The following is a 56,071-nucleotide window of genomic DNA, read 5'->3' as shown; positions in this document are numbered from 1 at the left end:
AATCACGCTACCGATAGTCGAGCCTTTACCCAGGTGCACGTCCGGCATGACCGCGATATGCTTATAGATGAAGGGCATTTTAGCGGTATTGGCCAGCTGCTTCTTGGCCACGTCCTCCACCGGGACGCCTTTGGTCCACATTTTGACATGGCGGCCACCTTCCACGTTCAGGACATCGTAATTTTCGTTTTTCATAATTTTTCTCAGTATAAAAGGTGATGACAAGGGTGATGAAATGTGAGCCAGGCACAAGGCCGACCGGAGTCGAACCGGGTTAGCTGAAGCACGCTTCAGCGCTCTTCCAATGTAATTCCATCTGCATTCATCGAAACAAGGGGGCGACAACATCGCCCGGACAATCTGCTCTACCAACTGAGCTACAGCTGCTTGCGCAGCCGCCCGGACTCGAACCGGGGACAAAATGTAATCCGGACTGCATTCGCCTAAAATAATTCCCGACAAGATCGGCAGGACACTTGTTGCCGGCATAACGCCAAAGCACAACATCGATGTAGTCCTTGCCCGCATTCGGGGTAAAACGATTGAGCACAATGCGACAAAAAATCCGATGCGAAGTAAATTTTGGAAGATGTATTCGCATCAAGCATTCGCACTGCACTCAAAACCTGTACAACAAATTCCCGACAAAGTTCGGCAGGACATCAACTGCCGGCGCCAAGCCAAAAGCAGCCCCCTATGTAGTCCCGCCAGCATTCGGGGTAAAACGATTGAGCACAGCGCGACAAGGAGTCGATGCGAAATGGAACATGGGAAAATGTATTCGCATCAGCATTCGCGCTGCACTCAAAACCTGTACTTCACCTTTCCTTACTCCAGCGCGATCGATTCGATCTCGCCCACCCAGTGCCCGGCGCCCAGCTGGCCGGCCGAAAATGCAGCGATGATCTTGAATACGTCGTCCGAAAAACCGCCCACATTCAATACATCGCTACGCTCCGCCGCCTGGCTGGTACTGTTCGGCGTGCAGTCGATGCACACCAGCCGCGCCGCCGGATTACGCTCCTTGAACACCGCCCATTGCGCCATCGTCGCCGTGGCACCCGCACGCTGGTCGATCCACGATTCATTGTCGGACACGTACACCACCAGGTCGGCCATCACCTTCTGCTTGTTCATCTGCGCCAGCGGCGCACTGCAATTGGTACCGCCACCGCCTATCGCCGCCAGCTTCTGCGCATTGGTCATGACCGTATCGCGGGCATTCAGGTCGCACACCCGCACATAATTCTCGAACGGCAGCACCAGCGCATCCGGATTCTTGCGCAGCATGGCCGCGGCAATCAGTCCCGCCACATCGATACAGCGCACCTTCGAGGTGGCCGTGCCACGGTAACCCGACACCGGCGACTGCATCGATCCCGACACATCCGGGCAAATCACCACCTTGCCTTCGACTTTCGGCACATTGGCGAGCGACAGCTCCAGCGCATCCTGCAAGGCATCGCTGATAGCTCGCGGCACGTCGCTTGATGCCGCCATATACGCCGACATCAACTGATAAGGAAACACGCCCGCCCGGGCAATCGCCTCCGGATCGCGCAGCTTGTCGGCGATGACTTCAATCATGCCGGGCAACTGGTACACGCCATTGCGTCCGAACGTATTCAGATTCATGCGCACCATGTGCCAGCCGCCCTGGCGCGCAATCTGCGCCCACGCCTGCGCCGACAATGTCAGTGAGGTCAGCATCTGAAACGGCACTTCCGGCACTGGCTGCGACTGGTCGGCCTTATACGCCTCGAACGCCTTGAGCGCATCCGGCAGCTCCTGCGCATTGAACGGCTTGCCGATCAACCAGGCGAAAAACGCTTCACGCCAGGCTTGCGACGGCTTCGGATGCACCATCTTCACCACATCGCCCAGCGAAGGCGCATTCCCGATCGAGGCCGCCAGCAGCTCTTTTTCCGAAGCGCGGTTCAACCATTGCTGCACCAGCTTTTTCGGCCGGGTACCCAGCGATTTACGGCCCGCCGCGCCGGAGCGGATGATCTGCACCACATTACGCAGCATCTTGCCGTTATTGACGACCCGGCGAAACACCGGCGTCAATTCCGGCGCGCCCTTGGCGGCCAGCACGGCCGTCAGCAGCGCCGGCATATCCTTCATATAACCACGTTCGCGGCAGTAAATCGCCGTTTGCGCGATGAATTTGGCATCGACCTTTTCGCACAGTTCCATCACCGTCGCCAGCTGCGATTGCGCATTGACGTAATACGTCGAATTGAGGCAACCGGTAGCCGCATACTGCGCCAGCTGGTGCCGCGGCGTCATGGTGTAAGCCGGAGCGCCTTCCGAATTAAGACCGTCGGCACGAGGGACAAAGATTCCCTTCAAGGTCTGGAACAACTGTGCGTTTGCCATTTTTACTTCCTCACTTATCTCGTTTGTATCTCCTCTATTGCAAATGCTGTGCCAGGTCTGCCGAAGGCTAACCTCGAACAACGCAAGTCCTTGATTTAAAAAAGATTATCAATTCCTCAAGCAAGGACAGCAAGAAATGGACAAGCAGACAATCCCGTGATAAATTATCCGACCAGATAAAAATTTATACGGATATGAAACAGAAACGCATCGTAGTCATCGGTTTCGTCGGCACCCAGCTCGACAGCGGCCAAGGCCCGGCCCGCTGGGAAAAGTGGCGTCCCAGCATCGCCATCACCCAGCATGAGGAATACGCCGTCGACCGCTTCGAGATGCTCTTCAGCGGCAAATTCGGCCCGCTGGTCGACGCGGTCACGGCCGACATCGCCGCCGTCTCGCCCGAAACCACGGTCGTGCCGCACCACATTCCGATCAGCGACGCCTGGGATTTCGGCGAGGTCTACGGCGCCCTGTTCGACTTCGCCAAGACCTACCCCTTCGATCCGGATAACGAGGATTACTGGGTCCACATCACCACCGGCACCCACGTCGTGCAGATCTGCATGTTCCTGATGACCGAAGCGCGCTTCTTCCCCGGCCGCCTGCTGCAAAGCTCGCCGCCACGGCGCCAGTCCAGCAAGGACCCGGGCAGCTACGCACTGATCGACCTCGACCTGTCGCGCTACGACCAGATCGCCCAGCGCTTTTCGCGCGAGCAAGCCGAAGGCGTGGCGTTCCTCAAGTCCGGCATCGCCACCCGCAACGCCCGCTTCAACACCATGATCGACGAGATCGAGCGCGTCGCCATCAAGTCGCGCGCGCCCATGCTGCTGATGGGCCCGACCGGCGCCGGCAAATCCTTCCTCGCGCGCCGCGTGTACGAACTGAAGAAAACACGCCACCAGCTCGACGGCAAATTCATCGAGCTCAACTGCGCCACCCTGCACGGCGACGGCGCCGCCTCGACCCTGTTCGGCCACGTCAAAGGTTCCTTCACGGGCGCCGCCGCCGACCGGCCGGGCTTGCTGCGCAGCGCGCACAAGGGCTTGCTGTTCCTCGACGAAATCGGCGAGCTGGGGCCGGATGAACAGGCAATGCTGCTCAAGGCCATCGAAGAAAAGCGCTTTCATCCGGTCGGCAGCGACAGCGAAGTACAGAGCGACTTCCAGCTCATCGCCGGCACCAACCGGGATCTGGCCAGCGACGTGGTGGCCGGGCGCTTCCGCGAAGACTTGTACGCCCGCATCAATTTGTGGACCTACGCCCTGCCCGGCCTGGTCGACCGGCCCGAGGACATCGAACCCAACCTGGTCTACCAGTTGAACCAGTTCAGCCAGGAGTACGGCCAGATGGTGCGCTTCAACAAGGAAGCACGCGAGCGCTACATGCGCTTCGCGATGTCGCCCGAGGCGGTCTGGGCCGGCAACTTCCGCGACCTGTCGGCCTCGGTGACAAGGATGGCCACCTTGGCCGAAGCCGGCGGCATTTCGGAAAGCATCGTCAGCGCCGAAGTGGCCCGGCTGCAAAAACTGTGGCACCACTACACGCGCGCCCCAAGCGCGGCCGAGGTCGATCTGGCCGAACTGATGGGTGACGAGGCCGCCGCCGGCCTCGACCTGTTCGACGCCATGCAACTGGCCGCCGTGGTCAAGGTATGCCGCCAGTCGGTTACCTTGTCGGATGCGGGACGCAAACTGTTTGCCGTCTCGCGCAGCGCCAAAAGCAAACCGAACGATGCCGACCGCCTGAAGAAATTCCTGGCGCGCTTTTCGCTCGAATGGGACCAGGTTTGCGGCAAATCGTAAAGCGAGCGCTCTGTCGGTATTGTCGAGGAAACAACGCCTATCACTAAAAATGGTTGTATTGACGTCATTTTCTGCGGTATTCTGCATACATATGCTTACAGCATATTTAGCGCAATGCTAAGGCGTTATCGGGAGAGTCTGTCGGTTACAAGCTGGTCTTGTATGCCGGCGGCGCCGAAGGAGCAACCGCCCCGGAATCTCTCAGGCAAAAGGACCGATAACCCATTTGAACTCTGAAGAGCCACCGGAAGTCGTCATCCGGTGCACCGAAGGAGCAAACCGGCCACGCATCGCGCGTTGCCGGTGAATCTCTCAGGTCCAGCACAGAGGGGGTAACCGACGCGCACCAGCGCGCGGACTCCCTATCTGACGTTTCTGGAACCCGGACCACACATGAAAACCATTGCAGTAATTGGCGGCGGCATCACCGGCGTCACGACCGCTTACGCCCTGGCGAAACGTGGCTTTGCCACGACCCTGCTGGAAAAACATCGCTACGCGGCGATGGAAACCTCGTTCGCCAACGGCGGCCAGCTGTCGGCCTCCAACGCGGAAGTGTGGAACCACCGCTCCACCATGCTCAAGGGCCTGAAGTGGATGTTCCGGCGCGACGCCCCGCTGCTGGTCAACCCCAAGCCGAGCTGGCACAAGCTGTCGTGGTTCGCCGAATTTGCCGCCGCCATTCCCCACTACCGCCGCAACACCGTCGAAACGGCGCGCCTGGCGATTGCGGCGCGCGAGCACCTGTTTGCGTGGGCCGAGGCCGAGAACATCGACTTCGACGTCAAGCGCGAAGGCATCCTGCACATCTACCGCGACAAGGCCGGCTTCGAGCACGCCGCCACGGTCAGCAAGATGCTGGCGGCCGGCGGCCTGGCGCGCCGCGCGGTAACGCCAGGCGAAATGCGCGGCATCGAACCGACCCTGGCGGGCGACTACTACGGCGGCTTTTTCACCGACAGCGACGCCACCGGCGACATCCACAAATTCACCACCGGTCTTGCCGCCGCCGCCCGCCGCAACGGCGTGGACTGCCGCTACGGCATGCAGATCGGCGCCGTGCGCACCGACGGCCGCCACGCCCACGTCACCCTGGGCGACGGCGAGCGCACCCAGACCGAGACCTACGACGGCGTCGTCATCTGCGCCGGCACCGCCAGCCGCGCCCTGGCCGCAAGCCTGGGCGACCGGGTCAACATCTACCCGGTGAAAGGCTACTCGATCACGGTCAACCTGCCTGATGCCGCCAGCCAGGCCGCCGCGCCCACCGTCAGCCTGCTCGACGACGCCACCAAACTGGTGACCAGCCGCCTGGGAGTCGATCGCTTCCGCGTGGCCGGCACGGCCGAATTCAACGGCTTTAACCGCGACATCCGCGACGACCGGATTCGCCCGCTGATCGACTGGGTGCATGAATGCTTCCCGGGCGTGAGCACGCGCAGCGTGATTCCGTGGGCCGGCTTGCGGCCGATGATGCCGACCATGCTGCCGCGCGTCGGCCGCGGCAAATCGCCCTGCGTCTTCTACAACACGGGGCACGGGCATCTGGGCTGGACCCTGTCGGCCGTCACCGCCGACATGATCGGCGACTTGATGCACCGTTCCCTCGATTTTCCAACGCACTGACGACGTGCGTTGACACCGGTGTCCGGCATGCGTGCATGCCGTTGTTGTTGCAGCACTCACCCCGTTTGGACAGGCGGGGTTCTTGTATCAATCTATGTGAGGAGAAGTCAATAATGCAAACAAAAATGCTCTCAGCCCGCACCATGCTCGCCGCCCTGCTGTGCGGCGCCAGCCTGGCCCTGGCCGGCGCGCCTGCAATGGCCCAGTCGGATGGAACCAGCACCTTCAAAGCGGTGCCAAAGCGCGCCGCGGCGGCGGCGCAAGCGGCGGCCCAGCGCGACCTGGCCCAATTCGTCACGCACCAGATGCAGCAGCGCGGCACCAGCGGCACGCCGGTCGACTTCCCGCTTGAAATCAACGACATGCAGGATCTGAAGGACGCGAAGATCGGCTACGGCTTCCCGGTCTACACGATCGATCCGAACGAACTGCTGGCAGGACGCGGCAGCATGAAGCAGATGGCCAAGGCCACCGGCCAGTGGCGCTTCGTGATTTTGCTGAACCAGCGCCCGATCGGCATGGCGACGGTGGAGCTCAACAACGGGAACTACGAAACGGTCGCCTATGGCGCCGCCGTGCTGGCGAAGGATGTGGATGCGTCGATGGGCTACTACGGCGATGCCGCGAGATCCAATGTGCGCTTCGTGCGCATCTTCCAGGCGCGCTCGGACCTGCTCGAAGTGGTTGGCCGCGAAGATGGCCGCACGCGCTACGCGCCATTGCATTCGGCGCGCGAATCGCTGCTGATGCAGCAGCGTTCCGTCAAGGAAGGCAAGGCCAGCGAAGCGCTGATGGAAGAGGCAGACATCCTGCAGCCGTTGCGCAGCGTGGTCAAGCAAACCATGGACGCCTCGAAGTAAGCCCGGCATCGGCTACACCATCCTTAGAACGAATCAGGAGATAACATGAATACAAATATCAAAAAGCTCGTCGTCGGTGCTTCGCTTTTACTGGCGCTGCCAGCGGCCATGGCCCAATGGCGCACGCTCGCCGTTCCGCTGACGACCCAGGAACACAGCCAGTGGTGCTGGTCCGCCTCGAGCAAGGCGATCCTGAACTTCTACAAGAAGACACCGAGCCAGTGCCAGATCGTGAACTGGGCGTTCGGATTGAACTACGCCTGCGGGAACACCTACTTCAACTGGAACAGCTACGCCAACCAGCCGAACAATATGTACGGCTCCAACGGCAGCGTGCAAAACATCCTGAAAGCATGGGGCGTGGCAAACGGCGCGTACAGCGTCGCCTCGTCATGGAACAGTGTGGTGGCCGACATCAACGCCAACCGCCCGTTCGTGATGCGCTACGGCTGGAGCAACGGCGGCGGCCACATCATGGTGGGACGCGGCTACGCGACGACCAATGGCGTAAACTACGTGTACATCATGGACCCGTGGCCGGGTGAAGGCCAGACCTACCGCACCTACAACTCCGCCGTATCGGCGTCCGATCACCGCTGGACGCATACCCAGCGCATGAGCATCAACGGTCCGATCTAACCGGTCTGCATTGCAAAACCGGGGCTCAGGTGCCCCGGTTTTGCAAGTGTCTCCATTCGCAAGTGCTTGACCCTCTCGCTGCGTGACGGTTTACCATCTTGCAATTGGAGAAACCGGCATGCTACTGAAAATAGGACAACTGGCGCGGCGCAGCGGCTTGAGCGTGCGCGCCCTGCGCCATTACGACGATATCGCCTTGCTGACACCGTCGGCCCGCTCCGACAACGGCTACCGCCTGTACGACAGCGCGGACGTCGCCCGGCTGTATCGCATCCAGGCACTGCGCCGTCTCGACCTGTCGCTGACACAGATCCAGGCCATGCTGGCCGATGGCGGTGCCAGCCTGCCACAAGTGGTGGAGCAGCAGATTGCGTCGCTCGAACGCCAGATCGCACAAGCATCGGCCCTGCACGGCCATCTGCGCGACTTGCAGGCGCAGCTCGCCGAGCGCCATGAACCATCGATGGACAACTGGCTGGCCGCCCTCGAACGCATGGCCGCCAGCGCGCGCTATTTCACCGACGCCGAACTGCATACACTGACAACGCGGCGCCAGCAACGCAGCGGCGACAACGCGCACTTGACGTCCACGCTGCATGATCTCATGGGCCGGGGCGTTAAACCGGACAGTCTTGAAGCGGGCGCACTCGCGCAATGCTGGATCGCCGCCCTGCTCGACGACGTGGGCGGCGACGAGGCCATGCTGATGAAGCTCTACGCCATGAACTGGAACGAACCCACCCTGCATATGCTCAGTGGCGTCGACCGCACGGCGATGCAGTTCATCTCGCACGCCATGGCGCACCGGCGCCTGGCCATCTACGCCGCCTACTGCAGCGAGGCCGAGACGGTCCTGCTGCGCCAGCACTACGTCAGGCAAACCGACGCCTGGCCCATTCTCATCTGCGCCATGCGCGAGCACCTGGCCCAAGACACGCCGCCCGCCAGCGCCGAAGTGCAAGCGCTGGCGCGCCAGTGGCAGGCGCTGTCGCTGGCCAAGGCGGCGGGCGACCCCGCGCTCCAGGCCAAGCTGCGTCACGCCTTCGAGCAGGAGAGCGAGCTGCGCATCGGCTCCGGCATCGATGCGCCGCTGATCGCTTACGTCCGCCAAGCCCTGCAAAGTCTCTGAACTCACCAAGGAATCACCATGTCAGGCCATTTCTTTAGCGGGAACTACGCTCCCCTGGACACCGAATGCGACATCGACGCTCTGCCGGTTCGGGGCGCGCTGCCGCCGCAGCTGCGCGGTGCGCTGTACCGCGTCGGACCGAACCCCCGGTTCGCGCCGCGCGACGACCGCTATCACTGGTTCTCCGGCGACGGCATGGTGCATGCCTTCTTTATTGGCGACGGCAAGGTCGCCTATGCCAACCGCTGGGCGCGCACGCCGAAATGGCAGCTCGAAGACAATGCCGGCCGCGCCCTGTTCGGCACCTTCGGCAACCCGGCCACCAGCGACCCGTCGGTCCACGGCAAAAACAGCGGCACCGCCAACACCAGCATGGTGTGGCACGGCGGGCGCCTGTTTGCGCTGGAAGAATCGCACCAGCCGTTTGAAATCGATCCGCACACGCTGGCGTCAAAAGGGCACCAGGATTTCGGCGGCGCCGTGGACAAGCGCTTCACCGCGCACCCCAAGGCCGATCCGGCCACCGGCGAGCTGCACTTCTTCGCCTACCTGCCCGACAGCCCGGGTGAACCCAACATGCTGTACGGCGTCCTCGATGCGCGCTGCAAGGTAAGCACGCTCGAACCCTTCCGCGCGCCTTACGCGAGCATGATGCACGACTTCATGCTGACCGAACGCCACGTGCTGTTTCCGGTCACGCCGCTGACCATCAGCGTGGAACGCGCCATGAAAGGACTGCCCCTGTTTGCGTGGGAAGCGGACAGGCGCAGCTACGTCGGCATCGGCGTGCGCGGGCAGCCGATGGACACGCTGCGCTGGTTCGCCAGCGATGCCTGCCACGTATTCCATGTGATGAATGCCTGGGACGATGGCGGCCGCATCGTGGCCTACGTGATGGAGTCGGACACCGCACCGGGCATGCCCAACGCCGACGGCTCCCGGGGCGACCCGGCCGGGATGGCGGCGCGCCTGTGCCGCTGGACGTTCGATCTGGAGAGCGATGGCGACGGCTTCGAGCGCACCGTCCTCGACGACCTGGCGGCCGAATTTCCGCGCATCGACGAGCGCTACAACGGGCGCCGCAACCGCGTCGGTTTTTACTGCTGCCACAGCCGGCAGCGTATCAGGAGCGATTCGGAGAGTGTGCTGTACGACGCGCTGGCCTGCTTCAACTTTGCGTCGGGCACGCGCCAGCTATATACACTGCCGGCCGGCGATGTCATCTCCGAACCGGTATTCGTCGCGCGCTCGGCGCAGTCGTCCGAAGGCGACGGCTGGCTGCTGGCGGTCGCGTGGCGCGCGCAGGAAGGCCGCAGCGACCTGCTGGTGATCGACGCCGCCGACGTGGCGGCCGGCCCCGTCGCGACGGTATGCCTGCCGCACCGGATACCGTTCGGCTTTCACGGCAGCTGGCGCGCCAGAGACTGATTTACAGACCGTCGAAGTTGGCCGGGCGCTTGGCCAGGAACGCCTGCATGCCTTCCTTCTGCGCCGGCGTGCCGAACGCCGCGTGGAAGTAGCGGCGCTCGTAGCGCACGCCTTCGGTCAGCGTGGTCTCGAACGCGCGGTTGACGCTATCCTTGATCGCCATCGCCACCGTTACCGACATCGAGGCGATCGTGGTGGCCGCGGCCAGCGCTTCTTCCATCACCTTGTCCGCCGCGACCACGCGCGATACCAAACCGGTGCGCTCCGCTTCGGCCGCATCAATCATGCGCGCCGTGAGCAGCATGTCCATGGCCTTGGCCTTGCCGATGGTGCGCGGCAGGCGCTGCGTGCCGCCGGCGCCGGGGGTGACGCCGACCTTGATTTCAGGCTGGCCGAATTTGGCGGTGTCCGCCGCGATCAGGAAATCGCACATCATGGCCAGCTCGCAGCCGCCGCCCAGGCAAAAGCCCTGCACCACGCCGATGACGGGTTTGCGCACATTGAGGATGTGTTCCCAGTTACGGCCGATGTAGTTGCCGCCGTACGTGTCGCCGTAGTCGTAGTCGACCATCGCCGCGATGTCGGCGCCGGCCGCAAAGGCTTTTTCGCTGCCGGTCAGGATGATGCAGCCGATACTGCTGTCGGCGTCGAACTTGTACAGCGCGTCGCCCAGTTCGTCCATCATGTTGTCGTTCAGGGCGTTGAGCGCCTTTGGACGGTTCAGGCGAATCACGGCTACTTTGCCGTGGGTCTCGATCAGCAGGTCTGCATAGTTCATGGAATCCTCATTAAAAAAGCGTGGAGTAATGTGCGATTGTAGCGAATCCGCGGCTGCATCAGGGTTTGGGCAACAGCACCCAGAGCTGGCCGCGCTGCTTCATGCGGCCGGCATTTTCCATCGCCTCGTAGCCGAAGCCGAAAAAGAAGTCGGCCCGCACCGCGCCGCGAATGGCACCGCCGGTATCCTGCCCCATCACCAGGCGCTGCATCGGCACGTCGCTGCCCGATTCGGTGGTGGCCAGGTAAATCGGCGCGCCGAGCGGCAGCAACGTGGGGTCGATCGCGACCGAACGCGCAGGCGTCAATGCCACGCCCAGCGCGCCCTTGGGCCCGACCGACGGATCGGGCAGGCGCTCTTCGCGGAAGAAAATGAAGCTCGGGTTGGCGTTGAACAGTTCCTGGCGCCGCTCGGGGTGCGCGGCGATCCAGGCTTTGATGCCCTGCGCGGTGGCCTCAAGCGATGTCAGTTCGCCCTGCTCGATCAGCCAGCGCCCGATCGCCTTGTAAGGGTGGCCGTTCTGGTCGGCGTAGGCCACGCGCACGGTCTCGCCGCTGTCGGCCAGCTTGACCCGTCCCGAACCTTGCACCTCCAGGAAGAAGGCTTCGACCGGATCGTCCACCCATAGCAGCTCCTTGCCGCTCACGTCGGCCCGTTCGATCTCGGCCCGGCTGCCGTACGGGACCACCTTCTTGCCGACCAGCCGTCCGCGCACACGCTTGTTTTTCAGCTCCGGGTAGACGCTGGCCAGGTCGATCGTCAGCAGGTCGTCCGGCACCCGGTACAGGGGCGTCTGGAAGGCGCCGCCGCGTTTGCGGGCGCCGCGCAGCAGGGGCTCGTAGTAGCCGGTGATCAGGCCCGTGTCGGCGCCGTCCGCCGCGCGCACCTGGTTCGGCACAAAGTGCGTTTCAAAATAGCCGCGAATGGCCGCGCCATCCTTTGCATCGACCGTGCGCGCGGCGCCGCACGCGGTTTTCCATTCGGGCTTGCGCACCAGTACCCCGCACGACGTCATGAAGGCCGGCCAGGCCTGGCGCAGGTCGTCGCGCTCCCACCCGGGCAGCGCGCCGAAGGTCGATGGCGTCATCAGCGGCGCCGGTTCGGCCTTCACGGGTGGGGCCACCGGCGGCTCCGCTGGCGGCGGTATCTGCATCACCGGCGGCGGCATGACGACCGGCGGCGCCGGCCGGGGTTCAGGCGTGGTGCATGCCGCGAGGGCCAGCGCGACGGCGCCGGCCGAAACGAGTAAACTACTGCGTGTTGAAGACATGGGAGTCGATATGTGGGTATTAATGCTGGAAGCAGGCGTGGCGCTGTTCCTGCTGGTGTTTATCGTGTGGTGGACGATGTATTCGGGACAGAAGCCGACCAATAACGGTCAGGAGCTGAACGCGCCGGAGAAGAAAAAGGAACTGCCCGACGACACCGCCCACTGATCGCCGATATCAGTGCAGGGTGCGTGGCAGCGACAGCACGAATTCGGGAATCCTGGTCTCGAACTGATGGCCGTCTTCGGCCACGCAGAAGTATTCGCCGGTCATCGAGCCTTGCGCGGTGGCCAGCTGGGTGCCGCTGGTGTATTCGAACTGTTCGCCCGGCTGCAGCAGCGGCTGGTGACCAACCACGCCCAGGCCGCGCACTTCGTCGACATGGTTGTTCGCATCGGTGATCACCCAGTGCCGCGAAATGAGCTGCGCGCCGACGCTGCCGGTGTTTTTGATCGTGATCGAATAGGTGAACACGTAATTGCTTCGGCTCGGATCGGACTGCTCCGGCAGGTACTGGGTCCTGACAGTGACAGTAAATTCGTAAGCGGCCATCTGGATTCCTTGATTGAGACTGTAAAAGTTGCCCGATTGAATTTTCAGGCGCCGTTCCAACAAGGTCCGGCGGGGCATCATACATTGCACCGCAAAATCGGCCTCGCTGCAAGGGCGCTCCGTGGGACAGCGTAAAATAGCGCATCTTCATTCACCGCAAGCTCCTTGCCAGCCGCCATGACCACATTCCGCATCGCTCCCAGCATTTTGTCCGCCGATTTCGCCCGCCTGGGCGAGGAAGTCCGCAATGTCGTCGCCTCGGGCGCCGACATCATTCACTTCGACGTCATGGACAACCATTATGTTCCCAACCTGACCATCGGCCCGCTGGTGTGCCAGGCGATCCGCCCGCACGTGCAGGTGCCGATCGACGTGCACCTGATGGTCAAGCCGGTCGACCGCCTGATCCCGGACTTCGCCAAGGCTGGCGCGAACATCATCACCTTTCACCCGGAAGCGTCCGAGCATATCGACCGCTCGCTCCAGCTGATTCGCGATAACGGCTGCAAGGCCGGCCTGGTATTCAATCCCGGGACGCCGCTGCACTTTCTCGACCATGTGATGGACAAGATCGACATGATCCTGATCATGTCGGTCAACCCGGGCTTCGGCGGCCAGTCCTTCATTCCGGAAGCGCTGAAAAAAATCGCGCTGGCGCGCCGCATGATCGACGACTCGGGCCGCGACATCCTGCTCGAAGTCGATGGCGGCATCAAGATCGACAATATCGCCGCCGCCGCCGCTGCCGGCGCGGATACCTTCGTGGCCGGTTCGGCGATTTTCGGCCAGCCGGACTACAAGGCCGTCATCGACGCCATGCGCGTCGAGCTGGCCAAGGTCGGCAAGTAAGCCCAAAGATGCTGTATTTCGACCTTCGCCTCGGATTTGGGCCGTCGTTCCATCGGGGCGGCTCCATTCGGGTCGAGGGCGACGTTACCGGCATTGCCGCATTCGAAGCCCATCCCACAGGACTTCTTCCGGGCTTGGTCTTCACGCTGCCGGTGGACGCGCGCGTCATGGCGGCCATTCATGCTTCTTGTTCGGCCATGCTGGCAGGTTGGGATGACCGGTGGAGCGTATCTGGCTGCGATGGCATGAGAATTGGCGGTACATTCGCTTCGCCCGACGTTCAGCCGCAACATTTTTCGCTGTGGAGCCCCAATCAGGACACTGCGGCGCACGCCATGCTCCGTGCTGTATTCGACTGTTTTCCTCCCGAGCGCTGTGGCGAAGTCGCCGAGGAACAGCTCGAGATCATCCGCAGTTACCTCGACTTGCAGCCGTCCGTGACCTTGTACGACGAAGTTCCCCTGCGCCTTCGCCTTGCGCCGCGGGCGCATCGAAACGACGCGAACGACATCGAAACGCGGGTACGCGCCCTGTCCGATCACTGCGATTTGATCATCGATTTGTCGGGCTTCGAACGCCCTTCCCGGGGACTGGCGCAGATACTCCCTATGGATCTGCTCCTGAAGCGAAGCCGAGCCGTACATTGGATAGTGCAAAGCAACGATGCCGATGCGCTGATTGATTACGGTGTTGACCCGTCGGCGATCAAGACCATCAAGCGCGCGCCAATCTCTTACACGGGTCATCCCATGGTGCTTGGCGACGTTGTCGTTTCGTCCCCTGAATTGATCTCCCTTGCTCAAAACGGGACAAGGCTCGCGCTGGTCAGCGCTTTCAGGAAAGCATATCCACTTACCGTTCTGGAAGGGGCCAAGGCGGCTGCGGAACTGGTCCACATCATGAAAACCTATCCGTTTCAATCCGATCGATTCAGTAACGATATTTCCTGATTCGCCGCTGGCCATCACTGCACCGGTCGGCGCCGGGGAGCTACCTTGATGCTGTCATTTCCGCCAATGGAAATCCACTGCCCCGACGTTTGTGGATCGGAGAGCCTGGATCGATTATCGCGCGCGCACGTCGTTGACGAAAAATACGCCGAAAAGGACCGGTTCTACCGGTTTCCCTTTTCGGCATGAGCAACGCCGCTGCCTGATCAACCCGAATGGATCCATCAGCTTGATGGGTGCGAAAGCGCAGCCCTCCGGCCAAATTGGCGGTTTTGCAACGTCAGACAGGCCAATAGCACACGGCAATTGATGAATTGCCGGTTTCAGATCATACTCGCTGCCTGTATTTATAATCTTGCATTCCCGCAAGAAAACTTGACGAAAGCATCACTTCAACATGAATAAAATCTCGCTCTGCTGCATCCTGTCGCTTGCCTTTCTGAACACAGCCTCAGCGGCGGAAGATGTGGCACCAACATCCGACCCGAGCAATTTCTGCTTTTTCGCCAGCGTGCCGCCAGCCGAGTTTCCATACAAGGTAATCAAGAAAGTCAAAGTGGCCAAGGGGACGTACGGCGGCGTCTCGGAGCTCGTCGGGGAATTGGCCCAACGCGCCAAAGCGGAAGGTGGCGACGCCATTATTAACTATGCCGGTTCGCAGCGGTTTGGCCTGCTGCCATGGCGCCTGGTACGCCCCGTCGTTCGCGGCGAGTCGATCAAGTGGACCGGCGCGGCACCCGATTGCGAAAAAGCTGGCGGATCGACGCTCACGACAATCATCAGCACCAATAAGGCACCAGGCCAATCCGGCCAGGCAGACGCACCTGATGCCTCCGAAACACCAGCGCCTGCGCCCGAGACAGCACCAGCCAAGTAAGCGCGTCCCCTTGCCGCCCGGGCGAATGATGCGCGGTATTCGATGCTCATCATCCGCTTGGCACAGGGATGATCACCCGGCCGCCCCGGCCTATGCTTCAGCGGCTGAAACGGGGCGCAAACGTCTCCAGTTCCACCCTGGCGGCATTCGTCATGAACGAGATCGCATGGTAGTTTCCGGTCAGCGCGATGATTTCAAGGATCTGCGCTGACGAATAGTGCCGCGCCAATTCATCCCATAGCCCATCGGAGATGGTGGACGTGTCGTGAAGTTCATCCACCGCCTTTAACAGCAATTCCTCTTGCGCGGGCAAGGCACGCTGTTCAGGATCGCTGCCAAGCGTTGCCGCCACGTCGGCGGCACTCAATGCCGCCCGCTCCGCGAACAACGCGACGTGCACACCCCATTCATATTCGGAACCACAGCGCGCGCAGGTACGCAAAATAATCAGTTCCCGTGCACGCGGATCGATTGATCCCTGGTCGAGCAGATTTCCCGCAAACGTGCGCTGTAATACGCGCGGGTTGTGCGCCTGCGTTCTGAATAATTTCAGCGGTTCCATGCCCGGTGGCAGGAATCGCTTGAATGTCCCGGCAACTGCATCTTCATACGGGGCTTCAAGCGGAACAATTCTGGTGGTCGACATGCCGGTCTCCTTGAGTACGGGTGGTAAAATCACTCGAATGCTACGGATAGTGTAGCACCATGCTACGTTTAACGTAGCAAGAAAAAGGAGAAATGATGACTGTTCCAAAACCGGGTCGGCCGGTACGCGGCTCGCACACGGGGCGGCCGATCATGGCCTTGCTCGATTTGCTTGGCCGGCGCTGGGTAATGCGCATCATCTGGGAGCTGCGCGATACGCCGCTGACGTTCCGTCAGTTGCGCGAGTGCTGCGACGACATGTCGCCGACGGTGCTCAATCTGCGCCTGCGGGAACTTCGCGAAACCGGCATCCTCGACACCGCGGAATCAGGCGGCTACACCTTAAGCCCGAGCGGCGCGAGCTTGTTAAAAGCCATGATGCCTCTGCTGCGATGGTCTGAAGAATGGCACAACATGCTCATCTCGAAAGAAGCGGATGCACCCGAATAATCACCTGGATGGGCAGGCATCTCCAATGACAGGAAGATCGACCGACACCGCTACGCTCCGCTCCGATAAAATATTCCAATCCTGACCGCTCCTATTCCCCGATGACCAATTTTATCCAATCGATCCACGCCCCGATCCGCGCGGCGATCATCGATCTCGATGGCACCATGCTCGACACCCTGCCCGACTTCCATGTCGCCATCAACGCCATGCGCGGTGAATTCGGCTACGCTCCGATCACGCAGCAGCAGATCGCGCTGATGATCGGAAAAGGCTCCGAAAACCTGATCCGCGGCGTGCTCGCGCTGGAGCAGGACGCCGCCGGCGTCGAACAGCGCTTCGACGAGGCCATGGCGCTCTACCAGGGGCACTACCTGGCGATCAACGGCAATCACAGCGTGCTGTACGACGGCGTGCTCGAAGGGCTCGATGCCATGAAAGCCGACGGCCTGCGCCTGGCCTGCGTGACCAACAAACCGATCGCCTTTGCCACGCCGCTGCTGGCGCAAAAGGGCCTGGCGGAGTATTTCGAAATCGTGTACGGCGGCGATTCGCTGGCGCGCAAAAAGCCGGACCCGATGCCGCTGCTGCAGGTCTGCGCCGACTTCGATCTGGCGCCGTCGCAGGTGGTGGCTATCGGCGACTCGTCCAACGACGCCGAGGCTGCTCGTCGAGCTGGCTGCTTTGTGTTGACGGTACCGTATGGTTATAACCACGGGCGGGCTATACACGAAACAGATTCCGATGGTATAGTTACCTCACTTGTAGAAGCGGCAACCCTGATTCGTTCCCACAACCACAACACATACTAACCTTCCATCACATATGTTTTTCATCAAAAAACACAATGTCACCCAAACCGGCTCGATTGAGGCTTGGCTTTGGCGACGCTGGCAATCCTGGGCTAAGTAACCCTGTAGTGATTGCTGTCGGCTGCCCCTGTGCGCCGGCAGGTTTTTTGAAACCCACCGCCCGCGGATGCGCCATGGCGGCATGGAGAAAAGCATGACCGAACTCGAATTCAAATCGTTGGCCAACGAAGGCTTCAACCGTATTCCATTGATCTCGGAAGCCTTCGCCGATCTCGAAACGCCTCTCACGCTGTACCTCAAGCTGGCACAGACCCAGAACACCGGAAAGAACACCTTCCTGCTCGAATCGGTGGTCGGCGGCGAGCGTTTCGGGCGCTACTCCTTCATCGGCCTGCCCGCATCGACGGTGCTGCGTACCTTCGGCACACGCACCGAGATCGTCAAGAACGGCGAGGTGATCGAAACCCACGACGGCAATCCGCTCGACTTCATCGAGCAGTACCAGGCGCGCTTCAAAGTGGCGCTGCGTCCCGGCCTGCCGCGTTTTTGCGGCGGCCTGGCCGGCTACTTCGGCTACGACACCGTGCGCCACATCGAGCGCAAGCTGGCCGACACGCAGCCCAAGGACGACCTGGGCCTGCCAGACATCCAGCTGATGGTGACCGAGGAACTGGCGGTCATCGACAACCTGTCGGGCAAGCTGTATCTGATCGTGTACGCCGACACCACGCAGCCGGAAGCGTATTCCAAGGCACGCCAGCGCCTGAAGGACCTGCGCATGATGCTGCGGCGCGGCGTCGACGCGCCGGTGACATCGAGCTCGGTGCGTACCGAAGCGGTGCGCGACTTCAGCAAAGAGGATTACCTCAAGGCGGTGGCCCGCGCCCACGAATACGTGATGGCCGGTGACCTGATGCAGGTGCAGATCGGCCAGCGCATTCGCAAGCCCTACGTGGACAATCCGCTGACCCTGTACCGCGCGCTGCGCTCGCTGAACCCATCGCCGTACATGTACTTCTATAACTTCGGCGACATGCAGATCGTGGGCGCCTCGCCAGAAATTTTGGTGCGCAACGAAACCGCGGCCGACGGCACCAAGAAAGTCACGCTGCGCCCGATCGCCGGCACCCGCCCACGTGGCGCAACGCCGGAACGCGACGCCGAACTGTCGAAGGAGCTGCTGGCCGACCCGAAAGAGATCGCCGAACACGTCATGCTGATCGACCTGGCGCGCAATGACCTGGGACGCATCTCCGAAACCGGCAGTGTCAAGGTGACCGAACGCATGGTCGTGGAAAAATACTCGCATGTGCAGCACATCGTCTCGAACGTCGAAGGCACTTTGAAGGGCGGCATGTCCAACCTGGACGTGCTGCGCGCGACCTTCCCGGCCGGCACCCTGACCGGCGCGCCGAAAGTGCGCGCCATGGAAGTGATCGACGAACTCGAACCGACCAAGCGCGGCATCTACGGCGGCGCCTGCGGCTACCTGAGTTTTGGCGGCGAGATGGACGTGGCGATCGCGATCCGTACCGGCGTGATCAAGGACGGCATGCTGTATGTGCAGGCCGCCGCCGGCATCGTGGCCGATTCGGTCCCCGAAATGGAATGGCAGGAAACCGAAAACAAGGCGCGCGCGGTCCTGCGCGCAGCCGAGCAAGTGCAAGACGGCCTGGATGGGGAGCTCTGAGATGCTGCTGATGATCGATAACTACGACTCGTTCACCTACAATCTGGTGCAGTACTTCGGTGAGCTGGGCGAGGAAGTTGCTACCTTCCGCAACGACGAAATCACGATCGACGAGATCAGCGCGATGCAGCCGGACCGCATCTGCATCTCGCCCGGTCCCAAGACACCGGCCGAAGCCGGGATCTCGGTCTCCATCCTGGAGCAGTTCAAGGGCAAGCTGCCGATCCTCGGCGTGTGCCTCGGCCACCAGGCCATCGGCGCCGCGTTCGGCGGCAAGGTCATTCGCGCCAAGCAGGTCATGCATGGCAAAACTTCATTGATCGCGCACACCGGCGTGGGCGTGTTCAAGAATCTTCCGAGTCCGTTTACGGTCATCCGCTACCACTCGCTGGCGATCGAGCGCGCGTCGCTCCCGGCCTGCCTGGAGGTGACGGCATGGACCGACGACGGCGAGATCATGGGCGTGCGGCACAGGGAGTTCGATATCGAGGGTGTGCAGTTTCACCCCGAATCGATCCTGTCCGAGCATGGCCATGCCTTGCTGAAGAATTTTCTCGAACGCTAAGCCCCCGTAACGCCCTGCCCAGATCAAGGAGCTGTCATGCCGATCACCCCACAAGAAGCACTGTTACGCTGCATCGAACACCGCGAGATTTTTCACGACGAGATGCTGCACCTGTTCCGCCAGATCATGTCGGGCGAAATGTCGCCGACCATGATCGCCGCGCTCACGCTCGGCCTGCGCGTGAAGAAGGAAACCATCGGCGAAATCGCCGCCGCCGCGCAAGTGATGCGCGAATTTTCGACCAAGGTGCCGATGGCCGACACCACCCACCTGCTCGACATCGTCGGTACCGGTGGCGACGGCGCCCACACCTTCAATATTTCGACCACGGCGATGTTCGTGGCCGCCGCCGCCGGCGCGCGCGTGGCCAAGCATGGCGGGCGCAGCGTATCGTCGTCGTCCGGCAGCGCCGATGTGATCGAGTCGCTGGGCGCCAACATCAACCTCTCACCCGAGCAGATCGCGCAGTCGATCGCGCAGACCGGCATCGGCTTCATGTTCGCTCCCAATCATCACGCCGCCATGAAGCATGCGGCGCCGGTGCGGCGCGAGCTGGGTGTGCGCACCATCTTCAACATCCTGGGTCCCTTGACCAATCCGGCCGGCGCGCCGAATATTTTGATGGGCGTGTTCCACCAGGATCTGGTGGGCATCCAGGTGCGTGTGCTGCAGCGCCTGGGCGCACAGCATGCGGTGGTGGTGTATGGCCGCGACAATATGGATGAAGTCTCGCTCGGCGCGGCCACCATGGTCGGTGAACTGGTCAACGGCGAAATCCGCGAGTACGAAATTCATCCGGAAGACTTCGGCCTGCAGATGATCGCCAGCCGCAATCTCAAGGTGGCGAATGCGGAAGAGTCGGAGATCAAGATGATGGAAGCGCTCAACGGCGAGCCGGGAGCGGCCTACGACATCGTGGCGCTCAATGCCGGCACGGCGCTGTACGCGGCCGGCGTGGCCACCTCGATTGAAGACGGCCTGAAAAAAGCACGCGCCGCAATCGAATCGGGCGCCGCGCGCGCCAAGGTCGACCAGTTCGTCCAGGTGACGCAGCAACTCGGTGTCTGATCGTCGTCGTATCGACTTGAAGGCGCCATATGCCTTAGAACTTAATGCCGTCATTCCCGCGCCAACGCGCGGCAATGACGGCTAGGACTTCTCCACCATGTTTGGCATCCACGACCTCCCCCTGTTCATCGTCTCCGGCCTGCTGCTCAACATCATGCCCGGCCCCGACTCGCTCCTGATCATGACGCGCAGCGCCACGCAAGGCTGGCGTGCGGGCGTGGCCGCCACGCTGGGTATCGGCGCCGGCACCATGATCCACGTGCTGGCCGCGGCGCTTGGCCTGTCGGCCATTCTCTCCACCTCGGCGACCGCCTTCATGGTCGTCAAGTATGTCGGCGCGGCGTATATCATCTACATGGCGATCGGCCTGCTGCGCAGCAAACGGGTCGACCCGGCCGCTGCAGTCGCCGTGGCGCCGCTGCCGTACGCTAAAATCTTTGCGCAGGGCTTCCTGACGAATGTCCTGAACCCCAAGGTGGCGGTGTTCTTCCTCGCCTTCGTGCCGCAGTTTATCGCGCACGATGCACCGAGCAAGGCGCTGGCCTTTATCGTCCTTGGCTGCATTTTCAACCTCAACGGCATGCTGTGGTGTACCTCGCTCGCGCTGTTCACGGCGCAGGCAAGTGCCCGCATCAAGGTCAGCCCAGGCGTGTCGCTGTGGCTTAACCGCGTGACCGGCGGCCTGTTCATCTGGCTCGGCGTCAAGCTCGCGCTTTCCAAACCAAACTGAAACTTCATCATGTCCGATATCCTCAATAAAATCCTGGCGGTCAAGGCTGACGAAGTCGCCGCCGCAAAAAAACACCGTGACCTGGCCAGCCTGCGCCGCGAGGTCGAAGCCGATGCCGAAGCGCGCCGCAACCTGCGTGGCTTTGAATCGAGCCTGCGCAAGCATATCGCCGCCGGCCAGGCGGGCGTGATCGCCGAAGTGAAAAAAGCGTCGCCGTCGAAAGGCGTGCTGCGCGCGGACTTTCTTCCGGCGAACATCGCCGAGAGCTACGCGCGCCACGGCGCGGCATGCCTGTCGGTGCTGACCGACGTACAGTTCTTCCAGGGCCAGGTCGAGTACCTGAAACAGGCGCGCGCCGCCTGCGAGATTCCGGTGATCCGCAAGGACTTCATGATCGACATGTACCAGGTGTACGAAGCGCGCGCGATGGGCGCCGATGCGATCCTGCTGATTGTGTCGGCACTCGATCACGGCCTGATGGCCGAACTGGAAGCCTGCGCGCACGAACTGGGCATGGACGTGCTGGTCGAAGTGCACGATGGCGATGAGCTGACGGCGGCGCTCAAGCTCGATACGAAACTGGTCGGCATCAACAACCGCAACCTGCGCACGTTTGAAACGTCGCTGCAGACCACCATCGACCTGCTGCCGCGCATCCCCGCAGACAAGCTGGTGGTGACCGAATCGGGCATCATGGGACCGGCCGACGTCAAGCGCATGCGCGACGCGAACGTGCATGCCTTCCTGGTCGGCGAAGCCTTCATGCGCGCGCCGGAACCGGGCGTGGAGTTGCAGCGCCTGTTCAACTGAAAGCCCACCTTTTAACACACCGGCACACCGTGCCTTTAATACAATGAAAAAAACACTGATCATGGTCGCCGCCATCCTGGCGTTGAGCGCTTGCGCGTCGTCCGGTCCACCGCCACCGCCAACGTTCGTCGACGCCGCGACGACGACCCTGTCGGCGCCGCCGGCGGACAAGGCGCAAATCATCTTCCTGCAGCCGAAAAACCTGATGTTGCCGCTCGCCGCCGTCGGCATATACGACGTCACCGACACCGACATGACCCTGCTGTCCATGCTCCCCACGCACAGCAAGTCGGTCCATCTGGTCACGCCGGGCGCACACCGTTTCATGGCCGGTTATGGCGCGTACAATTATCTGATGGATGCGAACGTCGAAGCGGGCAAACGCTACTACGTCGTCGCGCGCTTCATTTACGGCATGGGATTCCAGCTGCGTCCTATCCGCACCAGCGGAAAAGCGGGCTTCTCGGTGGAGAATCCGGATTTCGCGGCGTGGGTGTCGAAAACCCGCTTCGTCGAAAAGTCGCCTGAAGCAGACCTGCTCCATGCGAAGTACAAGGTGGAGAACGAGAACGCCAAGGCCGCCGCCATCGCGGTTCTGCTCAAGAAAACACCCGAGCAGCGCGCCGAACTGACCCTGAACAAGGAAGACGCCATCGCTCAATAAGCCGTGATGGGCACACAGTGCCCATCACGATTCAAGCGCCCGGGCCACGGCTCTGTACACGCCGGCACCGGGCGCCACCTTCCGTACGCGTCTACCGCATCAGCGCACCGCGCTTGGCCGCGCCAGCCCCGCGCCTTTCTTGCGCTCGTCAACCAGCGACAGTTTCACATCCGGTACCCGGTCGCCCTGCAGCTGCACGCTGAAGGTCATCAGCTCGTCGCGCCGGAACGCATGCACGCCGATCGTGTCGCCCACCTTGTAGCGCGACAGCAGCGCATCCAGATTGGACGGGTTGCCAGACACGCGCAAGCCCTCCACCGCCACCAGGATATCGCCCGCCGACAGGCCGGCACGATGCGCCGCGCCGCCTTCGTGCACCTGGGTCAGTTTGCAGTCGCCGCCATCGCGGCCGATGCCCGCATCGAACACCGGTTTGGCGTTCTTGCGCAGGTCTTCCAGCTTGACGCCGAACGGCGCATACAGCTTCGCCAGCGGCAGGTCGGCCGTGCCACGCACGTATTTGTCGAACAGGGGCTTGAGTTTCAGGCCGCTGATCTCGTCGAACAGCGCTTCGACGTCGGCCTCGGTCACGCCGCGCCGCGCGGTCGGATAGAAATCGCGGCCATAGCGCTGCCACAGCGCCAGCATCACATCGTCGAGCGACTTCCTGCCCTCGGTCTTGGCGCGGATGGTCAGGTCGAAGGCCAGCGCGATCAGCGAGCCCTTGCCGTAGTAGCTGACGATGGCGTTGGGCGCATTCTCGTCCTGGCGGTAGTATTTGCCCCAGGCGTCGAAGCTGGAATCGGCCACGCTTTGCTTGGTGCGCCCGCTGCCGCGCAGCACGCCGCTGACGGCTTTGCCGAGCAGCTTGAGGTAAGCCGCTTCGCCGATGATGCCGCTGCGCACCAGCATCAGGTCATCGTAGTAGCTGGTGAAGCCTTCGAACAGCCAAAGCAGCGGCGTGTAGGTTTCGTTCTGCAGGTCGTAGGGCGCAAACGCGGCCGGCTTGATGCGCTTGACGTTCCAGGTATGGAAATACTCGTGGCTGCACAGGCCCAGGAACTTGAGATAGCCTTCGCCGATGTCGGCCGCGCGCGGCGCCGCGGTGCTCGGCAAGTCGGCGCGCGCGCAAATGAGCGCGGTCGATGCGCGGTGTTCCAGGCCGCCGTAACCGTCGCCCACGGCCAGCGTGAGAAAGACGTAGCGGTCCATCGGCGCGCGCCGGGTGCGCGGCTCGAAAAATGCGATCTGGGTTTCGCAGATGGCCTTCAGGTCGGCCTGCAGGCGCGCCATGTCGAGGTTGGGCACGCGGCCGGAGACGACGATGTCGTGCGCGATGCCGTGCGCCTTGAAGGTGGCCAGCGCGAAGTCGCCCATTTCGACCGGATGGTCGATCAGTTCATCGTAGTCGCCGGCGACATAGGTGCCGAAGCCGTAGCGCTTCGCGCCCAGTTCGGGCAGCGAGGTCGCCACGCGCCACGCTTTTGCGGCGGCATCGGGCGGACGCTGGATGTCGACTTCGTGCGCCGTTTGTTCCTGCCCCAGCACGCGCAGGTACACGCTGGTGCCGTTGAAAAAGCCGTGGGTCTGGTCCAGGTGCGCCGCGCGTACCGACAGGTCCCAGGCGTAGACTTCGTACTGCACGGTCAGTGCGCCGGCCACCGGGGCGGCCTGCCAGCAATGCTTGTCGAGTTTTGTCAGCGCGACCGGCTTGCCGTTCGATTCGGCGCGGATCTGGACGATATTGCGCGAGAACTCACGGATCATATAACTGCCCGGGATCCACGCGGGAAGGGCGAATATCTGGCCATCCGGCGACGGTGCAGCCACGGTGACGGTCACGTCGAACAGGTGTGCGCCCAGGTCTTTGGGAACAATGGCGTACTTGATAGCAGCCGGCTTCTTGGGTGTCGGTTTTTTCATGATCAATGGGTAGTTCGTGGAGATGGACCAGCGCAGGCTGTCAACCTTACGCGATCTTACTTGTTTTTGACAGGTCCGCGACGGTATCGATGTCCGAAAAAATGCCCGGATCGTCGACTGAAACAACACTCGCCGGATGCGCCTTGAGGATGGCGCGCGCGCCCTGGTCGCCCTGCAGCGCCAGCAGCGCGTCGAGGTGGACGCGGCCAAAGCCGACCGGGTTGCCGCGCTGGCCGGCATGCACCGGCACCGCGATCGGCGCGCCCTGCTCCAGCGCGGCGCGCAGCGCCAGCATGGTGGCGGCGCGCACATGGGGCATGTCGCCCAGCGCGATCAGCCACGATGGGGCCGCGGGCAGCGAATGGCGGATCGCGTGCACGAGGGACGCGGCCATGCCGCTGTCGGCGTCCTGGCAAACCGTGACGATGCAGCCCAGCGCGCGCAGGCAGTCGCCCACGCCGCCGTCGTCCGGCCGCACGACGGCGATCACTTTGTCTACGGAGGAGAGCAGAACGCGGGCGCTGGCGGCGACTACCAGTTCGCCGCCAGGCAAAGGCTGGAGCAGCTTGCTCGCTGCGCCAGTCGGATCGAAACGACGCCCCCTGCCGGCGGCCAGCAGAATGCCGACAGGGGTCATGGCCGCATGCGCGCTCAAGCCGCCTTCAGGTCGAACGGCAGCTTGCGCAGCCGCTTGCCCGTCAGCGTAAACAGCGCATTGGCAAACGCCGGCGCCAGCGGCGGCAGGCCAGGTTCGCCCATGCCGGTCGGCGCATCGCTTGACGCCACCGTGTAGACGTCCACCTGCGGCATGTCGGTCATGCGCGCCACGGTGTAGTCGCCGAAGTTCTGCTGTTCGACCACGCCATCCTTGAGCGTAATCGCCGCACCCGGCAAGGTGGTACCGAGTGCCATCAGCACCGCGCCCTGCACCTGCGCTTCGATCGTCAATGGATTGACGACCTGGTTGCAGTGGATGCCGGCGGTGACCTTATGCAGCTTGGGTACGCCCTTCACGACGGATGCTTCGACCACATACGCGACCACGGAGCCGAACGACTCGTGCAGCGCCACGCCCCAGGCGCGGCCCTTGGGCAGCTTGCGCTTGCCGTAGCCGGACTTCTCGACCGCCAGGTCCAGCGCGGCCAGGTGGCGCGTGTGCTTCTCGCCGATGAGCTTCTTGCGGTAGGCTACCGGGTCCATCTTCGCCACGTGCGCGGCTTCGTCGACCAGCGTCTCCATCACAAAAGCGGTGTGGGTCGAGCCCACGGAGCGCCACCACAGCACCGGCACGTTGGCCTTGGCATTGTGGACGGTCAGCTTCATGGCCACCTCGTACGGTGCGCCCATGCCTTCGACCATGGTGGCGTCCACGCCATCCTTGATCATGAACGGCTCGAACGGCGTGCCGCTGATGATCGACTGGCCGACGATGGCGTGATCCCAGGCGAGGATATTGCCCTTGGCGTCCAGGCCGATATCGGCGCGGTGCACGTGCGAGGGACGGTAGTAGCCGCCCTTGATGTCGTCTTCGCGGCTCCAGATCACTTTCAAAGGGCCGCTTTTGCCGGCGGCCTTGTAGGCCTTGGCGACATTGACCGCTTCGACCAGGTAGTCCGACGTCGGCACCGCGCGGCGGCCAAAACCGCCGCCCGCCATCATGGTGTTGAGCGTTACCTGCTCAGCCTTCAGCCCCGCGGTGGCGGCAATCGCCGCATGGTCGACCGTCTGCATCTGGGTACCGGCCCACACGGTGCAGCTGTCGGCCTTGAGGTCGATGACGCAGTTGAGCGGCTCCATCGGCGCGTGCGCCAGGTACGGGAACTCGTAGAAGGCCGAGATTTTCTTCGGCGCGCCCGCGAGCTTGCTCACGTCGGCCTGTCTGGCGACGGTGCCGGCCTTCTTGGCCAGCGCCTTGAAGTCCGCCATCTGTTTGCTTGTCGTGACTTTCTCGACCGCGCTGGTATCCCAGTCGATCACCAGCGCCTCGCGGCCCTGCCTGGCCGGCCAGTAGCCGTCGGCGATCACCGCCACGCCGCGCCCGCCGCGGTCAAGCGCGATTTCCAGCACCTCGATCACGCCCTTGATCGCGCGCGCCTTGGCGGCGTCCAGCCTGGCGACCCTGGCGCCGAACACGGGCGGGCGCGCCACCACGGCCACCCTGGCATCGGGCAGGGTGAAGTCGATGCCGAACTGCTGCTTGCCGCTCGACTTGGCCAGCGCATCGAGGCGCTTGACCGGCTTGCCGATGAAGCGGAAATCCTTGGCGTCCTTGAGCACGACCGTGGCCGGCATCGGCTGCTTCATCGCCGCATCGGCGAGCGAGCCATAGCTGGCCTTGCGGCCGTCCGGGTGAATCACAAATCCGCTGGCGGTGGTGAGCTGGCCGGGTTCGGCCTTCCACTGCTGCGCGGCGGCGGCGATCAGCATGGCGCGCGCCTTGGCGCCGATTTCGCGGTACTGCATGAACGAGTGCGCGATGGTGCCGGAGCCGCCCGTGATCTGCATCCCGAACGCCGGGTCCTTGTAGGCGTCGCCCGCCGGCGCGAGTTCGCCGCGCATCTGCGACCAGTCGGCGTCGAGTTCCTCGGCGATCAGCATCGGCAGCGCGGTATGCACGCCCTGGCCGAATTCGAGCCGGTTGACCATCACCGTGACGCTGTTGTCCGGCGCGATGCGCAGGAACGCGTTGGGCGCGTAGACCGGCTTGGCGGCGGCATCGGCCGCGCGCGCGAACTTGTTCGCACCCGGCATGAAAAAGCCCAGCACCAGGCCACTGGTGGCCACCGCGCCGGCTTTCATGAAACTGCGGCGCGACATGCCGCCTTCGGGCGGGCGTGTCAACGCCGCCTGGTTAATCCATTCTGTACGCATGCGGCTCTCCTCAGGCTAACGTGGTCGCAGCGTCCTTGATGGCCGCGCGGATGCGTTGATAGGTACCGCAGCGGCAGATATTGCCGCTCATGGCGCCATCGATATCGGCATCGGTCGGCTTCTTGTTGGTGCGCAGCAGGGCCGTGGCGCTCATCACCTGGCCGCTCTGGCAGTAGCCGCATTGCGGCACGTCGTGGCGGACCCACGCATCCTGCACGGCCTTGCCGACCGGGTCAGCCTCCATCGCTTCGATGGTGGTGATCTTCTGGCCGGCGGCGGCCGAAATCGGCGTGACGCACGAGCGGATCGCGTCGCCGTTCAGGTGCACGGTGCAGGCGCCGCACAGGGCTGCGCCGCAGCCGAATTTGGTGCCCGTCATGTTCAGGTTATCGCGCAACGCCCACAAGATGGGCGTGGCCGGATCGGCGTCGACCTGCATCTCGCGGCCGTTGATATTCAAAGTGACCATCTGTTACTCCCTCTTGGTGGACTGCGCTTCGGACTGCTTTTTTTGTGTTTTATTTTTTCGCGACGGCGGCGGGCGCCGCTGCCGCAACTGCGGCCGCCGGCTTGGCGGCCGGCTTGGCCGGCATGCCCAGGCTGGTGAATTTGGCTTCCAGGCCCTTGGTATCGATCGCGCCCGGAATGCGGCTGCCGTCGACGAAGAAGATCGCCGGCGTGCCCTCGATGCGCAGCTTGCGGCCGAGTTCAAATACCTTCTCGTTCGGATTGACGCAATTGGCGGCGGCGGCCGGTGCGGCCTTGTTATCCAGCATCCAGTCATCCCAGGCCTTGTTGCGGTCCGGCGAGCACCAGATGTTCCTGGACTTGGCCGACGAATCCTCGGACAGGATGTTGTACATGAAGGTGTACACCGTCACGTTGTCGATTTCCTTGAGCGTGGTCTGGCGGAAGCGCTTGCAGTAGCCGCAGTTCGGGTCCTCGAAGATGGCCATCATGCGCTTGCCGTCGCCCTTGACCAGCTTGAGCGCGTGTTCGAACGGCAGTTCGTTGAACTTGATCATGTTGATCTGTTCGACGCGTTCCTTGGTCAGGTTGCGCTGCGTTTTGGTATTGATCACCTGCCCGAAAAACAGGTACTTGCCCTGCTTGTCGGTGTAGAGGATGTCGCCGTGCGCGCGGATTTCATACAGGCCGCTGTAAGGCGTCTTCTTGATCGACTCGATTTTCACGTCCTTGCCCAGCTTGGGCTCGACGCGCTTGCGGATGGTTTCTTCCACGGTCGGCTTGGCGCCCGCGGCGCCGGCGAACAAGCCCGTCATGACGAGCAGCGCGAATTTTTTGTTTAACATGATGATCTCCGATTCATTAACAGCGCTACTTGCCCATGGCGTGCGACATCAGTCGACGCTTTAGAACAGGCAACTTATCCAGCAAATTTAATCCCAAATTACGCGCGATGCGCACGGGCTCCAGGTTGGTGCCGAACAGGCGCGCCAGGCCGTCCGTGGCGAACTGCATCAGCAGGATGTCTTCCTTGCGCGCGCGGGCATAGCGCGCCAGCACGCGCTCGTCGCCGATGGCGCGCTGCGGCTCGCGCGCGGCGATGGTCTTGAGCAGGCCGGCGACGTCGGCAAAGCCGAGGTTCATGCCGTGGCCGGCGAGCGGATGGACCACGTGGGCGGCGTCGCCCACCAGCGCCACGCGCGGCGCGACGATGGCGTGCGGGCGGATCAGCGCCAGCGGCAGGTCCTTGACCGCCTCCGGCTGCAGCGGTTTGAGTTCGCCCAGCTTGTCGCCGGCCAGCACGGCCAGGCGCACGGCCAGTTCGCCCAGGCTTTCGTTCATCAGGGTGTCGGCCAGCGCGTCGGGCGCGGACCAGACCAGCGAGACGCGCTTGCCGGGCAGCGGCAGCAGCGCCACGATGCCCTCTTCGCCGGTGAACCACTGGTGCGCCACGCCGTGGTGCGGTTGTTCGCAGGCGAAGTTGGCCACCACCGCGCGCTGGTGGTAGGCGCGGTAGTCGACGCCGATATCGCACTGGCCGCGCACCCACGACTGGCCGCCGTCGGCGCCCACCACCAGGGCACTGGCGATGGCGCTGCCGTCGTCGAGGCGCACGGTGGCGCCATCGGCCTCCAGGGCCAGGCTCACGGCGCGGCCCTTGACGATGGTGACGTTGGCGGCGAACCTGAGCGCGGCGTCCAGCGCCTGGTTCAGGTTGCGGTCTTCGACGATCCAGGCCAGCGCGCCGACATGGGCGCCGAAGGCGTCGAACGCCAGGTCGCCGGGACGGGCGCCATCGCCATTGACGGCCATGGCGTCGACCGCGGCCACCCGGTCCATGTCGAGGGCGCCCCAGACCTTGAGCGAGGACAGCAGTGCGTGAGCGGTGTGGTTGAGCGCGTAGACGCGCACATCCCATGGCTGCTCGCCGGCCGTTGCTGCGGGGGTGGATGAGGCGGATGGCGGGACCAGCACGGTGACGCTGTGACCGGCCTGGGCAAACCCGAGGGCGGCGGTCTTGGCGATGGCGCCGTTGCCAACGATGCACACCGCGCTCTGATGACGCGCGGAAGAGGAATTTGGACTAGTCATATGGAGCATTATAGCGGCTGGCAACGAGACAGTTTTTGCCCCGATCAGAGGATTTGTCGAGAAAGTTGTCGGTCGGACTTGCAAAGCGTGGATCGGCTGTCTATAATCATGCCTCTTGGCCTGGTAGCTCAGTCGGTAGAGCAGAGGATTGAAAATCCTTGTGTCGGTGGTTCGATTCCGCCCCGGGCCACCAAGAATTCAATTTCGCCACCTTCGGGTGGCGTTTTGCATTGGTGCTCGCCACTCCTCTCCTATCCCCTCTGCCTGAAAAATCGCCGATACGGCGTAACTGCGTGCATTCCCCCACCCTCTTCTCGTCCGCAGGCTGCGTGAGCGCTCATGCGCTGAAGCAGTGCCATCCGGCCGCCCCCCCCTGTGCACGCGAAGCTCGCCCAATGAACCGCTCTTGAACCGTTTTTTGGCAAATCGCCGGGCGCGTACAATAGACTCGCATAGATATCAACGATAAATTAAGCACATACCGGTTCAGTAACGGTGCAACAGAGACGCTGTGGCGCTTCCAGCATGTGTGAGCGCCATGCATGTATCTTCCCGCCGGACGCCTTCGCATCCTGCAGTGGTTAATTTATCTAAAGGAAATCGCTATGAAAAAAGTACTGATCGCAACCGCATTTACCCTGGCATGTGGCGCTGCGAACGCAGCCGATATTGTCGATACCGCCAAATCGGCAGGTACCTTCAACACGCTGGTGACGGCGGTGCAGGCGGCAGGCCTGGTCGACACCCTGAAAGGCCCGGGGCCGTTCACGGTGTTCGCGCCGACCGACGAAGCCTTCGCAAAAATTCCGAAAGCTAAGCTTGATGCGCTGCTCAAGGACAAGGCCGCACTGACCAGGGTGCTGACCTATCACGTGGTGCCAGGCAAGGTCATGGCGGCGGATGTGAAACCGGGTGCGGTGAAATCGGTTCAAGGCAGCAACCTGACCGTGACTGCGGCAGGCGGCAAGGTCATGCTCGACAAGGCGCACGTGATCAAAACCGATATTGCCGCCGACAATGGCGTGATTCACGTGATCGATACGGTCGTGATGCCGAAATAAGCGGCACCATCGGAAGCGCAGTCCGGGCCTGAAAACGCTCCGGAACGCGCCGCACTAGCCAGACCGGCCGGGGGCTGCTATTATAGCGACCCTTGGCCTGGTAGCTCAGTCGGTAGAGCAGAGGATTGAAAATCCTTGTGTCGGTGGTTCGATTCCGCCCCGGGCCACCAAGAATAAACAAAAACGCCACCTTCGGGTGGCGTTTTTGTTTCCGGGATCCGTAGCCCGCTGGCGGCGCTTAAGGCTGCCGGTGACGTTCATGACGGCCGGCGACATCGGAGCCGTCGATCAAGTGCGGTTTGAGCAGCCGGAAAATAATCGACAAAGCTCCACCCCCATCGGACAGCTATACTGTACCCGGCGGCCGATGCCGGTCCCCTGCCCGCTCAAACGCTTGCCACCCCCTGGGATCTCATCGTCTATGCGCACTTTTTCATACTGGCTGTGCTTCGGGCTCGTCGTCCCCGCATATATTCTCGGCCTCGTTTTTACCTTGCTCCAACTGGCTGGCATTTCACCTCCGGGCGCGCAACTGCTGCAGCTGTTCTTGCCGTTTGGATCGCTCGTTCCAGCAATGCTTGCGCACTTTCTCCCGCGCATTCTGACGCTGTTGCTGTATGTCGTGATGCTTGCCCTTGTTGGGCGACGCATCTGGCTTTACGCCCGCGGGGAGCGCGTACCGCCATCGTATGCCGGCCTGTCTCAATTGCTTGGCTACGTTGGCACCGTGTCCTTCATTATCGCGGCCATTGTGCTGGTGCTTGCCATCGTTTTGAAAGCCGGCTCGGGCGTTCCCGCGGGCCTGGCGCTGTTGCCCGCATTGTTCTGCGTACCGTGGGCATTTTTTCTCACGGAGCTATTCAGCTTCCGCAAGCGCACTATGTAAGAAACAGAAAAGAAGCGGAACGCCGCCTACCGGCTGGCGTTCTTACTGGCCGCGCTCACTCTGCGCACCCATACGATTCGGGCGAGGCGGCGACGACGAACATCCCGTCCCCATTCCATACTAAACAGGCTGGTCGCCATCCTTGCGTCCCATGGCGGGCACGATCGCCATTCCCATGCCACCACCCATCTCGCCGCCGGCCCCTTTATTACCAGCCCTGCCGGCGTCGCCCCTGCCACGGCCAGCACTGCCTTGCGCGCGCGTCGGTCCTTGCAGTGGAATAGTCACATCAGCCGGTATCGGCGCCAGATCGAGGGCCGCGCGAATAAAGCTGCGCAGGGAAATGACCAGCTCGGCCGTGTGGATCGGACGGCCGGCTGCCAGGTCGCCTGCCGCCTGCCCCGCCAGGCGGCAGTGCTCTTCCGTACCGAGCAGCAGAATATCGGCCAGCGCGGCTTCGACGGCGTCGCGGATGCGGCGCGAACGATCGGAGCTCGATTTCCCATCCTGCGCGCTGGTTTCTGCGGCGCCGGATTGCGCGCTGCCGCGCACATCGCGCAAGTGCGTCGGATCGACCGTCAATTGTCCGGTAAACGATCCTCCTAAAGTGCGATAAGCGGAAATCAGCGTTTTGAGCCGCTCGTTGATCTGGCGGTTCATGCGCTCGCGGCGTTGCTGAATGGTTTGCATCATGAGCATGCGGATACCCACACCGAGCAAAGTGAATATAGCCAAGCCGACGATGGTGCTCATCGCCCCTTGCCACGAACTGAAATCCATCATGCGCATCCTCGCCTCGACAGCTGTCTTCGATAAAAAACAGTGTACCTTCCGGGCACAAAATGGCGCGGCGCATTGAATTTGCGCGCCAGTCCGCGATCAAGCGACAGCGCGACGTGTAAAAGCGACAAACGAGTGGAAATAGCCCCCCTACCTCTTTAATACTTTCGGTCGCTGTGATATCCTCGCGGAAATATTTCTTGGTGATAAATAACATGTTCGCCAAGGTCCTTATCCCCTGCCCAGATAGTCCGAAAGATTCACGATGACCCGTTTTTCCCTGAACTTCACCCCGGCGTTCGCCATGGTTGCCGCCGCGCTTGCCCTGAGCGGCTGCGCCAGCATGCATTCCGGTACCACCCAGCAAGTCAAAGTGTCCAGCAATCCGGTGGGCGCCACCGTCTACACCGCGGTGAAGACGACCGATAGCCAGGGTAACGAAAGCGTGACCAACAAGGTCGCCGTCGGCGTCACCCCGCTGACGGTCACCCTGTCGCGCAAGCATGGCGCCCTGTATGTTGAAAAAGCCGGCTTTGCGCCCACCGAAGTGGCGCTGACGACCAAGATGAACCCATGGATGTGGGGCAACATCCTCCTGACCAGCCCGCTCAGCACCTCGATCGATACCTCGACCGGCGCCTCGCGCGAATACGATCCCGGCGAATACATGATCGACCTGCAACCGGTCGCCAGGTAAGCCCATGGCCGGCATGATCACGCTGGCCGCCCTCGCCCTGACCGGGCTGCAAGCGGGTGCATCGGCGCCGGCTTGCGGCTGCGCCCAGTTCGATTTTGACGCCGCCCCTGCCGCATCGGGCCAGGCGGTTCTCTCCGCCGACGCCCGCATCCTGCGCGACTTCGCCCTGTTTTCCCACCGCCGCATTGGCGCCGACCTGATCCGTAAGCAGGGACCGTATCTGCACACCCTCGCTGCCTACTTCCCGCACTGCGCCGATGATGCGCTCAAACTCGCGTGGTTGCGCCAGACGCTGGCCAGCGCCAGCGACACGCGCCTGTTCGCCGAGCGCCTGGCGCAGCAATACGACAGCGGCCGCACCTGCCCCGTCCCCAAACAATGAAGGCGCTGCGCCTCCTCTTCGCCGCTGCCGGCCTGAGCGTGTGCGCCAGCCATTGCGCCCTGGCTGCCTCCGCGTCGCTGCACAGCGATACGAACCGGCCTGGCGCCGAAAACATCGCGCGCGACCCGGCCTGGCTGGCACTGCTGCACTACCGCGAACGCGGCGACGGCAGCATGCGCAGCCAGGCTGACGGTGCGCGGTTTTTCCTGTCCCCTGAAGGAAAAAACTCGCCCGCCGCCGAGCTGCTGGCCGGCATGGCGGCGCTCCATGCGCCCGCCCGGCGCCAGGATTTCGCCTGCCGCTTCCCGGCGCGCTACGAATGGCTGCGCATGCGGCTGGGGCACGACGGCGCCGACGCCGCCATCGAGCAATGCCCGCAACTGTCGCAATGGCTGGCACGCTTTCCGGGCCGGCGCATCAGCATCGACTTCGCCTCCGCTTACCTGGAAAACCCCTCGTCCACATTCGGCCACACCTTCCTCAAGATCTTCCGGCAGTCCGCCAGCGAACTGCTCAGCCCGACCATCAACTATGCGGCCCGCACCGACGCGCGCGACAGCGAGCTGGCGTTCGTGTTCAAGGGCCTGTTCGGCGGCTTCCCCGGTGTGGCCGACGAGTTGCCCTTCTACCGCCGCCTGCGCACCTACACCGAGAGCGAAGGCCGCGACATTCATGAATACGAGCTCGCGCTCACGCCCGGCGAGGTACGCAAGCTTCTCCTGCACACCTGGGAAATCAAGGACGGCGTCTTCGACTATGACTTCCTGCACGAAAACTGCGCCTATCGCACGCTCACCCTGATCGACGTGGCGCGCCCGCAGGCCGGCCTGCTCAAGCGCTTCGGCAAGGTGACGGTACCGGTCGACACTGTCCGCGCACTGCGCGCCGCCGGCATGCTCGGCGCGCACCGGGTGTGGCCGTCGGCCCCCAAGCGCGTGCGCGATGTTGAAACCCAGGTGACGGCGCAGGACGCCACGGCGGCCCACCGCATTGCGCTCGGCCAGGCCGGCATCGGCGAGATCGGCGCGCTGCCATCGGCGCGCCGTGCGGGCACGCTGCAACTGGCGTATGAGTACGCCTCCGTCCTGATCGACCGCGACGAAGGCGAGCGCGCCACGCGCAAGGATATTCTCGGCGCGATTACCAGGGCGCGCCTGGAACTCGACGATCCCGAGCCGCTCGCCAGCCGGGCCGGGCCGGCAACGCCGGAAGATGGCCACGATGGCGGCCTGCTGGCCATCGGGGCGCGCCGGCGCGCAGGGCGCGCCAGCGTCAGCCTGGAGTACGCGGCATTTCAGCACACGCTGACCAATCCCCTGCCCGGCTACGAACCGCATGCCGAGATCACGGTCCTCAACCCGGAACTGCACGTGCAGGGCAGGCATGCGCGCCTGCGGCGCATCGACTGGCTGGTGGCGCACTCGGCGATTCCTTCCTCGACCCTGTTCCAGCCACGCGCCTGGCGCCTGCAGCTGGCCACCCGCAGCGAGTCCTACGACGACCGCGATCACATGGCCACCAGCCTGGCCTACCATTCCGGAAAAGCCTGGCCGCTGGGGGGCGAGACGGTATTGTCGGTGCTGCCCGGCGCCCGCGTGGAAGCCGGCAGCGCCCTGCCCCACCATGCGGGCGTGGCCGGCGCGCTGCACGCGGCAGTGACGCGCCAGGGCGCGCAATGGTCGGCCCGGCTGGAACTGCAAGCCGAAAAATTTGTCGCCGGCTCCACGCTGCGCCGCCTCGGCGCGCGCGCCACGGCCGAGTTCAGGCTGTCGCGCAATCTGTCGGTCGCGCTCGGCGCTGCCCAGGCATGGGCGCCGCGGCGCGAGCCCGAACTGAACGTCAGCCTGAAGTGGCGCCAGCGCAGCCTCGCCAATGCGCCGGGCCGCGGCCAATAGCCTGTCTCAGGCCGGCGCCGCCGCCTCCGCGCTCAAGGGCGCAAAGATGGCTTGCAGGTCGTCCTGGGTGATCTGCAAGCCCTGGGTCTCTCCGCCGCTGAGCACGGCGCTGGCCAGCGCGGCCTTCCTGTGCTGCATTTCCTGGATTTTTTCCTCCAGCGTGGCCTTGGCGATGAGCTTGTAGACGAAGACCGGCTTGTCCTGGCCGATGCGCCAGGCGCGGTCGGTCGCCTGGCTCTCCACCGCCGGGTTCCACCAGGGATCGTAATGGATCACGGTGTCGGCCGCCGTCAGGTTCAGGCCCACGCCGCCCGCCTTCAGACTGATCAGGAAGACCGCCACCGCGCCGCCCTGGAACGCCGCCACCTGGGCGCCGCGGTCCTTGGTCTCGCCGGTGAGCAAGGCATAGGCGATCTTGCGCGCGCGCAGCTCGTCCTCGATCAGCGCCAGCATGCTGGTGAACTGCGAAAACACCAGGATCTTGCGGCCCTCGTCGAGCAACTCTTCCAGCATGACGGTCAGCTCGGCCAGCTTGGCCGACTGCGCGGCGCTCTTGCGCCCGCCGGACAAGCTCACCAGGCGCGGATCGCAGCACACCTGGCGCAGCTTGAGCAAGGCTTCCAGGATCACGATCTGGCTGCGCGCCACGCCCTTGCTGGCAATCGCCGCGCGCACCTTCCTGTCCATTGCCAGGCGCACCGTCTCGTACAGGTCGCGCTGGGCGCCGGCCAGCGTGACTTCCCTCAGCATTTCCGTCTTGGCCGGCAATTCCTTGGCCACATGGTCCTTGGTGCGGCGCAGGAGAAAGGGCTTGATGCGGCGCGTCAGGAAGGCGTTGCGCCCGGTGTCGCCGTCGCGCTCGATGCTCTTGCGGAAATCGCTGTTGAATTGCTTTTCATCGCCCAGCAGGCCGGGCAGCAGGAAATGGAATTGCGACCACAGTTCGCCCAGATGGTTTTGCAGCGGCGTGCCCGTCAGGCACAGGCGATGCCGCGCGCGCAGCAGGGTGGCCGTCGCGGCCGCCTTGGAGCGGTGGTTCTTGATGTATTGCGACTCATCGAGGATCAATAAATGGAACTCCTGCCGCAGCAGCGCTTCCTCGTCGCGCGCCAGCAGCGCATAGGTGGTCAGCACCAGGTCGTGGCTGCCCATCGCGCCGAAGCGCCCGGCGCGGTCCGGTCCATGCAGCAACAGCACGCGCAAGTCCGGCGCGAAACGGGCCGCCTCGTCCTGCCAGTTGCCCATCAGGCTGGTGGGCGCCACGACCAGGGCCGGACGGTCCAGCCGCCCCGCTTCCTTTTCCAGCAGGATGTGGGACAGGGTCTGGATGGTCTTGCCCAGGCCCATGTCGTCGGCCAGGATGCCCGCCAGGCCGTATTCGCGCAGAAACTGCATCCACGCCACGCCGTCCTGCTGGTAGTTGCGCAGCGTCGCTTGCAGGCCGCGCGGCGGCGCCACCGCCTGCACGCCGCTAAATCCGGCCAGGCGCCGGCCGAGCGCGCGCAGGTTCTCGCCGCCCATCCAGCGCAGCTGGGCGCTGGCCTCGAGTTCGGCCAGGCGGGCCGCGTCCAGGCTGGGCAGGCGGATGGCGTTGCCGACGCGTTCGAGGAAATACAGCTCGCCGAGGGTGTTGAGGATCGGCCGGATGCGGCTCCAGGGCAGGCCCACGCGCCCGCCGCCGGGCAGGCGCGCCATCAGCACCTCGCTGTCGGCATGCGCCGCCAGCGCCTGTGCGTCGAACTGGGCGGGCGCGCCGCGGATCAGTTGCAACAGGATCGGCAGCAAGGGAACGCGCTCGCCTTCGACCACAATCCCCAGTTCCAGCTCGAACCAGGCGTTGCCTTCGCCGCCCTGGCCGACGTCGGCATACCAGTCGTCGATCTCGCGCACATCGAAGCGGAAGGAAGGCGCCAGCTCCAGCAGCCAGCCTTGCGCGCGCAGGGCCGGCAAGCCGCTGCGCCCGAAGGCGAGCCAGTCGTCCATGCTGGCCAGCTCCAGTGCCCCGAAGAAACGATCGAGCGCGGGCGCGCTGCTGGGCCGGAAGCCGTAGCCCTCCAGCGTGGCATGGGCGAGCGCCTCGGTGCGATGGTCGCGCGCGATCTGCTCGCTGCCGTTCGCCGTCGTGCGCAGCAGCGTCTGGCCCGCGTCGACCGAGGCCCGCTTGCCATCGTAGTCGAAGGCCAGCACGGCGTAATCGTGCCAGGCCGATTCACGGCCGCCGTGGATGCTCTGCTCCATGCTGCCCAGCAAAAGATAAGGGGTCGGCCGGATGTCCTCGCGCACCGTCAATCCCATGGCGGGCGGGAGCGGAATCAGGCGGTCCAGCTGCAAGGCCTGCATTTCGGCGGCCAGGCGCAGCGCTTGCGCCGCCGCCACCTGGGGCGCCTGCGTCACCATCTCCAGCAAGGTCGCGCTGGGCATTGCGCGCAGCGCGGCCGGCAAGTCGAGTTCGCCCAGCTGTCCGTCGTGGAGATACATCGGCGGATCGGTCGGCACGATCGTGCCGATGGCGCCGCCTTCGGCTTCCCATGTCAGGCGCATGACGCTGTTCTCGGGGCGCCAGGCCAGGGCCGCGGCGCGGCGCGCACCGCGTGCCAGCGGCCGCAGCTTGCCCTTGAAGTCCTTGCGCGAGTCGGCCTGCAACAGCACGCCCTGGTCCAGCAATTGAGAGAGCAATTGCGCGCCCAGCGCCCCGCGCGGCAGCGCCACCGTGCCGTAGCTGTCGCCATCGGGACGCAGGGCGAGGAACAAGCGGATCAGGGCGCCCTGGTGCGGGCCGGGAAAGTCGGCGGCCAGCTCGTAGCAATGGCTGATCGCGGTGGCGCTGGTGTAGCCGCCGCCGGGGCGCGGACGCGAGCGGCAAACCGCCAGCTCCAGGCGGCCATGCTGCTTGCCGGGAACGAAAACAAAGACCAGGTGCGCCGCCGCCTTGCTTGCCGCCCCATCGGGTTGCGGCGGGGTTGCAGCCTGGACAAGGCGGTCGAGCCAGGCCGAGCTGGCGTACGGAAGGGCGGCGGGGGATGGGACCTGGGCCGCCTGACGTTCCAGATAGGCGAACAGCACGGCGACGACGTGCTTGCAATTGTATTCCATGGGACAGGTGCAGCTGCCGTCGATCATCACCCCGCCATCCTCGCTCACATAGATCGTCTGGTCGTAGACGTAGCGGCCGCTGCCGCCGACCACGCCCTCGATGTCCTCCCCGTTGGCGCGGCAGGCATGCACTTTCCCGCGCCGGAAATAGTCGCTGCCGCGCGCGAAGGTCGCGTCGTCCGTATTTTCGTGAATGTCGGCTTCGGTGAAGTAAGGGATGTGCATGGAAATGTCGGATAGCGGAACGAGAAGCGCCATTATCGCCCACAAATCGCCGCAAGCGGGGCCGCTTGCGGGACGATTCCGCATAAGACCCGTGTACGGGGGCTCTATTCGCACCGCGCGATCGAGCCATCTTGCGGATGCATAAAAAAGCCACCCGGAGGTGGCGCTTTCATGTGCGGCGGCCGCACGTCGCCGCGCCCAGTCCGGCGTCCGGGCGCGGCGCCATCCCCTCAGTTGAAGATGAAGTACAGAACCACCAGCACGACGGTCGGAATGCCCAGCATCCATCCAATGACATATTTACCCATGATCTCGCTCCTGTTGATGTTGTGATGTCGATGCGTTCAGAATACCCTGAAAAAATCCCCTCGTCCGTACGCTACGTCACGCAACGGCGGCATCGGCACGCGCGCGCCGTCGTGCCCGGATGATGCGCCCCTGCGCCGACGCGCTCATTTCCGCGCCTCATAGCCGCTCGCCCCGGCTAAAATAGCGCCAACGATAAATCCCCCTGGCTGCACCGTTCCGATGAAAATCCTTGAATACAGCAACTTTTGCCCGCCCCGCAACAAGGCCCACTACGACAAGGTCCGGCAAGCCATCGAGCGCGACGACTTTCGCGCGGCCGATGTCAAGAAACTGGCCAATCTGACCCACGCCAAGATCTATCGCGCCAAGCTCGACTACGCCGACCGCCTGCTGTTCTCCACCATCCGCTACCGCGGCGAAGTCTACGCGCTGCTGCTGGAAGTGATCGAGCAGCACGACTACGACAAGTCGCGCTTCATGCGCGGAGCCCGGATCGACGAAAACAGCATTGCCGCCGCCGACGCCGCCGAGGCCTGCGCGCAGGCGGCGCAGATTCCCTACCTGCATCCGCAACGGCGCCAGGTGCACTGGCTCGACAAGGTGATGTCGTTCGACGATGCGCAGCAAGCGGTCTACGTGCAGAACGCACCGTTGATCATCGTCGGCAGCGCCGGCAGCGGCAAGACCGCGCTCACGCTCGAGAAAATGAAGCAGGCCCAGGGCGACGTCCTGTACGTGACCCATTCGGCCTATCTGGCGCAGTCCGCGCGCGATCTGTACTACGCCGACGGTTTCGAGCAGGCCGGCCAGGAAGCCACCTTCCTGTCCTACCGCGAGTTTCTCGAATCGGTCCGGGTCCCGCACGGCCGCGAGGCCACCTGGCGCGATTTTTCCGCCTGGTTCGCGCGCATGCGCCAGCAATTCAAGGGCATCGACGCCCACCAGGCATTCGAGGAAATCCGTGGCGTGCTCGCCGCCGATGCCGCCGGCGTGCTCACGCGCGAACAATACGGCGCGCTCGGCACGCGCCAGTCGATCTTTGGCGCGGCCGAGCGCGATGCCCTGTACGATTTGTTCGAGCGCTACCGCGCGTGGCTACAGCAGGCCCGGCTGTTCGACCTGAACCTGGTGGCGCATGACTGGCGGCGCGAGGTGCAGCCGCGCTACGACTTCGTGGTGGTCGACGAGGTGCAGGACCTGACCGTGGCGCAACTGGCGCTGGTGCTGCAGGCGCTCAGGAAGCCGGGCCAGTTCCTGCTGTGCGGCGACTCGAACCAGATCGTGCACCCGAACTTTTTCTCCTGGAGCAAAGTCAAATCCCTGTTCTGGCGCGATCCCGAACTGGCCGAGCGCCAGCAGTTGCAGGTATTGCGCGCCAATTTCAGGAACGGCACGCAAGTGACGCGGGTGGCCAACACGCTCCTGAAAATCAAACACCGGCGCTTCGGCTCGATCGATCGCGAAAGCAATTTCCTGGTCGATGCCGTCAACCAGGACGCCGGCACGGTCAGCCTGCTGGCCGACAGCGACAGCGCGCGGCGCGACCTGAACGCGCAGACGCGCCGTTCCACCCGCTTCGCGGTGCTGGTGCTGCGCGACGAGGACAAGGAGGAAGCGAAAAAACACTTCGACACGCCGCTGATCTTCTCGGTCCACGAAGCCAAGGGCCTCGAGTACGACAGCATCGTGCTGTTCCGCTTCATCTCCGGCAACCGGGCCCGCTTCGGCGAGATCGCCGAAGGCATCAGCGCGGCCGACATCGCCAGCGACGATCTGCAGTACAGCCGTGCCAGGGACAAGTCCGACAAGTCGCTCGAAATCTACAAATTCTATGTCAATGCCCTGTATGTGGCCCTGACCCGGGCCATCCGCCATGTGTACCTGGTCGAATCGGACGCCGCGCATCCGCTGTTGCGCCTGCTAGATATCGCGCAGGCGGGCGCGGCGCCGAAACACGATACGCCCGCGTCCAGCCTGGAAGACTGGCAAAAAGAAGCGCGCAAGCTGGCCTTGCAGGGCAAGCAGGAGCAAGCCGACGCCATCGAGCGTCTGATCCTCAAGAGCACCCCGGTGCCCTGGCCGGTGTTCGACGAGGCCAGGTTGCGCGAAAGCCTGTGCAAGGTATTCCGCGAGCACGCCCCCGGCAGCAAGCACAAGGGCCAGCTGTACGAGTATGCCGCCTGCTTCGACGAGTCGGTCCTGGCCGACGTGCTGGCGCGCTGCGCCGGCTACGAGCAGGCGTACAGCTTTCGCAAGCTCGGCGCAACCTTCGGGCGGCGCCACTACATGCCCTATTTCGCGCGCAACATCAAGGATGTGCTGCGGCTGTGCGACAAGCATGGCGTCGAGCATCGCACGCCGATGAACCAGACGCCCCTGATGGCGGCCGCCGCCGCCGGCAACGTCCCCCTCATCGAGGCCTTGCTGGCGCGCGGCGCCGACACCTCCGCCACCGACCACCTGGGCCGCAACGCACTGCACTGGGCCATGGCCACCGCCCTGCGCGACAGTGCCTATGCGAGCGGTCCGTTCGGCGCCGTGGTCCAGCTGGTGGCGCCGCCCTGCATCGACGTCATGGCCGGCGATCGCCTGGTGCGCATCGACCGCCGTCAATCCGAGTATGTGCTGTTTCAAACCATGTGGGTACTCTTCAAGTCCTGCTTCGGCCGCGCCGACGCCGGCGACCGCGGCAGCTTCGATGCCGGCATGCTGCTGGCCGCCTACGAAAAGTGGCCTCCCACGGTCCTGGCACCGGAACGCGGCAAGCGCGCCTTTATCTCGGGCGTCCTGGCGCGTAACGAGGTCAGCCGCGACTATGCGTATAACCGGCGCCTGTTCAAACGCTTGTCGACCGGGCGCTACCAGTTCAATCCGGCACTGGCGTTGCGCCAGCCGGGCCAGGAAGGCGATGGCTGGCATGCCGCGTTTGCCCTGCTCAACCTGCCCCTGATCAAGGAGCTGGCCGATCCTGGCTACGCCGATTACATCGACTCCCTGCTCAAGCTTGCCGGAATGCCTCCTGCGGGGGAGCCGCTGTGGCAAGCAGCAATCATGCGGCACGCCGGCCGCACGTCCTGATGTGCGGGCCCGGCGCTCCCTTGCCCGGGCCGGCAGGACTGGAGCGCTCCGCGCGTGTCATGCCCTTGCTGGCAACGTCATCGCCATGTACTGGCGCCTCAATCAGCGCGCATCGGACGTCAGACAGGCTTGCGGCTGACGGTCGGCGGCGGCCCTGGCCTGCGCATTGGCGTCGGCAGATGCCGCATCGACGACATTCACGACACATGCCGTGCCCTTGCCGATGTGTGCCATCACAAGGACCTGACGCCGCTTCGGGCGCTCCGGGTCGCTTTGATCCATCACATTCAGGCGCACGATCAGCGCGACCGGAACCGTCTTTCCACCGGCATTGGCAACCCGCCATTCGGCCTTTTTCCCGAGCGAGGAAAACCCGTGGGTGACGACCTCCCAGTAATTGAGCGCGTAGACCTGCGCATCCGGGGTCACGATGTCAATCGAACTTCGCTCATCGTCGTCATGAATATGCAGGCGGTATTTGCCCACGCCAGGGCATCTCAATGTGTAGGCGCCGGTAATTTTTTCGACAAACGTTTTCTTGCATGACTTGCCGGCGATGTCGGTGTACATGCTGGTCAGATTCGTGTGTGCGCACGCCCCGGCACTGAACCCGGTTGCCAGCGCGGCGATGAGCCCCATCAAGCGAATGTTCATGAAGTTCCTTTCGTTGAAGACTCAAATAGTAGGAGTCTACCCTCTCGTCACCTTGATCCCGGACAGCCTCGCTGGCAGCACGAGCGCTTGCGGCGATCTGTTGGGCGCCAGCTTGCCGAGTTGTAAGCAAATACAGCGAGTTGTAAGCGCGTGTAAAGGCGGTCAACTCATCGGTTGCGGGCGGCGTTTTCAGCTCAGTGACACGGCACATGTGCACCGAACCTCAACCCGGAAAAAGGACTGACCATGAAAAAAGTAATCGCTACCCTGACCGTCGGAACGTTCGCCAGCGCCGCATTCGCGCATTCCCCGACACCGGCTCCGGCACCAGCAGCACCGGTAGCGAAGGCTGAAGTAAAGGTTGAAACCAAAGCCGAAGTCAAAGCACCAGCCCAGGACATCAAGACCGCCGCGCAAGCCGCCAAGCCGGCCCCGCAGGCAAGCAAGTAAGCCGCTTCACACAAACAAAATAAACCGTTTATACCATTCCCAAGGAAACCACATCATGAAAAAAACTATCGCTACCCTGATCACCGGCCTGTTCGCTACCGCTGCTTTCGCTCAAACCCCTGCTCCTGCCGCCGCACCTGCGCCAGCGGCGAAGACCGAAGCGCACGTCGTCAAAACCGAATCGAAGGAAACCACGGTCGTGAAGACCGATGCCAAGGATGCGCACGTGGTCAAGACGGAAACCAAGGAAACCACGGTCACTCCGGGTGCCAAGGAAGAAAGTCACCACCACCAAGACCGAAGTAAAAACCCACAAGAAGTCCGCCAAGGCCCGCGCCAAGGCAGCGAAAGAAGCCAAGGCAGCGGAAAAAACCGCCAGCGCGCCAGCGCCGGCACCGGTCGTCACGGCAGCCGCGACCCCAGCCGCCAAGTAATCTCCCGCCGGTCCCCGCTGCGGCGGGGATGGTCTTGACCGCCTTTGCGGCAAGCAAAACGCCAACCCATGCAGGTTGGCGTTTTCGTTTCCGAAGCAAATTTTGGGGCTAACCGCATCCGCGCATCCATGTCGATTTGGCGTGAATTGACTGTATTTTGTCATTTACGCCAAAACCCTCTCCTCGTAAGATGGCCTTGGTACCCGGTGGCGTTGACGTCCCCGCGATCTTACTTATGGCCTGACAGGAGTTTCAATCATGACTGGATTCACACGCCTCGTGCTTATCGCACTTGCCTCCCTTGCCTTTACGGGTTCCTCGTCCGCCCGGGAGGGCGCGCCCGTCGTGGCATCGGCCGCGGCCAGCGTCGAGCCCACCGAAAAAATCGACACCTACGCGCCGCGCTTCGGGCGCACCCGCCCTGTCATCGCGGTCGTTGGCGAAAATAGCGGCACGGTGATGTCCGACTTCGTGCTCCCCTACGGCGTGCTGGCCCAATCCGGCCTGGCCGATGTCGTCAGCGTGGCCACGCAGCCCGGTCTGCTGCAGCTGCCGCCACTGCAAATCCAGCCGGACAATACCGTCGCCCAGTTCGACCAGCGCTATCCCGACGGCGCCGATTATGTCGTCGTCCCGGCCTTGAAAAAGAGCGATGACCCGACCCTGCTGGCCTGGGTCGGCGCCCAGGCAGCCAAAGGCGCGACCATGGTCAGCATTTGCAATGGCTCGATCGTGCTGGCCAAGGCCGGCCTGACGCGCGGCCACCGCGCGACCGGCCACTGGAGCACGCACCAGTCGCGCATCGAGGCCTATCCGGACACGGTCTGGCTGAAGAACACGCGCTATGTCGCCGATGGAAAAATCGTATCGAGTGCCGGCATCAGCGCGGCGATCCCGACTGCCCTGGCACTGGTCGAAGCCATTGGCGGCACCGAACGCGCGCGTGTCCTGGCCACGCAGCTCGGCGTGGCCGACTGGGGCAGCGCGCACGATAGCGACGCGTTTCGCATCACCTTCGGCGACCGCGTGACGGCCGTCACCTCGTATTTTCTGCGCCCAAGCCAGGATATCGGCATTCCCGTGGCCCCCGGCGTGGACGAAATGGCGCTCTCGCTCGCCGCCGACGCCTACAGCGCCACCCTGCGCACGCGCGTCCACGCGCTCGCGCAGTCCGACGCGCCGGTCAGGACGCGCAACGGCTTGATGCTGGTTCCCGACATGGTCGCCGGCCAGGGCAAGCCGCTCGACTGGGTACTGCCCGAGTTCGACGCCACCCCGTCAGCCCGGGTGCTCGACAAAACGCTCGACGACATCACGACCCGCTACGGCACCGCTGCCGCCCGTTTCGTCGTGCTGGAAGCCGAGTATCCGTGGCAGGGGCGATAATGCGCTTTCGGTATCGGCTTACATAAGGAACACACATGCCTGCTTCGGCAACGCGCCGCATTGTCTTTCTCGCGTACGAGGACATGAACCTGCTCGACCTGGCCGGGCCGCTGCAGGCGTTCGCCACGGCCAACCGGCTAGGCCAGGCCGAGGGGGCGCAGCCGCTATATGAAACCATCATTGCCTCCGTCAGCGGCGGCAGCGTCATGTCCAGCGCCGGCCTGGCGGTCGACACGCGGGCCGTGGCCACGCTTGACGGAGCAGATATCGATACGCTGATCGTCGCGGGCGGCTGCAAGGGCGAGGAATTCACCGTGTGTCCGGAACTGGTGGCCTGGATCGGCCGGCACGCGGCCAGCGCGCGGCGACTGTGCTCGGTGTGCACCGGGGCGTTCGTGCTGGCCGCCGCCGGCCAGTTGAACGCTCGCCGCGTGGCCACGCACTGGGCCTGGGTCGATCGCCTCCGGCAGCGCCACCCGGAAGTACGGGTCGATGCCGATGCCCTGTTCATCCAGGATGGCGCCCTCTGGACCTCGGCCGGGGTCACCGCCGGCATCGACATGAGCCTGGCGCTGATCGAAGCGGACCATGGCCACCAGATCGCCATCCAGACCGCGCGCCAGCTGGTGATGTTCATCAAGCGCGCCGGCGGACAATCCCAGTTCAGCGTTCCCCTGGCCACGCAAGCGCGCGACGACGGCAATTTCGCCAGCCTGCATTCGTGGATCGCCAGCCACATCGACGAAGACCTCGGCGTGGCCCGCCTTGCGACGATGGCGAACATGTCGCTGCGCACCTTCGTGCGCGTCTACACCGCCACCGTGGGCCGAACGCCGGCCAAGACCGTCGAGGCGATGCGCATGGAAGCGGCCTGCCGGGCGCTGGAATCGAGTACCCTGCCCCTGAAAGCCATTTGCACGAAGATTGGCTACGCCGAAGAACAAACGCTGCGCCGGGTATTTCTGCGCAATTTCGGCGTCAACCCGCTGCAGTACCGCGCCCGTTTCTCGGAACGCCCGGAACCTGCGCGCGCGACCTGACTGAGGAATGGACCTGCGTTACCACATCAGGTCATCGGGAATCTGGAACGCTGCGTACGGATCGTCCGCATCGACTTCGGTACTGGCTTTATTCACGCGCACCACGATCGAGGCATTGCGCTCGGCGATTTTATCGGCAATCACGCGCGGCACCAGCTCGGTGGAATCGCCCTGGCGAATGATCACCAGACGTCCCGCCACCAAATGCGCCTGGACCGCGGCCGACACGTAGAAACGCTCGATCTTGTTGTTGTGCGTGAAGTTATACGCGATGTCGCCATTGCCCTTGCTCTGGCGATTTTTCTGCACCATCTGGGTGATCTGCGCACCGATCGCTTTTTCGTTCGCGGCCGCATCGCGCTGGGCATTGAGTTCGCGCGCCCGCTCGGCGTTCTTGCGCTGCGTTTCGAGGGCGGCCAGGCGTGCTTCGTCGACGGTCTCGGTGCCGGTACGGCGCTCGACCTTCTTCTGCTTGCTCTTGTCCTGATTGGCCTGTTTGACCTTGTTTTTGTCGACCAGGCCGGCTTTCAAAAACTGCTCTTGCAACGAGGCCATATGCACTACTCCGTAAATGAGGTTCGCCGGCCCGGGCACACGCGCCGGCCGGTGGAAAAACGATAGCATAGCAAAAATGTCGGCTCCACTGCCCGGGACTTGGCCAAATCGACCTGTCCTGCGGCCGCTGTTAGAATCGCCGCCATGAAGACCCTCGCTCCACACACTGCCCCGCCACACCGGTCCACCCGCAGCCGGCTGCGATGGCTGGCCGCCAGCCTGCTCCTGGCCGCCCTGCCAGCGAGCGCCCAGCAACGCACCACGCTCATCGAACTGATCAACGCCTACCGTGCCGCGCCGCACACCTGCCAGGGCCGCACCATGGGGCCGGTCGCACCGCTGGCGCCGCATGCGGCACTGTCCAGGGTCCAGGCTCCTCCCGGCACCTTGCTGGACCAGGCGATTGCGCGCGCCGGCTATGCGGTGGCGCAAGCCGATGCAATTTTCGTGGAAGGTGTATCCGATCCCGTGCGCGTCATGGCCAGCCTCGAACGCAGCTATTGCAAGACGCTGCTGAGCACCCAATTTTCCGACGTGGGCGCAAGGCGCACCGGCGACAGCTGGATGATCGTGTTTGCCCAGCCGGCCCCGCCCTCGGCCGCCTCGCGCCTGCCGCCGCCGCGCGACGCCGGGCAGCGCATCCTGGAAGCGGTCAACCGGGCCCGCGCCAGTGCCCGCGACTGCGGCGCGCAAGCGTTCGAGGCCGCCCCGCCCCTGGCCTGGAACGAGGAACTCGCAAGCACGGCGCTGGGCCACAGCAGCGACATGGCCAAACAACGCTATTTCAGCCACGCCGGCAAAGATGGGCGCATGGTAGGCGAACGCGCGCTCGAGACCGGCTATCGCTGGCGCCGCATCGGCGAAAACATCGCGGTCGGGCAGGACTCGGCCGACGAGGTGGTCGCCGGGTGGCTCGACAGCCCGGGCCACTGCGCCAATGTGATGGATGCGCAATTTACCGACATGGGCGCGGGCTACGCCATCAACCAGGCGGGCGAGAGCGCACGCGTCTACTGGACCCAGGTGCTGGCCGCGCCGGGCGACACGGTCCCGTAAGCACAGCCCGATTCGCGCGACACCAAGTGGCTATACATGGTTGCTCATACATACATCAGTTGGCGCGCCCCAGAGCCGAGGCGGAGCCACCCGTCGTTGACAGGAGCCAACGTTGCGCCGTGTCCGCGCCTCATACTACTCGCAAAAGTGCCCGTAACCTGCGAACCTCATTCACCAGTGCTGGTATGTCTTGACGCGCACCAGCAAGAAAGTCTTGGTCGGCCACACTAGCCCCGGCCAACTCGATATCCTGGCCGCGCATTTCTTCAGGCCCTGTCATGATGAAACTTGAACCGCTGGTATGGTCGCGGCCTTCAACATATGAGCGCCATGGCCCCCTGGACGCTCGGTTAGCTCTACTTTCAATTTCAGTCAACTCTGCATCCGACAGAATATCTTTCATGATTCCCCCTACTTTGCTCGATTCGGTATTGTTGGAGAAAATAGATTATTCTAATTAAGTAGGTAGGTACTGTGGGGAGACCATAAATGGCCGCGAAAAACCGTGGTCAGCGTCGCAGGTTTCGTTCGAGAAGCGCAGCTATATGAAGGTACGATGAGCACACAGGACGAAATTTGCGCGGCTCAGCAGGTTTTTCGGGGCCCCAAAAATGGAATTATGGCAATATGATGCGGAGAAATGTTGACTAACATTTAATTTTTTATTATCGCAATTTATTCACGGCATTACAAATATATTATTGCGATGCCTCAGCCTCAAGCTGGAAACATCGCGTTCCTTGTCATCAAACACGCTTGTTTTAACGACAGTGACGCCACCATCTGCGTGGCGACCGATATCGAAGGCTCGCTCGGCACCAGCGACCACGGCGCGCCCACCAACAAGCTGGAAAATCCGGGCGCAATCCTGGCGTTCAAATTCAGCGGCGCCAAATAGGCCGCCGCTGCACTCCCACCGGCCGCTGTCACCAGCGCGCCGGCCGGCCCTGGTCGCCGAAGCGATAGTCGCATACGCCTTGCGGAAAAATCCGCTCCAGCCAGTCCTTATCGCGCGCGCTGAAGGGGGCGGCCTGCGGATAAGTGCCGTCCGCGAGCGCCGCCGCCACCGGTTTCAGCTTGCACTTGAAGACATCGCCCTTGACCGACTCGCCGGCCACCATGCGCGAACTTGCATGCACCGCAAAGGCTGCGCTGCAGGCGCCTTTCGGCTGTTGATTCAATATGCCGTCCCAGACCGCTGCGCCGGCCGCGATCGCGGCGCCGCTGGCGTCAAAACAGCTGTCGGTAAATTGCGCGGGCACGGTTCGCGTGCTCAGGTAGCTGTCCAGTACCCCCAGCGCATCGATGACATGCGCCGGCTGATCCGCTGCCGCCGTCGTCAGCCAGATCACCTGGTTCTTTGCCGCCGCGCGATTGGCGTCGAGCAGGCGCGCACGCACCGAAAAAGCCTGGCGCATGTTGTGCATGTTGAGCACCGGTTCCAGGTACGGCCGCACATCGATCATCGGAATGTCCAGCCGCTGCCCGGTGAACACGTGGCCGGACGTATAGGCCGCGCGCACGGCCGACAGGTCTGCCGCGCGGCGTGGCGCGGGCTGGCCGGCCGGGTCGCGGCAGGTGGCGCTGCGCTGCATGTTGCGCGCGTCGAACGGGTCGGCGGCCGCATCCCACGTGACGAACTGCGACGCCTCTTTCCAGCTGCCGACGCAGGCATTGATGCGCAAGAATTCATCTCTGCCGATCTGCCCCGCCGCCAGCGCGCCCAGCCCGTACTGCACGCCGACGTTGTCGATCGGGGATGGCGCAAAACCGGCGCTGTCGGTGCCGTAGATATTGGCCAGGTCGTTCCAGTGCGTCCATTTGACCTTGGCGAAGACGTCCGCCGGATAGCCGTAATTCTGCGCCACCAGGTCATAGCGCGGGTCTTTGTAGACGGGATTGACCACGGTCGGCACCGCGCCCTGCCAGCCGTTGATGCACTCGGTCGATCCCGGCTTGTCGGTGAGGGGATTGACCACCGTATCGCTGGCATTGCTGCCCTCGATCAGGGCGCGCCGGGTCCAGGACTTCCACGGCGAGGCGGGATCGAGCGCCACCTCGTCGCTGAAATACTGCTCCAGCAGCGGGCAGTCGGCCACGGGGATCGTTTGCGTGACCATGTCCGGATACGATTGCACCGGAATGCCGGCGTCCAGCAATCCCGGCCGGTTTTGCGCAAACAGATACTGCTGCACCGCCCCGCCCGAGCCGCCGATGCCGATCGTGAAGGCCGGCCGGCCGACCGCCTCGATGAAGCGCTCCTTGGTCATCGTGGCCGTTTCTTCCGCCAGGCGCATGTTGTAATGCACGCCCGCTTCATTGCCGGACGAATTGACCACTGCATACCCCTGCGCCAGCACCCTGGAAATGATCTGGCGCTCGATGCCGCGCATGCCGCTGCTGAACCAGATCGCGGTGCCCTGCTGATGGCCGATGCCGACGCCGCCGCGCAGCCAGTACACCAGCTTGCGGTTCCAGGCCGCGGTGTCGAACGACGGCGCTGCATCGGCCCCACCGGGAAACGGCGCCAGCATGGCGATGGTGTACGCAAAGCGGTTGATGGTACCGGCTTCGACCCGCACCACGAACGGCACGCTGGCGCCATTGAGGGTGATCGTTTTCAGGTCGGCCGGCGGCGTGACGTAGCCCTTGACGGCGTCGAACGGCTTGAACCCCTCGCCGGTGTGGTAAAAGTAGTGAATCTGCGTTTTGATGGCGCAGTACCGGCTATGCCCGAGCAGGCGCCCCCCAGGTGTATCGAACACCGGATGGCCGATGCCGTCCTGGTTATCGACCAGCGGCTGGCCCAGGCCCGACTCCTGGGTGCGGCACACAAAAGGCTGCTGCTGCGGACCGCTGAACATCGGACCGGTCAGCGGGTGGTTGGTCAGCGCCAGCGCGGCCGACACCTCCCTGCCGCCATGATCGGTATAACTGACTTCCAGCGTATTGCGGCCGTCGGCCAGGCCCGATACCACGCCTTCCATGCGCGCGCCGCCGGCGGCCATCGGCGGATCGATGCGCTGGCCATTGAGCCGGAATCTCATCTGGCCGGGCATGTCGGCTGCCGCACTGACGGCAATGCGGGCATCGCCGCCGGACACTTCGTGCGGCTTGCTCGATAACACGGTGAGCGAGATTTTCCTGTCCGGCAGGTGCACCGTGCCGCCGCATCCGGCCAGTACGATTGCCGCGAGCGCGCAAGCGGCTGTTGGGTTCCAAGCTGTCATGGCGATTGCCTCCGAGTGATTGAACGGGACCGACCAGTCTTCAATCTTGCTCTGCGATGCCTGAACAGCCTTGACCATAGTCAATTTCCTGAAGCATCAACCGACGCGTTCGGAACGCTGAGCCAACACCATTGAAATTAGATGACGGATGGGCCCGTGTCAACAACTCTCGCGCGGCACGGGCGCGCTTGCCACTGCCGTCACAAGTTGGCTGGCCGGCCCTGGTCGGACCGGCGGCAGTCGCAGACGCCCTCGGGGAAAATCCGCTGCAGCCATGCCTTTTCCTCGCCTGTAAACAGCACGTGGGGCGGATACGTGCCATCCCTGAACGCCGCTGCCAGCGGTTTGGTCGTGCACTGGAAGATCAGGCCCTTGATCGATTCCCCGGCCTCCATGCGCGGGCTTGAGTAAATCGGAAACGCCCGGGTGCACGCGCCTGGCGGTTTGCGGTTCACTATGCCGTCCCATACGTGCGGGCCGGCGGCGATGACGGCGCCGCTGTCATCGATGCAGCGGTCGGTAAACTCCGCCGGCGCCATGCCCGTCCCCAGGTAGCGCTCCAGGACCGTCAAGGCGTCGCCCACGAGGGTGGTCATCGGCACCTGCGGCGCATTGAACCAGATTACGCTGGAGAGCACCCGCAGCGCAATTGCCTGCTCCTGGATGGGGATGGCGCTGCCGCATCCGGCAAGCGCGACCGTCGCCCTTCCCATTGCGCACGCTAAAAACAACACCCTTGGCCCACCTCGCGCGCGCCGCATTTTTACGCATGCTGCATGGCGCGCCAGTCGCCCGTAGAGGAAATGCGAAACCGCCCGCGCGCGCGGCCAGGCCGGCACCAGCGCGGGCTTGCCGCGCTGTCCTGGACGCTGCGGATTTTGTTTGCATGGGGCATTACTCATAGTAGACTGGATCATCAACGCAAGCCGGGGAAAACCGAAGCATGCCTGCCCAATGCCACAATGCCATTGACCCATCGACGCTCCTGGCCCACCCCGGCGGCGGCGCCCTTGTCCTGTCCAAGCTGTTCCGTTTGCCTCCCCGTTCACCACGCCGCGACTGACCTTCAAAGGAAGCACTATGTCCGAACTCTCCGCATTTTTTCAGAACGTCAAACTCCCGGTGATCTCCGAAGTGGCCCACTCTCTCATCAAGACGCTCGATGATGAAGACGCCTCGGCCAAGTTGATCAGTTCCATCATCGCGCGCGATCCGGCGCTCACCGCCAAGCTGATGCGCCTGGCCAACAGTGCGCGTTTCGGCGTCTCGCGCGGCGTCAATTCGCTCGACGACGCCATCGCCATGACCGGCATGTCGCACGTGCGCACCCTGGCACTGGCCGCCTGCTTCGCAGAAACATTTCCCGACCTGCCGGGGCTGGACAGCGATGAATTCTGGAAAAGCAGCATGGCCTGCGCCGGCTATGCCAAGTGGCTCTCGTCGAGCCTGGGCAGCGACGGCCAGGATGCGTGGCTGGCCGGGATGATGGTGCGCCTGGGCGAATTGCTGATTTACCAGGCCGAGCCGACCGCCTTCGCGGAAATCGAACAGCAGCCGCACCTGCCGGGCGGGCGCTGGGAGCGCGAACAGCGTCTGCTGGGTTTTTGCGAAGGCGAAATCACGGCCGAGCTGGGCCGGCGCTGGAACTTCCCCGAGACGATCGTGCGCGCGCTGGAATGCTCGTCGGACCCGATGGCGGCCCATCCGTTCAGCAAGCTCGGCGGCATCATTCATCTGGCCAGCCTGCTGGCCGATACCCCGAGCGACGACCCCGAGATTCTCGACACGCTGCCGCAGGACATCGTCACGGCCCTGCAACTGAACCGCGAGTGGATGAAAGCCAAGTTCCCGTCGCATAGTTCATTCTCGGCGGCGCCGTAAGCGGCGCACGGAACCATTGCGCGCCCCGGCACTCCAACATCTTTTATCGTGGTTTGAAAGGAGATGTCATGGAGGCGACCTGGATTGTGGTGGCCAATGCCGGGCGGGCGCGTTTTTTTGCCGGGTCCGGCGACATTGGCGACAATGGCGAGCTGGAAGAAATCAACGATATGGTCAATACGGCGGTACGCCTGCGCACCGCGGACACCGAGCCGGACAGAATCGGCCCGACTTCCGCGACCAAGAGCATCCATAACACCGGCGGCGCCGCGCCCAACAAAAGCTACGAGCCGCCGCAAACGCCCACCGAGCACGAGACCGAACTGTTCGCCCGCAGCATCAACAGCTTCCTGCTGCAGGGCTTGCACGAAAGCCGCTTCCGCCAGCTGGTGCTGGTCGCCTCGCCGCAGTTCCTGGGCGTGCTGCGCAAGCTGCTCGACCCGCAACTGACGCCGCTGCTCAAGTTCGACATCAACAAGGACTACACCCATTTGAACCCGCGGCAGCTGCGCGAGCAATTGCAGGCGCGCGAGCAGGCGCCGTAGCGCCCACGCGGGCAGGCGCGGCATGCGCAGGCCAGTCGCCGATTAATCGCCGGCCAGCGCCAGCCCGCCCATGGCCGGGTCGCTGATCGAATCCTTGCCCGTTTCCACGCGCCCGGCAAAGCGCCGCACGTAACCGGGCAGTTCCGTCACGCGCACGCTGAAGTCGTACCAGTTGCCGCAGTCGCACAGCGGCCAGGCCTGCTCCGACAGCACGCCGGCCGCCACCGTCACGTTCCATGCCGGTGCATCGAGGTAGGCGTTGGCCTTGAGCACGAAGGTGGCCGCCACGTTGCCATTGTTGCGCAATTTGGCCGATACGCTGCCGTTGGCAATGTCGTAGCACACCTGGATTTCCGGCTGCGGCCCGTGGCGCGACGCGGTGCCGCTGAAGTGGCGGTGAAAGCCGTTCGGCCCCAGCACCCACAGGTCGTACATGCCGTGCTGGTCGCCCAGCGCCCACACGCCGTTCAGGTCCTTGTTCGCTTCGACCGTGTAACGGCGCGGCGGCTGGGTCAGGAGATTCTGGTCGTACACATGGAATACCGCAGCCGCCGCGCCCGTATTGGAAAACAGCAGCTCGACCTCGACCTTGTCGGGATGGACCCGCGCACTCACGTGCAGCTCGTACGGCAAGGCGCGCGATGGCCGGGTGCCCGTCGCCTGGGTCGGCAGTTCCGGCAACACCGGCAAGTCCGGGGTCTTGGTGCCGGGCAGCGCGCGGGCGCGGGCGGCCAATGCCTTGGTGTCCGGCAAGGCATTGGCAAAGGCCGCGCCATCCGGGTTCTTGAAGTTGAATGCACTCATCAGGTCGCCGCAGACTGCCCGGCGCCACGGGGTGATGGACGGTTCCATCACCCCGAAACGCGTTTCGATGAACCGGATGACCGAGGTGTGGTCAAACACCTGCGAGTTGACCCAGCCGCCCTTGCTCCATGGCGAAATTACATACATCGGCACGCGCGGGCCCAGGCCGTACGGGCGGTGCATGAGCGCCTGCGCTTCCATCGTTTCGGTGGTGGCGAACTCGTGGTATTCACCCACGGTGCTGACGGTGGAGGCGCCGGCCAGCACGGCTTGCTTCGCATCGCTGTTCCATTGCACGTACGATGGCGCGGCAGGCGGCGGCACGTGGTCGAAAAAGCCATCGTTTTCGTCGAACATCAGGAACAGCACGGTCTTGCTCCAGACCTCGGTGTTCGAGGTCAGCGCATCCAGCACGGCCGCCGTGTACTCGGCGCCCTGCGCCGGGCTCGATGGCCCGGGATGCTCCGAGCCTTCGGCGGTGGCGACGATGAACGACACTTGCGGCAGACGGTTACTCTGCACGTCCAGTTTGAGCTGGTCGAGGTCGCGCGTGCTCATGCCCCGTTCGCGCAGCTGCGGATCGGACCCGGGCACATTGGCAAACGCATCGCGAAAGCGCTTGAAGCCGGCCAGCGGGTTGTCGGTAAAGTTGTCGGCCATGTTCTGGTACACCTGCCAGCGGATGCCGGCCGCCTGCAGCCGTTCCGGGTAGGTGAGCCAGGCGTAGCCGCCGCTCGGATCGTGCTCGACGCTGTCGTAGCTGTTGCCGATCACGGGGCCGTTGCCCTGCTTGAGCGGGTCGTTGGCGCCGGTCCAGGCGAACACCCGGTTCGGGTTGGTGCCGCCCTGGAACGAACTGTGATAGGCGTCGCACACCGTAAACGCGTTGGCCAGCGCGAACTGGAAAGGAATATCGGCTTCCTTGTAATAGCCCATCGAATGGTTTTGCTTGTGCGTCGGCCAGTTGGCCAGGATGCCGTGATTCCATGCGTGCTGCGCGTTCGGCCAGCTGTGCGGCGTGCCGGCCACCCGCATCGTATCGAAGCTTTGCTCGGTATTCAGATGGAAGGGCGCGATCACGCGCGGCGCCGCGGCCACGCTGTCGTTGAGCTGGTACCAGACCCGGTGCTTGCCCATCGCGTTCGAGGCCGGCAGCGGGATCGGGAAGCGGTCGCCGAAACCGCGCACCCCTTTCAGGGTGCCGAAGTAATGGTCGAAGGAACGGTTTTCCTGCATCAGGATCACGATGTGCTCGACATCCCTGATGGTACCGATGCGGTTGTTGGCCGCCACCGCGAGGGCCCTGCTGATCGCGGGCGGAAACATGGAGAGCGCCGCGGCGCTGCCGCCGATGCTGGCGGCCTTGCGCAAGAACGCGCGTCTGCTATTGGGTGTCATCGTCATGGCGGCTCAAGTCTGTCGGGTGGTGCGGGGGAACGCTGCGCTCATGGGGCGCAGCGCATGTTGGCGGACTTGGCGCTGCAGGCGCGCGAGGGGTCGGCGGCGCCAGGCGCGGGCGCCGCTTGCTGCGCCAGCGGCACGGACGGGGACGGGGCCGGGTCGTCGTTGCCGCAGGCGGCCAGGCTGGCGCCCATCAGCGCGGCAAACAGGACGCGCGCAGCCAGCGGCATCGAACGGGGTCTTGGCGTGTAGTACAACATGAGCATGTCTTTCCTGGAAAATCATCTGGGTCACAATCT

At 63.7% G+C, this 56,071-nt stretch carries 53 protein-coding genes, 2 tRNA genes and 2 riboswitches (1 of these 57 only partly in view); of the genes, 34 read left to right on the top strand and 21 right to left on the bottom strand.

Annotated features, from left to right (window positions below):
* Positions 1-195, bottom strand: the start of a protein-coding gene (locus RBA41_RS25635) for an RtcB family protein (protein WP_306627057.1). 1,041 nt of this gene lie to the left of the window's left edge; 195 of the gene's 1,236 nt are visible here — the first part of the coding sequence; its start codon is at positions 193-195; the stop codon falls past the left edge of the window.
* A 633-nt stretch (positions 196-828) separates the two neighbouring features.
* Positions 829-2,382 carry a vWA domain-containing protein gene (locus tag RBA41_RS25630; protein WP_306627056.1) on the bottom strand — a complete coding sequence of 518 codons (1,554 nt, stop codon included), beginning with the start codon at positions 2,380-2,382 and terminating at the stop codon, positions 829-831.
* Between the two features lie 194 nt (positions 2,383-2,576).
* Between RBA41_RS25630 and rtcR the strand changes: the two genes are divergently transcribed.
* The 6 genes from rtcR (at position 2,577) to RBA41_RS25600 (ending at position 9,869) form a co-directional block, all read left to right on the top strand.
* Positions 2,577-4,187: an RNA repair transcriptional activator RtcR gene (gene rtcR, locus RBA41_RS25625; protein WP_306627055.1), complete on the top strand. Its 1,611-nt coding sequence runs from the start codon at positions 2,577-2,579 to the stop codon at positions 4,185-4,187.
* Positions 4,188-4,306: 119 nt separating this feature from the next.
* A riboswitch (glycine riboswitch) is annotated at positions 4,307-4,414 on the top strand.
* Positions 4,415-4,524: riboswitch (glycine riboswitch) on the top strand. It begins immediately after the preceding riboswitch.
* Positions 4,525-4,580: 56 nt separating this feature from the next.
* A complete protein-coding gene (locus RBA41_RS25620) occupies positions 4,581-5,813 on the top strand; it encodes a D-amino acid dehydrogenase (protein ID WP_306627054.1) in 1,233 nt (410 codons plus the stop codon).
* 125 nt (positions 5,814-5,938) lie between these two features.
* Positions 5,939-6,673 (top strand): hypothetical protein, encoded by a 735-nt coding sequence (locus RBA41_RS25615; protein WP_306627053.1) that lies wholly within the window; start codon positions 5,939-5,941, stop codon positions 6,671-6,673.
* A 45-nt stretch (positions 6,674-6,718) separates the two neighbouring features.
* Entirely contained in the window at positions 6,719-7,312 is a 594-nt protein-coding gene (locus RBA41_RS25610; protein WP_306627052.1) for a C39 family peptidase, read from the top strand.
* Positions 7,313-7,430: 118 nt separating this feature from the next.
* On the top strand, positions 7,431-8,441 hold the full coding sequence (locus tag RBA41_RS25605; protein ID WP_306627051.1) for a MerR family transcriptional regulator: 1,011 nt from the start codon (positions 7,431-7,433) through the stop codon (positions 8,439-8,441).
* 18 nt (positions 8,442-8,459) lie between these two features.
* The gene (locus RBA41_RS25600) at positions 8,460-9,869 is read left to right on the top strand and encodes a carotenoid oxygenase family protein (protein ID WP_306627050.1); all 1,410 of its coding nucleotides are present in this window, start codon (positions 8,460-8,462) and stop codon (positions 9,867-9,869) included.
* Position 9,870: 1 nt separating this feature from the next.
* Here RBA41_RS25600 and RBA41_RS25595 read toward each other — a convergent pair whose 3' ends face one another.
* Both RBA41_RS25595 and mltA read right to left on the bottom strand, forming a co-directional pair.
* Positions 9,871-10,647 carry an enoyl-CoA hydratase gene (locus RBA41_RS25595; RefSeq protein ID WP_306627049.1) on the bottom strand — a complete coding sequence of 259 codons (777 nt, stop codon included), beginning with the start codon at positions 10,645-10,647 and terminating at the stop codon, positions 9,871-9,873.
* Positions 10,648-10,705: 58 nt separating this feature from the next.
* Positions 10,706-11,917, bottom strand: a complete 1,212-nt coding sequence (mltA, locus tag RBA41_RS25590) for a murein transglycosylase A (RefSeq protein ID WP_306627048.1) — start codon at positions 11,915-11,917, stop codon at positions 10,706-10,708.
* Between mltA and RBA41_RS25585 the strand changes: the two genes are divergently transcribed.
* Entirely contained in the window at positions 11,814-12,083 is a 270-nt protein-coding gene (locus tag RBA41_RS25585; RefSeq protein WP_306627062.1) for a hypothetical protein, read from the top strand. The two genes, mltA and RBA41_RS25585, sit on opposite strands and share 104 nt — an antisense overlap.
* A gap of 9 nt (positions 12,084-12,092) precedes the next feature.
* Here RBA41_RS25585 and apaG read toward each other — a convergent pair whose 3' ends face one another.
* Positions 12,093-12,467, bottom strand: a complete 375-nt coding sequence (gene apaG, locus RBA41_RS25580; protein ID WP_306627047.1) for a Co2+/Mg2+ efflux facilitator ApaG/CorD — start codon at positions 12,465-12,467, stop codon at positions 12,093-12,095.
* Between the two features lie 177 nt (positions 12,468-12,644).
* Here apaG and rpe point away from each other — a divergent pair, with 177 nt between their 5' ends.
* The 3 genes from rpe (at position 12,645) to RBA41_RS25565 (ending at position 15,143) form a co-directional block, all read left to right on the top strand.
* On the top strand, positions 12,645-13,316 hold the full coding sequence (gene rpe / locus RBA41_RS25575) for a ribulose-phosphate 3-epimerase (RefSeq protein WP_166878176.1): 672 nt from the start codon (positions 12,645-12,647) through the stop codon (positions 13,314-13,316).
* Between the two features lie 8 nt (positions 13,317-13,324).
* The gene (locus RBA41_RS25570; protein ID WP_306627046.1) at positions 13,325-14,266 is read left to right on the top strand and encodes a hypothetical protein; all 942 of its coding nucleotides are present in this window, start codon (positions 13,325-13,327) and stop codon (positions 14,264-14,266) included.
* Between the two features lie 397 nt (positions 14,267-14,663).
* Entirely contained in the window at positions 14,664-15,143 is a 480-nt protein-coding gene (locus tag RBA41_RS25565) for a hypothetical protein (RefSeq protein WP_306627045.1), read from the top strand.
* Positions 15,144-15,240: 97 nt separating this feature from the next.
* Here RBA41_RS25565 and RBA41_RS25560 read toward each other — a convergent pair whose 3' ends face one another.
* Positions 15,241-15,789, bottom strand: a complete 549-nt coding sequence (locus RBA41_RS25560) for a carboxymuconolactone decarboxylase family protein (protein WP_306627044.1) — start codon at positions 15,787-15,789, stop codon at positions 15,241-15,243.
* Between the two features lie 95 nt (positions 15,790-15,884).
* Between RBA41_RS25560 and RBA41_RS25555 the strand changes: the two genes are divergently transcribed.
* The 8 genes from RBA41_RS25555 to RBA41_RS25520 all read left to right on the top strand — a co-directional run bounded on the left by RBA41_RS25555 (position 15,885) and on the right by RBA41_RS25520 (position 22,577).
* The gene (locus tag RBA41_RS25555) at positions 15,885-16,238 is read left to right on the top strand and encodes a winged helix-turn-helix transcriptional regulator (RefSeq protein ID WP_306627043.1); all 354 of its coding nucleotides are present in this window, start codon (positions 15,885-15,887) and stop codon (positions 16,236-16,238) included.
* Positions 16,239-16,339: 101 nt separating this feature from the next.
* Entirely contained in the window at positions 16,340-17,050 is a 711-nt protein-coding gene (locus RBA41_RS25550) for a phosphoglycolate phosphatase (RefSeq protein ID WP_306627042.1), read from the top strand.
* 193 nt (positions 17,051-17,243) lie between these two features.
* Positions 17,244-18,740 carry an anthranilate synthase component I gene (gene trpE / locus RBA41_RS25545; RefSeq protein WP_306627041.1) on the top strand — a complete coding sequence of 499 codons (1,497 nt, stop codon included), beginning with the start codon at positions 17,244-17,246 and terminating at the stop codon, positions 18,738-18,740.
* Position 18,741: 1 nt separating this feature from the next.
* Positions 18,742-19,305 (top strand): anthranilate synthase component II, encoded by a 564-nt coding sequence (locus RBA41_RS25540; protein WP_306627040.1) that lies wholly within the window; start codon positions 18,742-18,744, stop codon positions 19,303-19,305.
* Positions 19,306-19,341: 36 nt separating this feature from the next.
* Positions 19,342-20,373, top strand: a complete 1,032-nt coding sequence (gene trpD / locus RBA41_RS25535; RefSeq protein ID WP_306627039.1) for an anthranilate phosphoribosyltransferase — start codon at positions 19,342-19,344, stop codon at positions 20,371-20,373.
* Positions 20,374-20,470: 97 nt separating this feature from the next.
* Positions 20,471-21,103 carry a LysE family translocator gene (locus tag RBA41_RS25530; RefSeq protein WP_306627038.1) on the top strand — a complete coding sequence of 211 codons (633 nt, stop codon included), beginning with the start codon at positions 20,471-20,473 and terminating at the stop codon, positions 21,101-21,103.
* Between the two features lie 9 nt (positions 21,104-21,112).
* The gene (gene trpC, locus RBA41_RS25525) at positions 21,113-21,913 is read left to right on the top strand and encodes an indole-3-glycerol phosphate synthase TrpC (protein ID WP_306627037.1); all 801 of its coding nucleotides are present in this window, start codon (positions 21,113-21,115) and stop codon (positions 21,911-21,913) included.
* A 43-nt stretch (positions 21,914-21,956) separates the two neighbouring features.
* A complete protein-coding gene (locus RBA41_RS25520) occupies positions 21,957-22,577 on the top strand; it encodes a hypothetical protein (protein ID WP_306627036.1) in 621 nt (206 codons plus the stop codon).
* Positions 22,578-22,676: 99 nt separating this feature from the next.
* On the opposite strand, the gene RBA41_RS25515 is transcribed toward RBA41_RS25520, so the two are convergent.
* From RBA41_RS25515 to RBA41_RS25490, 6 genes are read right to left on the bottom strand one after another with little or no spacing between them, the layout of a single operon-like run.
* Positions 22,677-24,500 carry a M61 family metallopeptidase gene (locus RBA41_RS25515; protein ID WP_306627035.1) on the bottom strand — a complete coding sequence of 608 codons (1,824 nt, stop codon included), beginning with the start codon at positions 24,498-24,500 and terminating at the stop codon, positions 22,677-22,679.
* 46 nt (positions 24,501-24,546) lie between these two features.
* Positions 24,547-25,155, bottom strand: coding sequence for a nucleotidyltransferase family protein (locus tag RBA41_RS25510; RefSeq protein ID WP_306627034.1), 609 nt, complete (start codon positions 25,153-25,155; stop codon positions 24,547-24,549).
* Complete coding sequence (locus RBA41_RS25505; RefSeq protein ID WP_306627033.1) at positions 25,152-27,371, bottom strand: xanthine dehydrogenase family protein molybdopterin-binding subunit; 2,220 nt, start codon at positions 27,369-27,371, stop codon at positions 25,152-25,154. The genes RBA41_RS25510 and RBA41_RS25505 overlap by 4 nt, the downstream gene beginning before the upstream one ends.
* A 10-nt stretch (positions 27,372-27,381) precedes the next feature.
* Positions 27,382-27,840 (bottom strand): (2Fe-2S)-binding protein, encoded by a 459-nt coding sequence (locus tag RBA41_RS25500; RefSeq protein ID WP_306627032.1) that lies wholly within the window; start codon positions 27,838-27,840, stop codon positions 27,382-27,384.
* Between the two features lie 49 nt (positions 27,841-27,889).
* On the bottom strand, positions 27,890-28,684 hold the full coding sequence (locus RBA41_RS25495; RefSeq protein WP_306627031.1) for a DsbC family protein: 795 nt from the start codon (positions 28,682-28,684) through the stop codon (positions 27,890-27,892).
* A 25-nt stretch (positions 28,685-28,709) separates the two neighbouring features.
* Positions 28,710-29,930, bottom strand: a complete 1,221-nt coding sequence (locus tag RBA41_RS25490; RefSeq protein ID WP_306627030.1) for an FAD-dependent monooxygenase — start codon at positions 29,928-29,930, stop codon at positions 28,710-28,712.
* 117 nt (positions 29,931-30,047) lie between these two features.
* Here RBA41_RS25490 and RBA41_RS25485 point away from each other — a divergent pair.
* From RBA41_RS25485 to RBA41_RS25470, 4 genes are all read left to right on the top strand, one after another.
* Positions 30,048-30,123 (top strand) — tRNA-Phe (locus RBA41_RS25485).
* 412 nt (positions 30,124-30,535) lie between these two features.
* Positions 30,536-30,991 carry a fasciclin domain-containing protein gene (locus tag RBA41_RS25480; protein ID WP_306627029.1) on the top strand — a complete coding sequence of 152 codons (456 nt, stop codon included), beginning with the start codon at positions 30,536-30,538 and terminating at the stop codon, positions 30,989-30,991.
* Positions 30,992-31,085: 94 nt separating this feature from the next.
* Positions 31,086-31,161: transfer RNA gene (locus RBA41_RS25475), tRNA-Phe, on the top strand.
* An 89-nt stretch (positions 31,162-31,250) separates the two neighbouring features.
* Positions 31,251-31,877, top strand: coding sequence for a hypothetical protein (locus RBA41_RS25470; RefSeq protein ID WP_306627028.1), 627 nt, complete (start codon positions 31,251-31,253; stop codon positions 31,875-31,877).
* 120 nt (positions 31,878-31,997) lie between these two features.
* Here the strand turns inward: RBA41_RS25470 and RBA41_RS25465 are convergent, their stop codons facing one another.
* The gene (locus RBA41_RS25465) at positions 31,998-32,666 is read right to left on the bottom strand and encodes a hypothetical protein (RefSeq protein ID WP_306627027.1); all 669 of its coding nucleotides are present in this window, start codon (positions 32,664-32,666) and stop codon (positions 31,998-32,000) included.
* A 256-nt stretch (positions 32,667-32,922) separates the two neighbouring features.
* Between RBA41_RS25465 and RBA41_RS25460 the strand changes: the two genes are divergently transcribed.
* Genes RBA41_RS25460 through RBA41_RS25450 form a run of 3 tightly spaced genes read left to right on the top strand, consistent with a single transcriptional unit; the run spans position 32,923 to position 35,631 of the window.
* On the top strand, positions 32,923-33,354 hold the full coding sequence (locus RBA41_RS25460; protein WP_306627026.1) for a hypothetical protein: 432 nt from the start codon (positions 32,923-32,925) through the stop codon (positions 33,352-33,354).
* A gap of 4 nt (positions 33,355-33,358) precedes the next feature.
* Positions 33,359-33,736, top strand: coding sequence for a hypothetical protein (locus RBA41_RS25455; RefSeq protein ID WP_306627025.1), 378 nt, complete (start codon positions 33,359-33,361; stop codon positions 33,734-33,736).
* On the top strand, positions 33,733-35,631 hold the full coding sequence (locus RBA41_RS25450; protein ID WP_306627024.1) for an Lnb N-terminal periplasmic domain-containing protein: 1,899 nt from the start codon (positions 33,733-33,735) through the stop codon (positions 35,629-35,631). The genes RBA41_RS25455 and RBA41_RS25450 overlap by 4 nt, the downstream gene beginning before the upstream one ends.
* Positions 35,632-35,637: 6 nt before the next feature.
* Here RBA41_RS25450 and RBA41_RS25445 read toward each other — a convergent pair whose 3' ends face one another.
* Positions 35,638-38,949 (bottom strand): DEAD/DEAH box helicase, encoded by a 3,312-nt coding sequence (locus tag RBA41_RS25445; protein ID WP_306627023.1) that lies wholly within the window; start codon positions 38,947-38,949, stop codon positions 35,638-35,640.
* Positions 38,950-39,477: 528 nt separating this feature from the next.
* Here RBA41_RS25445 and RBA41_RS25440 point away from each other — a divergent pair.
* The gene (locus RBA41_RS25440) at positions 39,478-42,336 is read left to right on the top strand and encodes a UvrD-helicase domain-containing protein (protein ID WP_306627022.1); all 2,859 of its coding nucleotides are present in this window, start codon (positions 39,478-39,480) and stop codon (positions 42,334-42,336) included.
* Positions 42,337-42,438: 102 nt separating this feature from the next.
* Here the strand turns inward: RBA41_RS25440 and RBA41_RS25435 are convergent, their stop codons facing one another.
* Positions 42,439-42,990 carry a hypothetical protein gene (locus RBA41_RS25435; protein WP_306627021.1) on the bottom strand — a complete coding sequence of 184 codons (552 nt, stop codon included), beginning with the start codon at positions 42,988-42,990 and terminating at the stop codon, positions 42,439-42,441.
* A gap of 246 nt (positions 42,991-43,236) precedes the next feature.
* Between RBA41_RS25435 and RBA41_RS25430 the strand changes: the two genes are divergently transcribed.
* The 4 genes from RBA41_RS25430 (at position 43,237) to RBA41_RS25415 (ending at position 46,300) form a co-directional block, all read left to right on the top strand.
* A complete protein-coding gene (locus RBA41_RS25430; RefSeq protein ID WP_306627020.1) occupies positions 43,237-43,440 on the top strand; it encodes a hypothetical protein in 204 nt (67 codons plus the stop codon).
* Positions 43,441-43,495: 55 nt separating this feature from the next.
* A complete protein-coding gene (locus tag RBA41_RS25425; protein WP_306627019.1) occupies positions 43,496-43,912 on the top strand; it encodes a hypothetical protein in 417 nt (138 codons plus the stop codon).
* A 220-nt stretch (positions 43,913-44,132) separates the two neighbouring features.
* Positions 44,133-45,260: a DJ-1/PfpI family protein gene (locus RBA41_RS25420; protein WP_306627018.1), complete on the top strand. Its 1,128-nt coding sequence runs from the start codon at positions 44,133-44,135 to the stop codon at positions 45,258-45,260.
* 35 nt (positions 45,261-45,295) lie between these two features.
* A complete protein-coding gene (locus tag RBA41_RS25415) occupies positions 45,296-46,300 on the top strand; it encodes a GlxA family transcriptional regulator (protein WP_306627017.1) in 1,005 nt (334 codons plus the stop codon).
* Between the two features lie 18 nt (positions 46,301-46,318).
* Here the strand turns inward: RBA41_RS25415 and RBA41_RS25410 are convergent, their stop codons facing one another.
* Positions 46,319-46,855, bottom strand: coding sequence for a DUF2058 domain-containing protein (locus RBA41_RS25410; protein WP_306627016.1), 537 nt, complete (start codon positions 46,853-46,855; stop codon positions 46,319-46,321).
* 144 nt (positions 46,856-46,999) lie between these two features.
* Here RBA41_RS25410 and RBA41_RS25405 point away from each other — a divergent pair, with 144 nt between their 5' ends.
* Complete coding sequence (locus RBA41_RS25405; RefSeq protein ID WP_306627015.1) at positions 47,000-47,911, top strand: CAP domain-containing protein; 912 nt, start codon at positions 47,000-47,002, stop codon at positions 47,909-47,911.
* A 130-nt stretch (positions 47,912-48,041) separates the two neighbouring features.
* Here the strand turns inward: RBA41_RS25405 and RBA41_RS25400 are convergent, their stop codons facing one another.
* Positions 48,042-48,314, bottom strand: coding sequence for a hypothetical protein (locus RBA41_RS25400; protein ID WP_306627014.1), 273 nt, complete (start codon positions 48,312-48,314; stop codon positions 48,042-48,044).
* A 303-nt stretch (positions 48,315-48,617) separates the two neighbouring features.
* On the opposite strand from RBA41_RS25400, the gene RBA41_RS25395 reads away from it, so the two are divergent.
* On the top strand, positions 48,618-48,809 hold the full coding sequence (locus tag RBA41_RS25395; protein ID WP_306627013.1) for a hypothetical protein: 192 nt from the start codon (positions 48,618-48,620) through the stop codon (positions 48,807-48,809).
* A 28-nt stretch (positions 48,810-48,837) separates the two neighbouring features.
* On the opposite strand, the gene RBA41_RS25390 is transcribed toward RBA41_RS25395, so the two are convergent.
* A complete protein-coding gene (locus tag RBA41_RS25390) occupies positions 48,838-51,141 on the bottom strand; it encodes a DUF6351 family protein (protein WP_306627012.1) in 2,304 nt (767 codons plus the stop codon).
* A gap of 200 nt (positions 51,142-51,341) precedes the next feature.
* Positions 51,342-51,854 (bottom strand): DUF6351 family protein, encoded by a 513-nt coding sequence (locus RBA41_RS25385; RefSeq protein WP_306627011.1) that lies wholly within the window; start codon positions 51,852-51,854, stop codon positions 51,342-51,344.
* Positions 51,855-52,221: 367 nt separating this feature from the next.
* Here RBA41_RS25385 and RBA41_RS25380 point away from each other — a divergent pair, with 367 nt between their 5' ends.
* Both RBA41_RS25380 and RBA41_RS25375 read left to right on the top strand, forming a co-directional pair.
* Positions 52,222-53,022 carry an HDOD domain-containing protein gene (locus RBA41_RS25380; RefSeq protein ID WP_306627010.1) on the top strand — a complete coding sequence of 267 codons (801 nt, stop codon included), beginning with the start codon at positions 52,222-52,224 and terminating at the stop codon, positions 53,020-53,022.
* Between the two features lie 68 nt (positions 53,023-53,090).
* On the top strand, positions 53,091-53,567 hold the full coding sequence (locus tag RBA41_RS25375; RefSeq protein WP_306627009.1) for a host attachment protein: 477 nt from the start codon (positions 53,091-53,093) through the stop codon (positions 53,565-53,567).
* 42 nt (positions 53,568-53,609) lie between these two features.
* On the opposite strand, the gene RBA41_RS25370 is transcribed toward RBA41_RS25375, so the two are convergent.
* Both RBA41_RS25370 and RBA41_RS25365 read right to left on the bottom strand, forming a co-directional pair.
* Positions 53,610-55,769, bottom strand: coding sequence for a phosphocholine-specific phospholipase C (locus RBA41_RS25370; RefSeq protein WP_306627061.1), 2,160 nt, complete (start codon positions 55,767-55,769; stop codon positions 53,610-53,612).
* A 47-nt stretch (positions 55,770-55,816) separates the two neighbouring features.
* Positions 55,817-56,038 carry a hypothetical protein gene (locus RBA41_RS25365; protein WP_306627008.1) on the bottom strand — a complete coding sequence of 74 codons (222 nt, stop codon included), beginning with the start codon at positions 56,036-56,038 and terminating at the stop codon, positions 55,817-55,819.
* Positions 56,039-56,071 lie beyond the last annotated feature (33 nt).

The organism is Massilia scottii (assembly GCF_030846495.1).
GTDB classification, from domain to species: domain Bacteria; phylum Pseudomonadota; class Gammaproteobacteria; order Burkholderiales; family Burkholderiaceae_D; genus Telluria_A; species Telluria_A violaceinigra.
The sequence above is the reverse complement of the archived record's forward strand: the minus strand, read 5'-3'. Positions and strand labels throughout refer to the sequence as shown.

Bases quoted from the DNA above. Each gene is read 5' to 3' on its own strand.
- RBA41_RS25435 (WP_306627021.1), bottom strand. From the start codon at position 42,990: ATGAACATTCGCTTGATGGGGCTCATCGCCGCGCTGGCAACCGGGTTC.
- RBA41_RS25370 (WP_306627061.1), bottom strand. From the start codon at position 55,769: ATGACACCCAATAGCAGACGCGCGTTCTTGCGCAAGGCCGCCAGCATC.
- RBA41_RS25465 (WP_306627027.1), bottom strand. From the start codon at position 32,666: ATGCGCATGATGGATTTCAGTTCGTGGCAAGGGGCGATGAGCACCATC.
- RBA41_RS25600 (WP_306627050.1), top strand. From the start codon at position 8,460: ATGTCAGGCCATTTCTTTAGCGGGAACTACGCTCCCCTGGACACCGAA.
- RBA41_RS25570 (WP_306627046.1), top strand. From the start codon at position 13,325: ATGCTGTATTTCGACCTTCGCCTCGGATTTGGGCCGTCGTTCCATCGG.
- RBA41_RS25615 (WP_306627053.1), top strand. From the start codon at position 5,939: ATGCTCTCAGCCCGCACCATGCTCGCCGCCCTGCTGTGCGGCGCCAGC.
- trpE (WP_306627041.1), top strand. From the start codon at position 17,244: ATGACCGAACTCGAATTCAAATCGTTGGCCAACGAAGGCTTCAACCGT.
- RBA41_RS25540 (WP_306627040.1), top strand. From the start codon at position 18,742: ATGCTGCTGATGATCGATAACTACGACTCGTTCACCTACAATCTGGTG.
- RBA41_RS25530 (WP_306627038.1), top strand. From the start codon at position 20,471: ATGTTTGGCATCCACGACCTCCCCCTGTTCATCGTCTCCGGCCTGCTG.
- RBA41_RS25630 (WP_306627056.1), bottom strand. From the start codon at position 2,382: ATGGCAAACGCACAGTTGTTCCAGACCTTGAAGGGAATCTTTGTCCCT.
- RBA41_RS25425 (WP_306627019.1), top strand. From the start codon at position 43,496: ATGAAAAAAACTATCGCTACCCTGATCACCGGCCTGTTCGCTACCGCT.
- RBA41_RS25405 (WP_306627015.1), top strand. From the start codon at position 47,000: ATGAAGACCCTCGCTCCACACACTGCCCCGCCACACCGGTCCACCCGC.
- RBA41_RS25505 (WP_306627033.1), bottom strand. From the start codon at position 27,371: ATGCGTACAGAATGGATTAACCAGGCGGCGTTGACACGCCCGCCCGAA.
- RBA41_RS25450 (WP_306627024.1), top strand. From the start codon at position 33,733: ATGAAGGCGCTGCGCCTCCTCTTCGCCGCTGCCGGCCTGAGCGTGTGC.
- RBA41_RS25445 (WP_306627023.1), bottom strand. From the start codon at position 38,949: ATGCACATCCCTTACTTCACCGAAGCCGACATTCACGAAAATACGGAC.
- RBA41_RS25515 (WP_306627035.1), bottom strand. From the start codon at position 24,500: ATGAAAAAACCGACACCCAAGAAGCCGGCTGCTATCAAGTACGCCATT.
- RBA41_RS25550 (WP_306627042.1), top strand. From the start codon at position 16,340: ATGACCAATTTTATCCAATCGATCCACGCCCCGATCCGCGCGGCGATC.
- RBA41_RS25385 (WP_306627011.1), bottom strand. From the start codon at position 51,854: ATGGGAAGGGCGACGGTCGCGCTTGCCGGATGCGGCAGCGCCATCCCC.
- RBA41_RS25390 (WP_306627012.1), bottom strand. From the start codon at position 51,141: ATGACAGCTTGGAACCCAACAGCCGCTTGCGCGCTCGCGGCAATCGTA.
- mltA (WP_306627048.1), bottom strand. From the start codon at position 11,917: ATGTCTTCAACACGCAGTAGTTTACTCGTTTCGGCCGGCGCCGTCGCG.
- RBA41_RS25620 (WP_306627054.1), top strand. From the start codon at position 4,581: ATGAAAACCATTGCAGTAATTGGCGGCGGCATCACCGGCGTCACGACC.
- RBA41_RS25520 (WP_306627036.1), top strand. From the start codon at position 21,957: ATGAAAAAAACACTGATCATGGTCGCCGCCATCCTGGCGTTGAGCGCT.
- RBA41_RS25455 (WP_306627025.1), top strand. From the start codon at position 33,359: ATGGCCGGCATGATCACGCTGGCCGCCCTCGCCCTGACCGGGCTGCAA.
- RBA41_RS25420 (WP_306627018.1), top strand. From the start codon at position 44,133: ATGACTGGATTCACACGCCTCGTGCTTATCGCACTTGCCTCCCTTGCC.
- RBA41_RS25440 (WP_306627022.1), top strand. From the start codon at position 39,478: ATGAAAATCCTTGAATACAGCAACTTTTGCCCGCCCCGCAACAAGGCC.
- RBA41_RS25480 (WP_306627029.1), top strand. From the start codon at position 30,536: ATGAAAAAAGTACTGATCGCAACCGCATTTACCCTGGCATGTGGCGCT.
- RBA41_RS25560 (WP_306627044.1), bottom strand. From the start codon at position 15,789: ATGTCGACCACCAGAATTGTTCCGCTTGAAGCCCCGTATGAAGATGCA.
- RBA41_RS25605 (WP_306627051.1), top strand. From the start codon at position 7,431: ATGCTACTGAAAATAGGACAACTGGCGCGGCGCAGCGGCTTGAGCGTG.
- RBA41_RS25555 (WP_306627043.1), top strand. From the start codon at position 15,885: ATGACTGTTCCAAAACCGGGTCGGCCGGTACGCGGCTCGCACACGGGG.
- RBA41_RS25380 (WP_306627010.1), top strand. From the start codon at position 52,222: ATGTCCGAACTCTCCGCATTTTTTCAGAACGTCAAACTCCCGGTGATC.
- RBA41_RS25375 (WP_306627009.1), top strand. From the start codon at position 53,091: ATGGAGGCGACCTGGATTGTGGTGGCCAATGCCGGGCGGGCGCGTTTT.
- RBA41_RS25610 (WP_306627052.1), top strand. From the start codon at position 6,719: ATGAATACAAATATCAAAAAGCTCGTCGTCGGTGCTTCGCTTTTACTG.
- RBA41_RS25430 (WP_306627020.1), top strand. From the start codon at position 43,237: ATGAAAAAAGTAATCGCTACCCTGACCGTCGGAACGTTCGCCAGCGCC.
- RBA41_RS25400 (WP_306627014.1), bottom strand. From the start codon at position 48,314: ATGAAAGATATTCTGTCGGATGCAGAGTTGACTGAAATTGAAAGTAGA.
- RBA41_RS25460 (WP_306627026.1), top strand. From the start codon at position 32,923: ATGACCCGTTTTTCCCTGAACTTCACCCCGGCGTTCGCCATGGTTGCC.
- trpC (WP_306627037.1), top strand. From the start codon at position 21,113: ATGTCCGATATCCTCAATAAAATCCTGGCGGTCAAGGCTGACGAAGTC.
- apaG (WP_306627047.1), bottom strand. From the start codon at position 12,467: ATGGCCGCTTACGAATTTACTGTCACTGTCAGGACCCAGTACCTGCCG.
- rtcR (WP_306627055.1), top strand. From the start codon at position 2,577: ATGAAACAGAAACGCATCGTAGTCATCGGTTTCGTCGGCACCCAGCTC.
- trpD (WP_306627039.1), top strand. From the start codon at position 19,342: ATGCCGATCACCCCACAAGAAGCACTGTTACGCTGCATCGAACACCGC.
- RBA41_RS25595 (WP_306627049.1), bottom strand. From the start codon at position 10,647: ATGAACTATGCAGACCTGCTGATCGAGACCCACGGCAAAGTAGCCGTG.
- RBA41_RS25490 (WP_306627030.1), bottom strand. From the start codon at position 29,930: ATGACTAGTCCAAATTCCTCTTCCGCGCGTCATCAGAGCGCGGTGTGC.
- RBA41_RS25415 (WP_306627017.1), top strand. From the start codon at position 45,296: ATGCCTGCTTCGGCAACGCGCCGCATTGTCTTTCTCGCGTACGAGGAC.
- rpe (WP_166878176.1), top strand. From the start codon at position 12,645: ATGACCACATTCCGCATCGCTCCCAGCATTTTGTCCGCCGATTTCGCC.
- RBA41_RS25585 (WP_306627062.1), top strand. From the start codon at position 11,814: ATGACGACCGGCGGCGCCGGCCGGGGTTCAGGCGTGGTGCATGCCGCG.
- RBA41_RS25495 (WP_306627031.1), bottom strand. From the start codon at position 28,684: ATGTTAAACAAAAAATTCGCGCTGCTCGTCATGACGGGCTTGTTCGCC.
- RBA41_RS25565 (WP_306627045.1), top strand. From the start codon at position 14,664: ATGAATAAAATCTCGCTCTGCTGCATCCTGTCGCTTGCCTTTCTGAAC.
- RBA41_RS25395 (WP_306627013.1), top strand. From the start codon at position 48,618: ATGCCTCAGCCTCAAGCTGGAAACATCGCGTTCCTTGTCATCAAACAC.
- RBA41_RS25470 (WP_306627028.1), top strand. From the start codon at position 31,251: ATGACGGCCGGCGACATCGGAGCCGTCGATCAAGTGCGGTTTGAGCAG.
- RBA41_RS25365 (WP_306627008.1), bottom strand. From the start codon at position 56,038: ATGCTCATGTTGTACTACACGCCAAGACCCCGTTCGATGCCGCTGGCT.
- RBA41_RS25410 (WP_306627016.1), bottom strand. From the start codon at position 46,855: ATGGCCTCGTTGCAAGAGCAGTTTTTGAAAGCCGGCCTGGTCGACAAA.
- RBA41_RS25500 (WP_306627032.1), bottom strand. From the start codon at position 27,840: ATGGTCACTTTGAATATCAACGGCCGCGAGATGCAGGTCGACGCCGAT.